This window comes from Streptomyces sp. JLSY215 (assembly GCF_059682825.1).
This window is the reverse complement of sequence record NZ_CM185022.1, coordinates 5,555,007-5,611,568: the sequence shown is the minus strand read 5'-3', so window position 1 is coordinate 5,611,568 and position 56,562 is coordinate 5,555,007. Positions and strand designations below refer to the sequence as shown.

Here is a 56,562-nt window from a genome sequence, read left to right as displayed (position 1 = left end):
GCGACGCGGATGTAGTCGTAGATCGAGCCGGGTTGGCTGCTCTGCCAGACGGGCAGGGCGTGCGGACCGTGCGCATGCCGGTGTCTGCCCGGGTCCCCCGGGCCGTCCACACCGCCCTGGCCCTCGGTCTGCGCGGATTCCGCCCCGCCACGTGACATCTCGCTCACGAGCCCCGTCCCCTCCAGCTCATCGTGCCCGGACCGGACCAGCCTGAGTATCCAGCACCTCGGCTATCCGGAACACGGTCTTCACGATCACAGCACAGTCTCGATCGCAGCCCATCTACAAAATGTCGATGAAATGGCAACGATCAGGACTCCACATGTCTCCTAACCAGCCACGGACAGCTCGAACCACACTGTCTTGCCACTCTTTCCCTTCCGAGTGCCCCAGCGCCGCGAACTGCACGCCACCAGCTGCAATCCGCGACCGCCCTCGTCGTCGGGGGTGGCGGTGCGTTCCTGCGGGGGGTCGGGGAGGGGGTCGGAGACCTCGACGAGGAGCGCGCCGCCGCTGAGCAGCACCATCCGGACGCCGATGGGGCCGGTGGCATGGCGCAGGGAGTTGGTGACGAGTTCGCTGACGAGCAGGACGGCCACGTCGACGGCGCCGTCCAGGCCCCAGTCAGCGAGCGTCTGACGGACCTTGGAGCGGGCGGTGCGCACCGCGCCGGGGTCGGCCGGGAAGCTCCATTCGGCGGTGGGTGAACCGGATGCCATACCGCGCCTGCGGACGTTCGGGGAGGCTGACTCGGGGACCCCTGCCGCTGCGCTGTCGCTCACGCCGATCACTTCCCAGCCCGATGGGGTCCCCGCGCAGAGTCACCTGCGTCATTCGCCTGCTCTGCCGGGGTTAATCACGACATACCCGGTATCAGGGCCCGAGTATCGCCTTCAACCGTGCACTGTGGCACAAATGGCGCATCTTGGCGCGGCAGGCGGACCGGGTGGGCATCGCCGCGCGCTCCGCCCGTCGCACGCACGCCGCTGCGGCTGTGCGCCTTGTTTGCGGGCGCGCACGCTGACCAGGGCAGCGCGCTCGGTGACGACGTGGCGCAGCGCGGCGTGGCCCGTGGTGCGGCGGCCACGGCGATGGTGACGCCTACGAGGACGGCGACGCCTACGACGCGGTCCGCTGCCGTACAGGGGTCGCCGACAGCCGGCGCATCGCCTCGGCGACGGCCGGGCGGTCCTGGTCGAGCCAGTCGACCTGCTGCTCCTCCGACGGCCGCAGCCAGCGCAGCTCGTCGTGATCCTGGAGCGGGCGCGGCTCGCCGGACAGCAGCCGGGCCGTCCACACCTGCAGCACGAAGCCGGGTCGCAGTACCCATTCGCCCGGGATCCGCTCCAGGGCCGCCGCCTCGACACCGAGCTCCTCGCGCAGCTCGCGGACCAGGGCCTGCTGGGGTGTCTCGCCGTCCTCCACCTTGCCGCCGGGCAGCTCCCAGCGGCCTGCCAGGGCGGGCGGCGCACTGCGCCGGGCGGCCAGCAGCCGTCCGCGGTCGCACACCGCTGCACCCACCACTACGCGCACGGTCGTCATGCGCCGCAGCCTACGTCCCCCGCCGTCGTCCCGCTCCCCCTCGGCCGCCCCTCAGGTCATGGCCCGGCCCACCCTCTCCACCACGTAAAGCTGCTGGTGGCCCCTGGTGTCCAGCCGGTCGGCCACCCGCTCCGCCTCCGCCCGGGTGGCATAACGACCGACGCGATAGCGGTTGCCCCCTTCGTCCTGGCGGATGACGAGCCAGGGCAGTACGGCCCCAGTGTCGGTCATTGCGACCCTCCGTCCGCCGTGTAGTGCGCCGTCATGCGCCCCTCCTGTGCTGATGCCGAAATCGCAATCCGCATATGCCCGAGCGTACGCCCGACCTTCACGCACCGCATACGAATTTGCACAAAGAGATACCGAACCGGCCACCCGCGGGCCCCCGGGAACCGGGAGCGGCCCGCGAGTGGCCGGTGAGAAACGGTGGGAGTACGGGGACTCAGGCGCCCACGGGGGCCTTGTCCGCGGACTCCTGGGCCGCCTCGTCCGCCTCGGCGGCCTCCAGCTCCGCCTCGGCCTGCACCAGCGACGGGTTGCGCCAGGCGCTGCGCACGCCCCAGTAGTAGAAGGCCAGGCCCAGCGCGACGACCAGGGCGAGGTCGACGCCCTCCGGGATGTAGCCCTTGCCGCCGAACTCCTTGCCGCCCGCGTACGACACGGCGGCCATGATCAGCAGGTACGCCACCATCCAGGCGCCGGCCTTGAGGTGCGGGGCCAGCGCGGCCCACGGCTTGCGGCCCTGGGTGAGCGGCTTGCCGATCTCGTACCAGGCCCACACCGGCAGACCGACGGCCATGATCAGGATGACCTTGCCGGTCAGCGGCCAGCGGCCCCAGTAGAGCACCAGCGAGCCGAAGACCATCGCGACCGGCGCGATGACCGGCATCGCGCGCAGCTTGACCGGGCGCGCGAGGTCCGGCGAGATGCGGCGCAGCGACATCACGGCGACCGGGCCGGTGATGTACGAGATGACCGTGGCGATCGAGACGATCTCGGCGAGCGAGCCCCAGCCGCGGAAGACCGCGAGGAAGAGGAAGGCGATCACGAGGTTGAGCAGCAGCGCCGGGCGCGGCACGCCGGTCTTCTTGTCGACGCGGCCGAAGACGCCGGGCAGATGGCCGTTCTCCTGCACGCCGTGGATCATGCGCGAGGTGGTGGCCGCATAGATCATGCCCGTACCGGACGGGGAGACGAACGCGTCGGCGTAGAGCAGCAGCGCCAGCCAGTTCAGGCCCCAGGCGACGGCGAGGTCGGCGAGCGGGGAGTTGAAGTTGAGCCCGGCCCAGCCGCCGCCGGCGCCCAGCTTGTCGCCGGGCACCGCCATCAGGAACGCCACCTGGAGGGCGACGTAGATGACCAGCGCGATGATGATCGAGGAGATGACGGCCTTGGGGAGCGACTTGCCCGGGTTGCGGGCCTCACCGGCGAGGTTCAGCGGGGACTGGAAGCCGTTGTAGGCCCAGACGATGCCGGAGACGGCGACGGCGGTGAAGACCGAGCTCCAGCCGTTGGGGGTGAAGCCGCCGTGGTGGGCGATGTTGCCCGTGTCGAAGTGCGCGGCCATCAGCGCGCTCGCGGTCAGCACCGGCACCACGACCTTGAACACCGTGATCGCGGTGTTGGTCTTGGCGAACAGCGAGATCGCGAACCAGTTCATGAAGAAGTAGAAGATCAGCAGGATGCTGGCGAGCCCGACGCCGGTGCCGGTCAGCTCCTTGCCGTCGTACAGGGCGTGCGCCCAGCCGAAGTTCCACGAGCTCATGTACTGGACGGAGGCGGTCGCCTCACCCGGGATGACCGAGACGATGGCGATCCAGTTCGCCCAGGCCGCGAGGTATCCGGCGAGCGAGCCGTGGGAGTACTGGCCGTAGCGGACCATGCCGCCGGCCTTCGGGAACATCGCGCCGAGCTCGGAATAGGTGAGCGCGATCGTCAGGGCCACCAGCGCCCCGATGATCCAGGCCACGATCGCGGCCGGTCCGGCGATGGCGGCGGCCCGCTCGGCCCCGAAGAGCCAGCCGGAACCGATGATGGACCCGAGACCAGTGGCGGTCAGGGCGATGGTCCCGAGGGACCGGCGGTAATTCGAATGCGACCCCTGCTCCGCATCCTGCGATTTCGTCGTGCTCACGTGCTGGTCTCCTGGTCTTCCCCGGTCCGTGCACAAACTTCGCCATCGTAAGAGCGAATCCGAAGATCGGGTTCCCGAACGGCGGGAAAAGACCCGCTCAGTTGACGTGCTGTGACCTTTCCCACACCGATATACGGACCCCATTAGCGGAGAAAGTGGGCCAAATGGGACACGCAGGTGACGAATTGCGGACCGTACGGGATCCGTTGGGTGACGTGCGGGATCCGTCGCGGCCGCACCGCGGCAGCCGGGAGGCGGGCCCGCCGTCCGCGGCGGACCCGTCGGCTACTTGACCGGCAGGTGGTAGGAGACCCGGTGGCGGTCCGCGAGCGTGACGACATCGGCCGTCTCCACCGGGCGGCCCCCCGCGAAGTACGTCCGCGAGATGACCAGCACGGCATGGCCCGGCACCCCGCCCAGCGCCATCGCCTCCTCCGCCAGCCCCGGCCGCGCCCCGACCTCCTCCACGACGTTGTCCACCACCACGTCGATCGCCGCCATCCGCTCGACCACGCCGCGCCCGGCCAGCGGGCCCTCCTCCGGCAGCATCACGGGCGTCCGCCCCGTCACCTCCAGCGGCTCCCAGGAGGTGGAGAGCATCGCGGGCTCCCCCTCCGCCCGGAAGAGATAGCGCGTGCGCATCACCCTGGCGCCGGCCGGGATGCGCAGCCGCGCCGCGACCACCGCACCGGCCTCCTCCTGGCGGCTGCTGGACTCCCAGGTCCCCTTCACCCGCTCGTCGGTCTGCTCCTGGCGGAACGGGGTGGAGCAGACGCCCGACCGGTAGCCGGCGCGGGCGATACGGCGCGGTACGGGCTGTTCGCGCACATAGGTGCCCGACCCCGAACGGCCCTCGACCAGCCCCTCGGCCATCAGGACCTTGCGCGCCTCCAGGGCGACGGTGTCCGAGACGCCGTATTCCTCGCGGATCCGGGCCTGGGAGGGGAGGCGGGTATGCGGCGGCAGCAATCCGTCGACGATCTTCTGGCGCAGGTCGCCTGCGACACGGAGGTACGCGGGCTGCTCACCGAAAGGCACGTGCCCCTCCCAACAGCTTGACAGTCAGCAACAGCGTGGCAACCGCGCGTTCATGACCGCAACCTTGGGCCAAAGCTTGACGTGAGGCGATGAGCCCCAGCTCAGCAGGGCCACAAACCGCCGGACGGCCGGGAAATCGGGCCACGCCACCCCACACCCCCCGCGCTCCACTCCTCCCCCGCACCCCCTGCGCGCCTCGATACGCCCCCACCTCCACACACCCACACGCCTCTTGCCGCACCCGGCGCCCGTCCCCACCGCGTGACACGATCGAACGGAATAAACCGGAAGAACAAGATGAACCGGAAGAAACCAATCAGTCGAACGAACCGGAACAAAGAAACAAAGAGAACAAAAGGAGGCCCATGCCCGTCGAGCCCGGCTCGCCGCCCTCGCCGGCGTCGCCCCCCTCCCGTACGGATGACGAGCTCCGCCTCTCCCCCATGCCCGGCAAATGGCAGCGCGCGCTCGCCATCGTCGCCCACCCCGACGACCTGGAGTACGGAGCCGCGGCCGCCATCGCCGAATGGACCGCCGCCGGACGCGAGATCACCTATGTCCTGGTCACCCGTGGCGAGGCCGGTATCGACGGGCTCGCGCCGGGCGAGTGCGCCGCGATCCGGGAGGCCGAGCAGCGGGCCGGGGCCGCCCGCGTCGGCGTCCACACCGTCCAATTCCTCGACGGGCACCGCGACGGCGTCATCGAGGCCGGTACGGCACTGCGCCGCGATCTGTCCGCGGCCATCCGCCGCCACCGCCCCGAGCTGCTGATCACCCTCAACCACCACGACACCTGGGGCGGCGTCCAGTGGAACACCCCCGACCACCGGGTCGTCGGCCGTGCCGTCCTGGACGCGGCGGGCGACGCCGGCAACCGCTGGATCTTTCCCGAGCTCAAGAGCGCCCAGGGGCTCGCCCCCTGGACAGGCGTCCGCTGGGTGGCCGTCGCGGGCTCCCCCTACCCCACACATGCCGCGGAGGTGGGCCCCGGCCTCGAGCGGGCCATCGCCTCACTGGCCGCCCACGAGACCTACATCAAGGGCCTGGGCGGCCCCGACCAGGACCCGGCCGCCTACGCCCGCACCTTCATCGAGCAGATGGTCCGGGCGGGCGGCGACCGCTACCGGGGCCGCCCGGCGGCCCTCTTCCAGCTCTTCCCCCGCTAGGGGGTTCCCGGCACATGCGTGACGGGAACGCCGAGGGCCGTGCCCCGGAGGAGAGGCACGGCCCGCTCGGCGGGGGCGCCAAGGGCGCCCGGAGGGTTACTTCTTCGGCCCGAAGACCATGGCCAGGGGCTGCTTCTCCCCGGTGCCGGGCGTGCTGACCGCGGCAGCCCCCACGAAGAGCCGGCCGTCGGCGTAGCCGAGTTCACGGTCGGAGGTGAACAGCGCCTCGGTCCTGGCATTGGCGGACGGGTTCTGCAGGACCTTGGTCTTCTTGTACGAGGTGGGGTCGATCCGCCAGACCGCGCCGGCGTTCTCCGAGATGCCGTCGGCCTCCTGATAGGCAATCACCTGGCCGTCGTCGTCGAGTCCGATCGGCAGCAGCCGGCCCTCCTCGACCCCCGCGATCTTGCCGGCCTGCTTGCCCGTCTTCAGGTTGAACACCACGACGTCGTTCTCGGCCTCGGAGCCCGCATCGAGCGGGTCCTGCGTCCCCAGATACAGCGCGTCGGCCGTCTTGCTCACCGCGATCTGGCTGCACCCGTCGACGTTGGTGGCCGGGCAGTCGATCTCGTACTTGCCGTACTTCCCGCCCGATGTGTCGACCGTGCTGCGCAGCTTGCCCCGTGCCGCGCTGTCGTCGATCGCCAGGAACTGCGTGACGGACATGCCGCCCTGCGCCTTCCCGTTGTCGATCCCGACGACCAGCGGATCGACGGACACCACATGGGCGTTCTCGGTGCCGGCCGGCAGCGCGTAACTCGACTTCACCGCCCGCGTCCTGGGGTCCACCGTCTGCACGTCCAGCTGGGGATGCTTGGGGTCGCTGCCGCAGTCCCGCACCGCGATCAGCTTGTCGCCGCCGCCCGCATACCCGTCGTCCTGGCACTTCTTGCCGCCGTCGGGCTTCCACAGCGGCTTGCCGTCGACCGTCCAGGCCGCCGAACCGCTGGTGCCGCCCGCGGCGACGGTGCCGCCGCCGATGGCGACCTCGTCAAACATCTGCGCGCTGCCGTCTTCGACGGCCTGCTTGTGCCAGCGCATCGTGCCCTTGTCCAGATCGACCAGGCCTATTTCGGTGCAGACCGCGGGGTCGTCCTTGTCGTTCTTGAACACGACGGCGATCAGCCCGTCCTCGGTGGGCCGCGGCGACGACCAGCAGATCTCGCCACCGAGCGGAACCGTCCACCGGGCCTTTCCGCCGTCCAGCGGATACCCCGCAATCTTTTTCAGATCCGCCTTGACGAAATTCTTCTTCGTCGACCACATCCCCATGGCCCCGGTCAGGTCGCTGACCTTGGCCATCGGCACCTGGTTCAGCAACGCCCCCTGGGCGGCCTTGGAATCCGTCCCGGCGCCACCCTTTCCGCCCCCGCCGCCGTCGGCACCGTCCGAACTACAGCCACCGATCACCAGCCCGGCCGCGAGCACCGCACCACCAACGACCGCCATACGCGACCTGGACAAATCACGTTCCCCTTCACCCGCACAAGCATGGCCCGACGCGGCCAAGCGATTTCCTCGCGACCAGATCCTTCCTTTTACGCATCCGGATTTCAACCGTGAATTACTGATCGTCGGGCCATTTGAAATGTTCCGGAGATGCGTTCGGAAGGGATTCCGGACGGGGCCCGGAAAAGAATTCCGGCGGGGCTCCCGAAAGGGGGAGGACGTCCGGGGATTTCTTGTCCGCACGCACGGCCGGGCAAACCCGGCGGGCGGCGCGGCAGGGAAGTCGCCACCGGGACACCGGCGGAGGTACCACACATCCCGTCCAAGGCGCTCAAGACAGTGCCTACGGGGGCGTTTCCGATGTCGACGGACACGAGACGCAAACGGGTGTGGAACCCCCACGAGCACTACTGCTAGTGTGCGTATGGTCACAGTAGGCAATCAGGCCTCTATGTACAGGCAATGAAGGACCGAGGGTTCCATGCGCAAGCTTCAGCAGGTCGTCATCGCCGCCGCAGCAGCCGGCGGTCTGTCAGCCATCGGTGTCGGCGCAGGCACCGCCTTCGCCGACGGCGGACACGCGAAGAAAGACCTCTTCCGTCCGTACCAGGAGTGCAGTCCGCAGACGGTGGCCGCGACGGACTTCCCGGTCAGCGTGCTCGGCTTCGCGGAGACCCTGGACACCACCTGCGGGCAGTTCAACCACGCCTTCCACCGCTAGGACCGGCGAGGGCAGCCGCACGCGCCGTTCGCCGCGGGCCCTTCGGGATCATCCCCGAAGGGCCCGTTCGCGCGTGGCACGGCGGAACGGCCGCGAGCACGGGGCATCTTCCGGGCCATTCCCCGCTCGCAGTGGTCATCAATTCCGGCGCGTCGCCAAGTGGTTGCGGGTATTTCGTATTAACTTGCCGTAACTGTACGAAGTCGATCGGTCACAGATCGAATCCGCTCAATCTACCGGAGATGAAATGCGCAAGCTTCACAAGGCTGCCGTCGTCGCAGTCGCCCTCGGCAGCATCGGCTTCCTCGGTGCGGGCACCGCCTACGCCGGCGGCGGCGGTCAGTTCGGCATCGGCCAGGGCAGCTCGTGCCGCTCGCACGACCTGAACGTCGACGTCCTCGGCGAGGTCGGAGTCCTCAACGGCGTACTGGGCAACGCGCTCAACGGCGAGGGCGCCGCGGGTGCGCAGTCCACCCCGATCGGCTCGAGCATGGGCTGCAACAACAGCGCCTTCAGCAAGTAAGGGAAAGGGGCTCCGGCGTCCCGGCCACCGGCCGGGCGCCGGAGCCCGTTTTTCGTTCTCTCAGAGCCCTGGGCGCGGACCCGTTCACGGTGCACGACGCCCTGGCACCGATCACAAAGGAACACACCGCACATGTTCAGTCGGAAGAAGATCGCAGCCGTCTCAGGGCTGCTGGGCGGCCTCGCCGTGACCTGCGCCGGCGCCTCTCTGGCGTACGCCGGAGGATCCGCAGGCACCTGCGCCCGCGACCTCCAGGGCAACGTCACCTGCATGCAACGCAACGACGGCTACCTCAGCGAGGACGGCAGATTCATCCTCCACCAGGCACAGGACTGCCTGGCGACGAAGCCGCTGTCGCTGCCCGCGGAGGGCCTGCTGAACAAGGGGACCATGCAGATCGGGCCCGCCGTGAACTGCTCCAACACGACGCCCGCGACCCAGGACTTCGTACCGCCCGGATTGATGACCGAGCCGCAGAAGCAGTGATACGCGGCGCACGCCCGGCGGACCGCACCGGCGGCCGCCTGCCCCTTCCGCGCGCCGGGCAGGAAGAGTTGCCACGGCGCGGCGAACGCGCTCTCCGACGCCGAACGGCCGGGCCGGGTTGATCCCGTCCCGGCCGTCCACCGTTCGGGAGCGCGCGCGAGCGGGGCGCGGGGGTCTCACGGGCCCGCCGTTGCCGTTGCCGTCGCGATGGCTGACGGTCCGTCACCAGGGCGTCGCGGCACGGCGATTCCGTGGCCCGCGAAGCCTTCGGCGACGGCGTCGGTGCGCATGGAACCCCCGGAGTGAAGTGAACGACGGCGGAATACTCATGATTGCACTATTGATGCGTATTACGTCGTCTCGGGCTTCTGCGGGCGCGTCGGCGGCGCCCGCTCGACCCCACGCTCCCATGCCCTCGCGGCCCCCGCGGCCCCTTCGGCCTCAGGCGCGCTGGTCGGCGAAGGGGCCGGTGCCGAAGGCCAGTTCGGCGAAGCGTTCGCCGATGCGGCGGTGGGTGGCGGCGTCCGGGTGGAGCTGATCGGGCAGCGGCAGGTCGGCGAAGTCCGCCTCGCCGTAGAGCTCGCGGCCGTCGAGGTGGTGGAGGTGGGGGTCGTCGGCCGCCCGCTGCCGCACGATGCGGGCGAGTTCCGTACGGATGACGTTGAGCGTCAGCTTTCCGGCGGCGCGCTCCGCCGGGTCCCCCGCGGCCCGGAACTGCAGCTTCCCCGCGCTGAGGCTGGCGAAGTCCGGGGCGCTGGGGCCGGGGACGTCCTCGTGGATGGGGCAGTGCAGGGGCGAGACGACCAGCAGCGGCGCGGTGGGGTGTCCCTCGCGGAGGATGTCGAGGAAGCTGTGCACGGCCGGGGTGAAGGCGCGTAGCCGCATCAGGTCGGCGTTGACCAGGTTGATGCCGATCTTGACGCTGATCAGGTCGGCGGGGGTGTCGCGCATGGCGCGCGCGGTGAATCCGTCGAGCAGGGCGCTGCCGCCCAGGCCGAGGTTGATCAGCTCGACGCCGCCGCGGGCGGCGGCCAGCGCCGGCCAGGTCGTCGTGGGACTTTCGGCGTTCGAGCCATGGCTGATCGAACTGCCGTGATGCAGCCACACCCGGCGGCCGCTCTCCGCCGCGGCCTCCACGGGGGCGTCCGTGCGCAGCGCCACCAGCTCGGTGATCTCGTTGTGCGGCAGCCAGATCTCGATGTCCTTCGCCCGGTCGGGCAGACCGGTGAACCGTACGGTGCCGACCGGGCCGGGCCGCTTTTCGGCGGAGCCGGTGGCCATGTCCATCATCAGGACGTTGCCGCCGGTCACGCCGGCCCGGTCGGCCAGGCGGCCGTCGACGAGCAGGTCGTACACGCCGTCCGGGCGGGGCGGGGCGCCCTCGTAGGCCATCTTGGTGCGGAGCGTGTCCAGCTCGATGGCGGTGGCCCGGGTGCGGAACGCCAGCCGTACGCCGGAGGGCTGGGCCTCCGCCATGGCCAGTTGCCCGTCGGCGCACTGTGCGCGGGCGCGGGCCGGCAGCCGGTGCGGCAGCACACCGTGCTCGGTGCGCTCCAGGTCGAGTGCGCCGCGCAGGAGGTCCGCGGTGATGGGTGTGGTGATCCGGTCCGTCGCCCCGGGAGGCGTGGCAGCGGGGACGGCGGCGTGGTCGGGGTCGTGGTCGGGACGACGGTTCATGCATTCAGCCTGTCATGTCCGATCCGGGCATCGATTTCCGGTGTCGGTTCGCGGGGCCCCGGCGGGGACGCGTCCGGCCGACCGGACGAAGGCGGGCTCCGGGGGCCGTCGCGGCAGCTCACCCTGCCGGATGCCACCGGGTGCGCGTGGGGAGAAGCTCTGGTGATGTTGTCGGCATGACGCTTCAAGCACGCATCGGACGCGAGCCCGTGGGCGCAAGCAGGGACGTCAACGGACCTGAGGCACCACAGGGGGCCGCGGCCCGCCCGGAGAACGCCGTGGGCGCCTCCGGTTCCGCGAGGGCGATCGGCACGGTCTTCGTCAGCGGGATGCACAGCGGCCCGAACCCGTCACCAGGGTTGAGCGTGGCCCGCTCGTTGCGTCTCGCCCGGCCCGATCTGCGGATCGTCGGCCTGGACTATTCGCGGGAGAGTTCGGGACTGCACTCGGACCTGCTTGACGATCTGGTCTGTCTCCCCGCGTGGCGTGAGGCGCACCTGGCCACGTGGATCGAGCAGGTGGACCGCCTTCTGGAGCCCGAGGACGCGGTCCTGATCCCCTGTCTGGATCTGGAGGTCCGGCTGCTGGCGCGGGAGCTCGGGTCCCATGACCGGATTCTGGGGCCCTCGAAGAGCGCACTGGAGCTGGTGGGCAAGCCTCCGGTCGAGGCGGCGGAACGGCTCGGCATGTCCTTCGCGACGTACGAGACCGACACCAGCTGGGAGGCCGTCGACCGGTTCATCCGCCGGTCCCCGTACGGGGTGTGGGTCAAGGGCCAGCACTACGACGCGTACCGGGCCTACACCGCCGGGGCCGCGCTGGCCCTGGGCGATGTCGTCCAGCGGACCTGGGGCGGCAACTGGCACCTGGAGGCGCATGTGGCCGGCCAGGAGTGCAGCATCGCGTTCTGCGCCCTGGACGGCCGGCTGCTCGACGCGGTGTTCATCACGAAGGCGATGGTCACGACCGAGGGCAAGACCTGGGCCGGCGAGGTCGCCGAGCTGGACGGGCCGATGCACGACCGTCTGGCGGATCTGATCGCCGACGCACGGTGGACCGGCGGCGGTGAGCTGGAGCTGCTGCGCAGCTGGAGCGGCGACCTCACGCTGATGGAGATCAACCCGCGGCTGCCCGCCTGGATCCACGGCGCTTCGGTGTGCGGCGCCAACCTGCCGGCCGCGCTGGTCATGGGACGGGTCGCCGACCCCGGGCGACGCCTCACGCCGGGCTTCACCCGGGTGGTGGAGGAGATCCCGGTGCACCCGGACCTGGGCATCACCCCCATCGCCTGGGTCGCGGGCGGCATCTCCCATCCGGGTGACAAGCGGCATTCCGGGATGCCGTCGCTGGGCCAGCGGCGCCTGGTCCCGTCCGAGGACGCCGAGGCGGACGAGGGGCCGGTCGTGAGCCGCCCGGCATCCGCCGCGCTCTCGGCCGTCTCCGTCACGGAGGCCCATGTGACGGAGACGGCCGCACATATGACGGAAACGGTCGGCCGGATGACGGAGACCGCCGGGCACTCGACCGGGCCGGCCGCGCACACCAGCGGCTTCGAGGAACTCCTCGATCCTCCCGGGAACGCGGACACTCCGCGCAGACATCTGCTCCTTCCCCTTTTCACCAAGCAGGTGGAGGCCCTGCGACGGGAGCTCGAGGGCGTCGACCGGCTGCTGCTCGCGCACAGCATCAAGACCTGCCCGCAGCCCGCCGTGCTGCGGGAGGCCGCGCGGCTCGGCATGGCGGCCGAGGCGATCAGCCTGGCCGAGCTCGATGCGGCCGAGCGTCACGGCATGGCGGCGGAACGAGCGATCCTCAACGGGCCCGCGAAGTGGTGGCCCGCCACCGACCGCGTCCGCTGCTTCGCCTTCTTCGCCGACTCCCTGGCGGAGTTGAGCCGACTCCACACCCTGCTGGACGACGGCTTCCAGCTGGAGGCCGAGGTCGTCGGCGTCCGCGTCGCGCCCGCCGGGCTCGTCAGCCGCTTCGGCGTCCCGTTGCACGAGCGCGACACCATGACGGAGGCGGCCCGGCTGCTCCGCACGCTCGCCGAGCGGCTCGGGGCCGGGTGGGGGATGCACTTCCACTTCGCGCAGAGCATCCTGGGCGCGGCGCGCTGGCAGCGCGAATGCGTGGCGGCGCTCGGCGCGGCCGATCCGCTGGCGGACCAGCTGGGCGGCCCGCCGGCCGTGGTGGACATCGGCGGCGGATGGCATGTCGACGACCTGTCGTATCTGCGCGACTCGCTGGAGTACGTGCGCGCGCACGGCCCCGCCGCCGCACGCGAGGGGGATCCCCTGTGGGTGATGGAGCCGGGCAAGCTCCTCACCCAGCCGTCGGCCGCGGTCGTGACGCAGGTCCTGGCGCGCCGGGCCTCCCACCGCGGCTACGACATCATCGTCGACGCGGCCGAAGGCGATATGCCCGAGGCCCCCTTCCATCCGCACCCCGTGGCGCGTTTCGACGGCTCCCGCTGGGTGCCGCTGCGGCCGGGCGGAAGCTGGATTCTCGGCAGGTCCTGCATGGAGCACGACGTGCTCTCGGTCCGGCTGGACCTGACCGATGTCCGGGAGGGCGACCACCTCGCCTTCGGTATGTGCGGCGGCTACGACACCTCGATGGCCTACGAGTTCGGGCGCGGGACCGCGCCGCGGGAATTGGGAGCGCCATGAGCGGCCTGAACACAGACCTGAAGCGGTTCGACCGGATCGACCTGTCCAAGGTGGGCAGTCACGCGAAGGCGTGCTGCCGGACCGTCAGACACAGCGTATTCGCCCAGCTCATGCACTTCGGGGACACGGGAACCGCGCTCGCCGCCGTCCCCGGGCTCTTCCGGTGGGGGCCCGTGCAGTGGCCGGCGTACTGGTGCGACCTGGTGGACCACGGTGAGCTCGTCGGCGACTGCGGGGTACACGCCGATGTGGCGGCGGCGCTGCTCACCCTGAAGTCCGTACCGCACTCGCGCGCCCGCGCCGCCGTGGCGACCCCGCCGATGGCCCCCGCGCACTGGCGGGCCGTGTGGAACGAGGCCCGGTCCTGCGATGCGTGGATCGGGCGGACCTCGGTGCACCACGAGGTGATCCGGATCGGGAACCGCTGGTGGGACCCGAGCGACGCCCGCTGGTTCTCGGGGCCGGGCGGACACACCGGCAGCGGACACGTCCTCGCCCTCCGCGAGGACGGCGGGCAGTGGCAGATCGCCCCGGACGCCATGACGGCGCCCGCCCCCGACCGTTCGCCGACGGCACCCGGTTCTGACGCCTCGTCGGCGCGGCGTGCCCCGCGCGCCCCTCACACCCCGCTGCCGACACACGCCCTGCCCTCGACACATGTCCTGCCGCAAGGCGTCCTGCCGTAGGGCCGGACGCGGTGGTGCGCCGCGGTCCGTGCGCTGTGGGTCCCCCCTTCCGTAGCGGACAGCAGCGCACCCGGACCGCCTAGGAGGCACTGTGCTCACTCCCGATACATGGAAGCCGGCCGCGGCCGACGTCCCCGAAGAGGCCCCGGGGCGCTCCGGCCCGGTCCGCCTCGCGGCGCAGTTGGTCCGCAGCTTCGGCCAGTTCAGCCTGCTGACGAATGTCTGGACCGGCGTCCTGTTCATGCTGGCGCTCTTCGTGGGCAACTGGCAGGCGGGCGTCTTCGGGCTGCTGGGCGCCGCGGTCTCCACCGCGGCCGCCTACGCCATGGGGGTCGACCGGCGCACCATCGACCTGGGCACCCAGGGCTTCAGCGGCTGCCTGACCGGTATCGCCCTGTACATCTTTCTGGGTCCGCACCCCTCGACGTACGCACTGACCATCGGCGGCGCCGTCGTCTGCGTACTGGCGTACTCGGCGCTGACCGCCATCCTGGCGCCCTGGCGGCTGCCGGTGCTGACCTCGCCGTTCTGTGTGGTGGTCGGGGTGGCGCTGGCGGCGGCCCCGGCCTTCACCCGGGTGTGGCCCGGCGGCAGCGCCGCGGCACTGCCGATCGCCGCCGTCCCCGGCGTCAAGTACACCTGGACCGATCTGTGGCACGGGTTCTTCGCCAACATCTCCCAGGTCGGCCTCTCGGCGCACTGGTACGTCGGCGCGATCATGCTGGTGGGGCTGTTCGTCGGTGGTGTCCGGCACGGGCTGGCCGCCGCCCTGGGGAGCGCCGTCGCGGTGCTGCTGTCCTGGGCGCTGGGCGTCCCGCCGGCCGCGCTCGCCACCGGCGTCTACGGCTACAACGCGGTCCTCGTGGCCATCGCCCTGGGCACCCTCTTCCTGGCCAGGACGGCGGCGGCGGCGCTCTACACGCTGGTGGCCGTGGGTGTCACGACGGTGCTGACGGCCGCCCTGAACTCCTACTTCGCGCCGTTCGGCGGACGCACCCTCAGCTGGCCCTTCATCATCACCGCCTGGCTGTTCCTCGCCGCGACCGCGTCCTTCCCCCGGCTGCGGCGCACGGCCTGACCGGGGCGGTGCGTGGCGATCACGGAACACCGGCGGGACCGGCGCCCGCGCGCGACAGTCATGCCGCTCTGCGCGTCGCTGACCGATCGCCCGGAATTTCCTATTAACCTCCTGTAACTGAACGAAGTCGATCGGTCACAGATCGCATCCGCTCAATCTACCGGAGATGACATGCGCAAGCTTCACAAGGCTGCCGTTGTGGTGGCCGCCCTCGGCAGCATCGGCCTGCTGGGCGCCGGCTCCGCTTCCGCCGAAGGCGGCAAGTACGGCGGCGGGCACGGCGGCGACACGTGGAACGTCAAGCAGGGCAACTCCTGCCGGTCGCACGACCTGAACGTTGACGTCCTCGGTGAGGTCGGCGTCCTCAACGGCGTGCTGGGCAACGCGCTCAACGGCGAGGGCGCCGCGGGTGCGCAGTCGACGCCGATCGGCTCGAGCATGGGCTGCAACACCAGCGTCGGCGGCGGCGACCACGGCGGCAAGTAAGGGAAACGGGCCCCGGCGTCCTGGCCACGTGCCTGACGCCGGGGCCCTTTCATGCCGTTCGGCAGCGCCCGGATTCACGACCTCGACAGCTTCCGGATTCACGACGCTCGACGGCGTCCGGACGCGAGAACGGCGGTGGCCGAACGGGCCCCGGCGCCGGCCGTGTGGCCAGGGCGCCGGGGCCCGTTCGTTTGCCGTGCGATGCCCGGGGCTCAGTGGGCCCCGTTGTTGCACCCCAGGCTCGAGCCCATGCGGGTGGGCTGCGCACCCGGGGAGCCCTCGCCGTTGAGCAGGTTGCCCGCCAGGCCGTTGAGGGCGCCGAGGTCCCCGAGGACGTCGATGTTCATGTCGTGCGTCCGGCACGACGTGCCCTGCGAAACGCCGACGTCGTGGGCGCCCGCCTCGCCGTGGGCGTAGGCGGTACCGGCCCCGAGGGTGCCGACGCTGCCGAGGACGGCGCCCAGGAGGGCGACCTTCTGAAGCTTGCGCATGTGTTCTCCGTTGATTGAGCGGATGCGTTCTGCAGCCGATCGGGTTCTTGCAGTGGCGAGAGGCCGACTGGGGACGCCGGAAGCCGCGGGGCTCCCACGGGACGACCTGCGGGGGCCGGGCGGACCGTCCGTGAACTCAGGAAAGCCGGGGCAGTTCGAGCTGCCCCACCGGAGCCGCCGCGAGCCGCCCGAGGCCCACCGGGGAGACCTGCGGGACGCCCGGGGCGACCATCGGGTTGACCAGCGGGTTCACCTGCGGGTTCACCTGGGGGTTGACCTGCGGGCCGACCTGCGGAACGGACTGCGGCGAGACGACCTGCGGGACGACGACCTCCGGGGCGACCCGCGGGGTGACCTCCGGGGCCGCCTGCGGGGCCACCTGGGGGACGACCTGGGACACCGGCTGCTGCGGGGCCGCGGGCTGCAGGACAGGGGCCGGCTGCGGCGCGGCCTGCTGCTGCGTATCGGCGTGCGAGGCGGAGGCCTGCGCGGCGCCCTGCGAAGAGGCCCATGCCGTGGTCTGCGGGCCGGACTGCTGCTGCGGCGCGGCCTGCGGCTGCGGCGCGGCCTGCGGCTGCGGCGCGGGAGCGGGGGCGGCCTGCGGGGCCACGGGCTGCGGGGCGGGAGCCGGGGCGGCGACCTGCTGCGGAGCCGGAGCCGGAGCGGCGACCTGCTGCGGGGCGGCGACGGGCTGCGGAGCGGGGGCCGGGGCGGCGACCGGCTGCGGCGCGTAAGCCGGAGCCTGCTGCGGGGCCACCGGCTGCGGAGCCGGGGCCGGAGCGGCCACCGGCTGCGGGGCAGGCGCCGGAGCGGCGACCGGCTGCGGAGCCGGGGCCGGGGCGGCGACCGGCTGCGGCGCGGGAGCCGGAGCGGCCACCGGCTGCGGGGCAGGCGCCGGAGCGGCCACCGGCTGCGGGGCGGCCTGCTGCGGAGCAGCGGGCGCGGCGGCACCGTTGTACCCGACGGGAGAGTCGGCGTGGCTGACGCCGGCGCCGATGGCGGACAGACCACCGGCCGCCGCGACGACGAGCATGGCCTGGTGAAGCTTGCGCATGGAACCCTCGGCCCTTCATTACCTGTACATGGAAATCTGAATTACGTATTGCAGTCTTGCGCGCGCTAACAGTGGCAATCCCGGGGTTTCACGCCCCGCGTACCCCGTTCCGAACCACGGTGAAAGCCGTCCGCAGGCCCACGACGAAACCCACCGGACCGCCCCCCAACGCCCCCGAAATCGACGGCAGATCTCATCGCGCCTCCTCCGATTCGCGTCGGACAACATTGCCGGCCTGGCCGCCAAGAGCCGCCCCGGCACCGGAAAGGAGCATTTCCCGGTGGCGGCCCACGGGCCCATTCGCTGTTCTCTCCCAGCGGCAACGAGATTTCCCCTGGTCCGGTCACGGGAGCCCGGACGCCGTCACCCATTTGCCACCGTGCGGATTATCGGGATGTCGGCGGCGGGGAGTTCACTCTTCACCGGCAGCCGGGGACGTCAAGGGAGTTGACAGCACGAGGGCGACGGAGGCGATCGACGACCGGGTGGCCAACTTTCCATATGAACCGATCAATCAGGCAATTGGCCCGCCCTGCACGGACGATGCGCGGCGATCCGATCCGGCCCGATTCGCAAGTGCGGTAACGCAATTGTTTCCGTTCAGGTGATCGCTTGGCGTGGACGCCGAAGCCTTGTCTCGCGTGGATGGAAGGGTTGCCAGCGCAAGCAGCACGAGCACGTCAACGATCCGAATGAAGCAGGAGCCGCCATGCGCCGTGTATTTGCCACCCTGTTGGGAGCCCTCGCTCTTGCCGGGGCCCTCTCGGTCCCGGCCCACGCCGACAGTCCCGCCGCCGACCCCGTCGGCGGCGTCCTCGGCATCCCCCTGAAGGCCAACTCCACCCTTGGCCCGCTGCACGTCGGTCAGCTGCCGCTGTTCGATCTCCCCCGCTGACCATCCGATCGCGGCCGGTGGCAACGCCGTCCGGCAGCCTTCAGGGCTGCCGGAGGGTCTGCCCGGGGCCGCACCGAATCACCGTACGGGTCTCCGGCAACCGGACCGGCAAGGCGCCGATCATCCTCCATTCCGCCCTCAATCGCGCCTGAAACAAAGCGACCTGGAAACGATCACCGCTCAAATCCTTTTCACTCCATCGGAATTGATGCTTTCACTCGGCCAAGTGAGTGTATGCACCAGGCTGAAAGAGTGATCGAAATGCTGGATTCGTGGCCTACCCATTGCGGTCTCGTTGAGTCTTGCGCGGTCCGCATGCGTGACCGCACTGCCACGAAGGAGAAACGTGATCAAGAAGGTGATCGCCGCTTCGGCTGCTGCCGGCGGCCTGCTGCTCGCGAGCGCGGGCACGACCCTCGCCGACAGTGGCGCCCGAGGGGCCGCCGTCGGCTCTCCCGGTGTCCTGTCCGGCAACACGGTCCAGGCACCCGTCCACATCCCGGTCAACGTCTGCGGCAATGCGGTCCACGTCGTCGGGGTGCTCAGCCCCGCCTTCCGCAACAAGTGCGCAAACATCGACAAGCACCACGGCCACGGCGGCGGAGCCCACGCCGAGGGTGTGGCCTCGCACTCCCCGGGAGTCCTGTCCGGGAACCTCGTGCAGCTTCCGGTGCATGTGCCGGTGAACGTGTGCGGCAACACCGTGGGCGTACTCGGGGTTCTCAACGGCGCCTTCGGCAACCGCTGCGCCAACATCGAGCGGCACCGGCACCACCACAAGCAGCAGATGCACCACAAGCCGCCGCAGCACCACGACAGGCCGTCGACTCAGCACCGTCCGCCGTCGGCTCCGGTTCACCACCCGTCGGCTCCGGTCGTCACTCCCGTCATCGCGCATCACCAGCACCACGTCGCGGCGCCCGTTCGCCCCGAGCTGGCGAAGACCGGTGCCGCGGAAAAGCTCGGCCTGGCGTCTGCGGCCAGTGCCGGGCTGATGGTCAGCGGCATCCTGCTCTACCGTCGGGGCCGCCGCGCGGCCGCCCGTGACTGACAGGCGGACAGCGACAGCCGGTTGAGGCTGACACTGCGCCATGCATGAGTGTGGGGCCCGGTAGCCGCCGGGCCCCACACTCATGCGCCCCCTGCTCACACATCTCCCCCTGACGTCACAAGGCGGTCCACCGCGAACTCCCCCACCGCCGCGGCACGCTGGCGACCTGCGGCGCGATGGAGTCACCGAGCACTTTTACTGAGACAGCCTCAGAACCGTTCTGATTTACCTCACATAGCAAAATAGACCTCGTCGACCGAACGGAAAGACGGGGCCGTCGGCACCCCAAATGATTTACGACAGTGGGCAAATGGGTGACGGCGCCCGGGCTCCCGTGACCGGGCCGGGGGAAATCTCGTTGCCCGCTGGGAGAGAACAGTGAGGGGCCCATCGAGTGCCACTCCGCCGTTGGCTTCGGGGGCGTTGGAGGGCAACGCACCAGGTGTCATCGTGAGGCTGCCGGAGGCTTCCACCGCGGTCCGACACGGGGTACGCAGGGCATGAGACCCCGGGATTACCACTGTCAGCGCAGACAAGACCGCAATACGCAATTCAGTTTTCCATGCACAGGCAATGAAGGGCCGAGGGTTCCATGCGCAAGCTTCACCAGGTCGCGCTCGTCTTCGCGGCGGCAGGCGGCCTGTCCGCCATCGGTGCCGGCGTCGGCAATGCAGACGCTCCCATCGGGTACAGCGGCACCACCGGTTCGCAGCCGGACACCCCCCAGACCACCGCCTGGTCCGCTTCGCAGGCCACCTCGCACGCTTCCGGTTCGCAGCAGACCGGTCCGCAGCAGGGCGGCGCCCCGCAGCAGACCGCCCCGCAGGTCAACCCGCAGCTCAACCCTCAGATCAACCCGCAACTCTCCCCGCAGATCACACCGGATGCCGCCCCGCAGGCCTCCCCGCAGGGCGGTGGTCTGCAGGACCAGAACAACCTCTTCCGCCCGTACCAGGAGTGCAGCCCGCAGAACCTGCTGGACGCCAACCTCCCGATCGCCGTGCTCGCCGCCGCCGAGACGCGGGGCACCACGTGCACGCAGGCCAACAGCCAGACCAACAGCCAGACCAACGCGTTCGCCCACGCCAGGTAAGACCGCTGGGACAGCAGCGCCATGCACCGCATGCGGACGGGCCCGTCGAGGACGCACCTCGACGGGCCCGTCCGCATGCGGTCACGGAATTCGGCGCGTCGCTACGCGAGTTGCCCGATATTTCCTATTAGCCTCCTGTAACTGAACGAAGTCGATCGTTCACAGATCGCATCCGCCCAATCCAACGGAGATGAAATGCGCAAGCTTCGCAAGGCTGCAGTCGTGGCCGCCGTTCTCGGCAGCGTCGGCCTCCTCGGCGCCGGCACGGCCCACGCCGAGGGCGGCAAGTACGGCGGCGGGAAGGACGGCAACTTCACCATCCACCAGGGCAGCTCGTGCCGGTCGCACGACCTGAATGTCGACGTCCTCGGCGAGGTCGGCGTCCTCAACGGCCTGCTGGGCAACGCCCTTGGCGGCGAGGGCTCCCCGGGTGCGCAGGAGACCAGGATGGGCTCGTCCATGGGCTGCAACAACAGCGCCTTCTGAGCGCCGTTCAACGCCTGAACAGCCGGACCGGGTCCCGGCATCGAGCTCACGGCTCGATGCCGGGGCCTTTTTCGTGCCGTCGAAGCACCTCGCCCACAGGTGGCGTTGCGCCCGCAGCGCGCCGGGCAACGGTCAACGAGGGACGGAAGGGTGCAGATGGTGAGGTAGTGGGCAACAGGAGGACAAAGACATTAATGTGATGATTTCTCGCCTGCCGGAGGGGAAGACCACGAGGGTGGACGTCGACGACGACTGCGGCTTTCGCCGTTCGCGGGTAAGGGTGTTGGGCGGAGCGCCTGCGCCCGCCGCAGTCGACCGCCGCCCCGACTCGCCCGCGGTGCGGGGCATTTCGGAGCCGGCGCCACTTCGATTCAGGGACCTCAGGGAAATTCGGCGCGTCACCGTGTGATTGCAGGATATTTCGCATTAGCCTTTGGTGACCGTACGAAGCCGATCAATTACTGATCGCATCCGCTCAATCCAACGGAGAAGAAATGCGCAAGCTTCGCAAGGCCGCCGTCGTGATCGCCGCCCTTGGCAGCGTCGCCCTCCTCGGCGCCGGCACGGCCCACGCCGACGGCGGCAAGTACGGCGGCGGGAAGGAAAGCACCACGTTCGACATCAAGCAGGGCAGCTCCTGCAGATCGCACGACACGAACGTCGACATCCTCGGCGAGGTCGGCATCGCGAACGGTCTGGGCGGCAACCTGCTCGGCGGCGAGGGCTCCCCGGGCGCGCAGGACACCAAGATCGGCTCGAGCATGGGCTGCAACAACAGCGCCTTCGACAAGTGACGGAAATGGGCCCCGGTGTCCGAGCCACAGGCTCGGCGCCGCGGCCCATTCTTCTGCCCTTCGGCAGCGCCCGGTAGCGGGCGTCCGTCCGATTACCGGCCGGGACGAAAGGCCGCTGAACAGGACTCTCGGGGAGGCCCGGTCAGCGACCTGGAGGCCCGGCCAGGTCAGGCGGCCCCGGTACCGGGGATCCGCCACCTCCGGGGCGACGGCGAGGCTCTCCGCCGTCGCCCCGCGGCATGTCAGGACCTGGGCACCAACAGCCGTCGATGGCACATCAGTTGAAGGCCGCCGGACGGCACGGGGCACGTCGGACTCTCGCCACATACGAAAGCGCCGCCCGGGGAACGCCCGCACGGCCCGTCCGGTCGCTGTCGGTCGCGACCTCTCGCATTTCCTCCTGACGGTGCCGCGCGGGACGCGCGGCGCCGGTGCAACGCACGGGCCCCGGCGCGGGGCCCTTTGCGCTCCTCGACGGGAGCAGGAGCCCCGGCCGGGGCCGGAGATCGCGGAGGAGTGGTCACCCGTACAACCGCCGGAGCGCGGGGTGGTCCGCATCCTCGTGGAGCGGTGGTGCCGGACTCGGGATCAGCGCGGTCCGGCGATGCGATGCCCGGGGCTCAGAGCCCGATGTGGGGGAGCTTGAAGTGCTTGGGCAGGTGCGCCTTGTTGGAGCAATTCATGGCGGGCCCGATCTTCGTGGTCGCACCGACGCTGTTCAGCAGACCGCTTTCGGGCCAGAGCACGCGCTGCCGGGAAATCGTCGAGCAGTCCTTGGACTGCCGGATGATGTAGGTGCCGTTCTTGCTCTTGTAGACGTTCTGGCCCTTTTGGATGCAGACCCGGTTGCCGAGGGGGGAGCGGGTGCAGTCGCCCACAGGCCCTCCGGCGTACGCCTGGGTGACGCCGGCGCAGGTGATGGCGAGGCCGCCCAGGAGCCCCGAAAGGGCTGCGATCTTGTTCCGACTGAACATGTGGTGCGTTCCTTTGTGATCGGTGGCCGGGCGCCGTGCACCGCGAACAGGCCCGGCGCCCGGACCCTGACGAACATCGAAAAACGGGTCCCGGCGCCGGGCTTGTGGCCGCGACGCCGGGACCCCTTTTCCGTTACTTGGCGAGGGCGGTGTTGTTGCAGCCCATGCTCGAGCCCTGGCGGGTGCCCTGCTTGCCCGGGTGGCCCTCACCGTTGATCGCGTTGCCCAGCGCGCCGTTGAGGATCCCGACCGTCCCGAGGATGTTGACGTTCAGGTCGTGCGACCGGCAGGAGGTCTTCTGGCGGAGGTCGATGTGCTTCTCCTTCTTCTGCTCGTCCATGCCGGAGGCCTGCGGGGCCGGCTGCGCAGCCATGACCTGAGGCGCGGGCTGGGGAGCCGGCTGCGGAGCCATCACCTGAGGCGCGGGCTGCGGGGCCAGCACCTGCGGCGCGGGCTGGGGAGCCGGCTGCGGAGCCATGACCTGCGGTGCGGGCTGCTGCGGGGCCTGCGGCGCGACGGCCTGCGGGGCGATGTGCGGGGAGTACGGCGAGCCGCCCTGCGCGGTGGCTCCCGCAGCGGACTGCGAAGTCGCCCATGCAGTGGCCTGCGGACCATGGAACGAGCCCTGGAGCTCGGGAGCGTCGGCGAAACCGACGCCGGCACCGAGGGTGGACACACCGGCGACCGCTGCGACGACGACCGCGAGTTGCTGAATTTTGCGCATGGAACCGTTGACCCTTCATTACCTGTGCATGAAGCCCTGACGACTACTTAATGTGAGCATATACACACTAAAAGTAGGCATTCTGGGATTTCGCGCCCTTTGTGCCCGTGTCGGACCACGGTTGCAGCCTTTCGCAAGCCCGCGGCGGCCAAATGGAGTAGGGAAGTGCCGGGCACGCCCTGCGGGCCGTCCGGCGCCGCGAAAGCCCGTCGAGGACTCATATGACTTTCCCCCAGGCGGCATTGAGGGCACTGTCATCGGTGGTCCCTTCGCTGCTCTCTCCGAGAGGGCAACGAGAATTCCCCCCGGCCGGGTCACGGGAGCCGCTGCGCGGTCACCCGTTTGCCCGCCGAATCGGCTCAGGGAAGGGAAAGGAAACGGAAGCGGAAAGGGGGCCGCGCTTCAAAGGGCGCGACCCCGCTTCGGTTCGCGGGAAATCCAGGCCGTCCGGCGAACGAAAAGGGGCCGGCTCCCTTAAGAGCCGACCCCTCTGCACTGCGTGATTGCCACGTCGCCGACGTGGCGTGCGTTCATCCGCTCACACGTTGAAGCGGAACTCCACCACGTCCCCGTCCTGCATCACATACTCCTTGCCCTCCATGCGGGCCTTGCCCGCCGCGCGGGCGTCGGCGACCGAGCCGGTTTCGACCAGGTCGTCGAAGGAGATGACCTCGGCCTTGATGAAGCCCTTTTGGAAGTCGGTGTGGATGACGCCCGCGGCCTCGGGGGCGGTGGCGCCCTTCTTGATGGTCCAGGCGCGGGTTTCCTTGGGGCCGGCCGTCAGGTAGGTCTGCAGGCCGAGGGTGTTGAAGCCGACGTGGGCGAGGGTGGCGAGGCCGGGCTCGTCCTGGCCGACGGACTGGAGGAGTTCGAGGGCCTCGTCCTCGTCGAGTTCGGCGAGGTCCGCCTCGAGCTTGGCGTTGAGGAAGATCGCCTCGGCGGGGGCGACCAGGGCGCGCTGCTCGTTCTTGAAGTCCTCGTCGGTCAGCTCGTCCTCGTCGACGTTGAAGACGTAGAGGAACGGCTTGGTGGTGAGGAGGTGGAGGTCGTGGAGGAGCTCCTCCTTGCCGGAGCCCTGGACGATGCCCTGGGAGAAGAGGGTGTCGCCCTTCTCCAGGATCTCCTTGGCGGCCTCGACCGCCGCGACCTTCGGGGCCACGTCCTTCTTGATCCGGGACTCCTTCTGGAGGCGCGGCAGGACCTTCTCGATGGTCTGGAGGTCAGCCAGGATCAGCTCGGTGTTGATGGTCTCGATGTCGTCCTTGGGCGAGACCTTGCCGTCGACGTGGACGACGTTCTCGTCCTTGAAGGCGCGGATGACCTGGCAGATCGCGTCGGACTCGCGGATGTTCGCCAGGAACTTGTTGCCCAGGCCCTCGCCCTCGGAGGCGCCGCGGACGATGCCCGCGATGTCGACGAAGTCGACGGTGGCCGGGAGGATCTTCTGCGAGTCGAAGATCTCGGCCAGCTTGGCCAGACGGGCGTCGGGGACGCCGACGACACCGACGTTCGGCTCGATGGTGGCGAACGGGTAGTTGGCCGCCAGCACGTCGTTCTTGGTCAGGGCATTGAACATGGTCGACTTGCCGACATTCGGCAGACCGACGATTCCGATCGTGAGCGACACGGTGGCGACTCGACTTCCCAAGGGAGAGGTGGTGGGGTGGGCAGCCGTTCCGGGACCGGGTCCCGGGAGGGCCGATCCACCAGTCTACGGGGCGGGGCGCGGGCCGGCGGGCGGGTGGCCGCCCGGACCGGGAGCGGGACACCCCGCGCGTCCACCGAACGGACCGCCCGGCTCACCCAAAGCGCGTGTCCTGCGAGCAATTAATCCCACTTCGCGGCCTACCGTTGGCGAGTGGAGCAACACGAAGCGCGCAGGTACCAGCACAGTCCGTCCCGAAGCGGCCGGGCCACCGCGACGGGGCCCGACGCCCGGCTGCCGCGGCCCGCGGAGGCCACGGCGCCGCCGGTCGGCGAGACCGCGACCGTGTACCGCGTCCGGCCCCGGCGGCCACCACCGCCCGCCCCGCTGGCCAAGCTGCTGCGACGGATGCCGCGGCCCATGCTCACCGGCCTGGGCTGCTGGCTGCTGGCCACCCTCGCGCTGGTCGTCTTCGCGTTCCTGGACCGGCTGCTGTTCGGCGCCGCGCAGGCCCCGTACGGCGTGTTCTTCCTGCTGGTCAGCGCGTGTGCGTCGCTGTGGGTACGGCCGTACGACCTGATCGCCGCGCCGGTCGCCCTGCCGATCGCGTTCGCGCTGGGGGCGCTGCCGATCCAGCGGGGGCCGGACGGATTCGGCGGGATGCTGATGGGGATCTTCACGATCCTCGCGCTGAATGCGCCCTGGCTCTACGCCGGCACCCTGATCTGCGCGCTGGTGGCGCTGTTCCGCAAGGCGATGATCATCGGGCAGCGTCGGGCCAGCCGACCGGTGAGTCCACAGCCGATCGGGCCGATGGGGCGCGGGACGGGGCACCGTCCGCGCGAGGTGGCACAGCAGCCCGACCGGCATGGGCAGCCATCGCGGCGCCCACAATCCCCGCATTGTTCTGAAGCCGGGCCGGCACGATCTCGGCCCTGATGCCCTCGATGAGCGGCAGGAACTTGTCCGCCTTGCGGCTGACCCCGCCGCCGATCACGAACAGCTCGGGCGAGAAGAGCATCTCCACATGGGCGAGGTACTTGCGTACCCGGCGCGCCCAGTGCGGCCAGCTCAGCTCCGCGTCCTCCTTGGCTTTGGTCGAGGCGCGTGTCTCGGCGTCGTGGCCGTGCAGCTCCAGATGGCCGAGCTCGGTGTTGGGGACGAGCCGGCCGCCGTTGAAGACGGCGCTGCCGATGCCCGTGCCGAGGGTGAGCACGATGACCGTGCCGGTGCGGCCGCGGCCCGCGCCGTACTGCATCTCGGCGAGACCGGCCGCGTCGGCGTCGTTGAGCAGCGTGACCCGGGTGCCGTCGCCGAGCCGCCCGTTGAGCAGGGCCGCGGCGTCGAGGCCGATCCAGGCCTGGTCGACATTGGCCGCGGTACGGGTCGTGCCGCCGGTGACCACGCCCGGGAAGGTGGCGCCGACCGGTCCCGACCAGCCGAAGTGGTCCACGACCTGCCTGACGCAGTCCGCGACCGCCTCCGGGGTGGCCGGGTGCGGGGTCAGTACCTTGTAGCGCTCGTCGGCGAGATCGCCGCGGTCGAGATCCACCGGGGCACCCTTGATGCCCGATCCGCCGATGTCCACACCGAAGACCCTCATGGGAAAAGGCTAGGCGTGCGGGCGGCCGCTCACCCCTTGAATCGCGGTCGCGGCCGCTCGAATCGCGGGACCCCGGCCGCGCTCAGCCTTCGGTGGCCGCCCTGGCTTCGGCGCGCAGATCGCGGCGGAGTTCCTTGGGCAGCGAGAAGGTGATGGACTCCTCGGCGGCCTTGACGGTCTCGACGTCCTCGTAGCCGCGGGCGGCGAGCCAGTCCAGGACGCCGTGGACGAGGATGTCGGGGACCGAGGCGCCGGAGGTGACGCCGACCGTGCCGACGCCTTCGAGCCAGGCCTCGTCGATCTCCTCGGCGTAGTCGACCAGGTGGGCGTCGCGGGCGCCCGCGCCCAGCGCCACCTCGACCAGGCGGACGGAGTTCGAGGAGTTCTTGGAGCCGACGACGATGACGAGGTCGGCCTCGGCACCCATCTGCTTGACCGCGATCTGGCGGTTCTGGGTGGCGTAGCAGATGTCGTCGCTGGGCGGCGAGAGGAGGTTGGGGAAGCGGCCCTTGAGGGCGTCGACGGTCTCCATGGTCTCGTCGACGGAGAGGGTGGTCTGGGAGAGCCAGACGACCTTGTCGGGGTCGCGGACCTCGACGTTCTCGACGTCGCCGGGGCCGTCGACCAGGGTGATGTGGTCGGGCGCCTCGCCGCTGGTGCCGATGACCTCTTCGTGGCCCTCGTGGCCGATCAGGAGGATGTCGTAGTCCTCGTTGGCGAACCGTACGGCTTCCTTGTGGACCTTGGTGACCAGCGGGCAGGTGGCGTCGATGGTGGCGAGCTTGCCGCGCTTGGCCTCTTCGTGGACGACGGGGGCGACGCCGTGCGCGGAGAAGATGACGATGTTGCCCTCGGGCACCTCCTCCGTCTCATCGACGAAGATCGCGCCCTTCTTCTCCAGGGTCTTGACGACGTACTTGTTGTGCACGATCTCGTGGCGTACGTAGACCGGCGCGCCGTACTGCTCCAGGGCCTTCTCGACGGCGATCACGGCGCGGTCCACGCCCGCGCAGTAGCCACGGGGGGCGGCGAGCAGAACTTTGCGGCGGGGCGAGGAAGTCATGGGATCCATCGTAGGGCGTGCGTCGCCGCCGTCGGATCGCCCCGGGGGCCCACACTGGGCAAGGACGTACGAAGGAGGACGGATGCCAGGTGCGATCGGCCTCACCACGGGCAACGGGGCGGGCGGGAGCACGACCGGGGAGACCGGGGAACTGCGGCGGACGCTGACGTTCCGGGATCTGGTCGTCTACGGGTTGCTGTTCATCGCCCCGATGGCGCCGGTCGGGATCTTCGGCACCCTCCAGGCCAGGTCGCACGGCGCGGTCGTCCTCGTCTATGTCGTCGCGACCCTCGCGATGGCCTTCACGGCGTATTCCTACGCGCAGATGGTGCGGGTCGCGCCGGGGGCCGGGTCGGTCTATACGTACGCCCGGGTGGGGCTGGGTGAGGGGGCGGGGTTCGTCGCCGGGTGGATGGCGATGCTGGACTATCTGCTGATCCCGGCGGTGGCGTATCTCTTCTCCGGGATCGCGATGCATGCGCTGGTGCCGTCGGTGCACCAGTGGGTGTGGACGGCGCTCGCGGTGGCCGTCACGGCGCTGCTGAATCTGTGGGGTGTGCGGGTCGCGGCGGTCGTGGGGTTCGCGGTGCTGGCGCTGGAGATCGTGGTGCTGGCGGTGTTCGTGGTGGCGGCCGTGGTGGAGCTGGCCGTGCACGGTGCGCAGCGCGGCTGGGCGGTGCCGCTGACCGGGGAGGGCGGCTTCTCGGGCACTGCGGTGCTGTCGGCGGTGTCCGTGGCGGTGCTGTCCTACCTGGGCTTCGATGCGATCGCGTCGTTCGCGGAGGAGGCAAAAGATGCGCCGCGCGCCGGACGAAGTCCGGGGGAGCGTCCCGGGAAGGGTGGTGGTGGGCGACGGGAGGGCGGGGCGGAGCGGGTGGCGCGGGCGGTGCTCACATGCCTGGTGGTGGCCGGTGTGCTCTTCGCCGTGCAGACGTATCTGGCGGCGCTGCTCGCCCCGATGACGGCGGGCGAGCTGGCGGCGAGGCCCGGTGAGCAGGGCGCGGCCTTCTACGTGACGGTCGATGCGGCGGTCGGCGGGTGGCTGCACGACCTGGTGGCGGTGAGCAAGGCGGTCGGTGCGGCGTTCGCGGCGCTGGCGGGGCAGGCCGCGGCGGGGCGGCTGCTGTTCGCGATGGCGCGGGACCGGCGGCTGCCAGGGGCGATGGCGAAGGTGGACGCGGGCAGCGGGGTGCCGCGGCGGGCGCTGCTGGGCGCGGCCGTGGTGACGCTGGTGGCGGCGGTGTGGGCGGCGCGCCGGGACGACGGGCTCGACCGGCTGTCGTCGGTCGTGAACGTCGGGGCGCTGACCGCGTTCGCGCTGCTGCACGCCTCGGTGATCGGCTGGTTCCTGGTGCGGGGGCGGGGGCGGGCCGGGGCGCCGGACGTGCTGCGGCACGGGGTGGTGCCGCTGTTGGGGCTGGCGGTGGTGGTCGCGGTGATCGTGGAGGCGTCAGCGACGGCTCGGGCCGTGGGCGGGATCTGGCTGGCGGTGGGGCTGGTGGTGCTGGCGGTGCAGTACGGGGGCCGGGCGCGGGCCCGCACGGCGCGGGACTGACCGCCGCCGGACCGGCACTGTCAGTGGCCGCCGCTACTCTCGCTCGTATGGCTGTCTCAACGTCTGCGGAAACGCCGATCCCGGTCGGCGAGGTGTCCCGGCTCATCGGCGGCTGGGTCGACCGCCTCGGCGCCGTCTGGGTCGAGGGTCAGATCACCCAGCTCTCGCGGCGGCCCGGCGCGGGGGTGGTGTTTCTGACGCTGCGCGATCCCTCGTACGACATCTCGCTGAGCGTGACGTGCTACCGCCAGGTCTTCGACAAGGTGGCCGACGTGATCAGCGAGGGCGCCCGGGTGGTGGTGCACGCCAAGCCGGAGTGGTACGCCCCGCGCGGCCAGCTGTCGCTGCGGGCCGCCGAGATCCGGCCCGTCGGGGTCGGTGAACTCCTCGCCCGGCTGGAGCAGTTGAAGAAGTCGCTGGCGGCGGAGGGGCTGTTCGCGGCGGACCGCAAGAAGCCGCTGCCGTTCCTGCCGCAGCTGATCGGGCTGGTCTGCGGCCGGGCCAGCGCCGCCGAGCGTGACGTCCTGGAGAACGCCCGGCACCGCTGGCCGGCCGTCCGCTTCGAGGTGCGCAATGTGCCGGTGCAGGGCGTGCATGCGGTGCCGAAGGTGATCGAGGCGGTGCAGGAGCTCGATGCGCTGCCCGAGGTGGACGTGATCATCGTGGCGCGCGGCGGCGGCAGCGTGGAGGATCTGCTGCCGTTCTCCGACGAGCAGCTGGTGCGCGCGGTGGGCGCGGCCCGTACGCCGGTCGTCTCGGCGATCGGTCATGAGCCGGACACCCCGCTGCTGGATCTGGTCGCCGATCTGCGGGCGTCGACGCCCACGGACGCGGCGAAGAAGGTCGTCCCGGACGTGGGCGAGGAGCTGGCCCGGGTGCGGCAGCTGCGGGAGCGGGCGCTGCGGGCGGTCGGCGGGCTCGTGGAGCGGGAGGAGCGGGGGCTGGCGGCGGCGCTGCAGCGGCCGTCGATGCAGCGGCCGCAGCGCATGGTCGAGGAGCGCGAGGAGCAGATCACCGCGCTGCTGGAGCGCGGGCGGCGGACGCTGGGGCATCTGCTGGACCGCGCCGACTCGGAGCTGGCGCACACCCTGGCGCGGGTGGTCGCGCTCTCCCCCAAGGCGACGCTGGAGCGCGGCTATGCGGTGCTGCAGAAGGCGGACGGGACGGCGGTGCGCTCGCCGCAGGAGGTGGGCGCGGACGATGCACTGCGCGCCAGGGTGGCCGAGGGCGAATTCCGGGTGCGGGTGACGGGCGTCCCGGACGTCGTCGCCACCGCGGCGGACAGTGACGCAACGGACTCATAGGGTGGGAGACAGGAAAGACATGGCGAAGACGAAGACGGCGACGACGGACGGCGTGGTGGACGGCATGACGGACGCCGAACGGGGCACGGAGGCCGGGGCGGAGCCCGAGGTGGCATCCGTGCTCGGTTACGAGCAGGCGCGGGACGAGCTGATCGAGGTCGTCCGCAGCCTGGAGGCGGGCGGCACGACGCTCGAGGAGTCGCTGGCGCTGTGGGAGCGCGGCGAGGAGCTGGCGAAGGTCTGCCGCCACTGGCTGGAGGGCGCGCGGGCCCGGCTGGACGCGGCGCTGGCGGAGTCGCCGGGGGACGCGTAGCGGCGGAGCTGCGGGGGGCAGCGGGGAGCAGGGAGCGGGCGGCGGACGGCCGGGCCCGCGCAGGGGATGCCTGCCGCCCTGGAGCGCCACATGTGAACCCGATCACAATCCACAAAGTTTTAGTTGAAAGTTAACCTATCCCCTTTACAGTGGTTTCCGCAGACCTGATGAAAGCCCAGCCGACCCAACCGAGGTGCCCTTATGTCTCTCGCCCTTGACGCCGCCGCTCAGGACCTCCTGTTCCGCGAGGCCCAGACCGCCAACACGTTCACGGACGAGCCGGTCACCGACGAGCAGATCCAGGCCATTTACGACCTGGTCAAGTACGCCCCGACCGCCTTCAACCAGTCGCCGCTGCGGATCACCCTGGTCCGTTCCGAGGAGGCCCGGCAGCGCCTGGTCAACCACGCCATGGGCGCCAACGGCCCGAAGACGCTGGCCGCGCCGCTGACCCTGATCCTCTCCGTCGACCTGGACTTCCACGAGAAGCTGCCGCAGCTCTTCCCGCACGCCCCGGGCATCAAGGACACCTTCTTCGCCGAGGCCGCGGTCCGCGAGGTCGCCGGCACCCAGAACGCCACCCTGCAGGCCGGTTACCTGATCCTCGGCATCCGCGCCGCCGGCCTGGCCGCCGGCCCGATGACCGGCTTCGACTTCACCGGCGTCGACAAGGACTTCTTCGGCGACGGCAAGCAGAAGTCCTTCCTGGCCATCAACGTCGGCAAGCCCGGCGCCGACGCCTTCTTCCCCCGCTCCCCGCGCCTGACCTTCGACGAGGCCGTCGCCACGGTCTGAGCGCCGTGACGCGCCGCTCCGGAGACGCGCTCCCGTAGCGCGCCTCCGCGGCGCGACGCCGCAGCACACGAAGAGGCCGCCGCACCCCGACCGGGTGCGGCGGCCTCTTGCTGCTCTCGCTGCCTTGGTGTCCCTTACGCGTGCACCGGGGCCCTGGGCCCTCGGCCCGCCCTCAGCCCTTCTTCGCCACCAGGGCGGCGGCCAGATCCGCGAGCCGGCCGTACGGCGCCGTCCCCGTGATCACCGTGGTCACCCCGGGGTCCCGGCGCACCAGCGCCCGGTATCGGTCGCCCTTGTAGCGGTCCCACTTCTTGCTGCCGACGGCCTGCTTGCCCTCGACCTTGGCCGCGCCGAGCGTGACCTCCTGGATGAACTTCTTCGCGGGCGCGTCGCTCTGCTCGACGGCCGCGTACTGCTGCTCCGGATCCAGCAGGCCCAGATGCCAGGCGCCGCCCTTGCCGTCGTCGCTCGCCTTGTACGAGACGGAGGTGGCACGCCAGGTCTTCGGCAGGCCCTGGGGCGCGGCGACCGGATACGGCGCGGCCCGCCGGGCGGTCGCGACCTCGACCCGGTAATCGACCGTTTTGACCGCTTGATTCTCGGCGCCCCGGCTGTCGTCGTGCGGAATGAAGATATAGACCGCCGCCACCACGACACCGATCACCGCCAGCGACAGGATCATGTCCCGCACCGTTTGCCTGCCTCGCATACCTGCCACGCCCCTATCGTCCCCTATGGCCGCGGCGATCCGGACAGGCCCCCCGGTCATGGCCGCTACCTGCACACATGCCAGGTTCTGGGCATCCTTGACGCCGCTCATGCGAAGGGCCCTCTGCTCATTTAGGCGACGTACGGATAAAGTCGTACCACCCTCATCCTTCACGGCCGTCGCCGTACAGAAAGGTGCGCTCGATGACCGAGCATCATCTCCCGTCCCAACTCGAGGTCAGCCCCGAGGCCCCGGACCGCAACCTCGCCCTGGAACTCGTCCGGGTCACCGAGGCCGGTGCCATGGCGTCGGGCCGCTGGGTGGGCCGAGGTGACAAGAACGGCGCGGACGGTGCCGCGGTCAAGGCCATGCGCGCCCTGATCCACACCGTCTCGATGAACGGCGTCGTGGTCATCGGGGAGGGCGAGAAGGACCACGCCCCGATGCTCTACAACGGCGAGCGCGTCGGCGACGGGACCGGCCCGGAGTGCGATGTGGCCGTGGACCCGGTGGACGGCACGACCCTGACCGCCAAGGGCATGGCGAACGCCGTCTCCGTGATGGCGGTCGCCGAGCGCGGCTCGATGTTCGACCCGTCCGCGGTCTTCTACATGGACAAGCTCGCCACGGGCCCGGAGGCGGCGGACTTCGTCGACATCACGGCGCCGGTGGCGGTGAACATCAAGCGGATCGCCAAGGCGAAGAAGTCCGCCGTCGAGGACGTCACCGTCGTCATCCTGGACCGGCCGCGCCACGAGGGCCTGGTCAAGGAGGTCCGCGAGGCCGGCGCCCGGATCAAGTTCATCTCCGACGGCGATGTCGCCGGCGCGATCATGGCGGCCCGCGAGGGCACCGGCGTGGACCTGCTGCTGGGCATCGGCGGCACCCCCGAGGGCATCATCACGGCCTGCGCCATGAAGTGTCTGGGCGGCACGCTGCAGGCCAAGCTGTGGCCCAAGGACGACGAGGAGCGGCAGCGCGCGCTGGACGCCGGCCACGACCTCGACAAGGTGCTCCAGATCGACGACCTGGTCCGCAGCGACAACGTCTTCTTCGTCGCCACCGGCATCACCGACGGCGAGCTGCTGCGCGGCGTGCGCTACCGCGCCGAGACCGCCTACACCCAGTCGCTGGTGATGCGCTCCAAGTCCGGCACGATCCGCCAGATCGACTCCCAGCACCGTCTGTCGAAGCTGCGCGCGTACAGCTCGGTGGACTTCGAGCGCCCCAGCTAGGGCGCGCCCCGGCAGCGGTCCGCCCGCCGCCCCACGCGTCGCACCACCACGTCGCCCCCGCCGGAGATCCTCCGGCGGGGGCGACGTGGTGGTGCGGGTGCCTGAACGGGGTGCGAGCCGAAGCCGTCCTCCCGGCCGAGCCTGCCGCCGGGGCTCAGCCGGCCGCCGGCATCCGGGCCGCGTGCTGGAGCTCGGACTCCCGGCGCCGGCGGCGGGCCAGGACGACCCGGCGCTCGGCCGCCGTCAGCCCGCCCCAGACGCCGTACGGCTCCGGCTGGAGCAGCGCATGCTCCCGGCACTCGACCATCACGGGACAGCGGGCGCACACCCGCTTCGCGGCTTCCTCCCTGGCCAGCCGCGCGGCGGTCGGCTCCTTGGACGGGGCGAAGAACAGCCCGGCTTCATCCCGGCGGCACACCGCCTCCGAATGCCAGGGGCCGGCCTCGTCGCGAGCAGCGGGCACTCGCTGGGACGGAACGACAGCGGCATTCTGCAGGGGCTGATGCGGTAGCAGCACGGTCTACTCCTGACGACGGCTTCGGCGAAGAATTCACCCTTGCCCGTCTCGCTGCGCACGGCTTTTCGCACCCCGCAGCCGTACGAGAGACGATGCACCAGCCCTACCCGCTGTACGTACTCTTATGCACACCGTGGCGATCGTGCGGAAACCCGAAGAACGGAAACCCGAAAAGCGGCCCCGGCTCGGCAACCCGCCCTCGGAGCCGCCGGCCTCCCTCCCGGCCGTCTCAGTCGCCGAACCCCTTGCGGAACCGGTCCCGCCGCTCCTGGCGCTCGAACCGCCGCCGCTCATGCCGCTCGTGGCGCTCCTTCCGCATCCGCTCATGGAGTTCGATGCGCTCCTCGAGCAGCCGGGCATGCCGGTCGAGCCGCTCGTCGATCCGGTCCTGCCGCTCCTCGCGCAGCCGCTCATGGCGGTCGTGCCGGTCCTCGCGCAGCCGGCTGCGCAGATCGCGGATCCAGGCGCCGCGCTTCGGCCGGGCCTCCACACTGCCCAGCACCGCGAAGCCGTTGATCTGCACCTGCGGGGCGTCCCCGTCGTCCGCCTCGTGCGTCTCGATCTCGAAGGAGCCCAGCACGCCGGAGCCGCTGCTGCGCAGCGTGACGTTCTCCGGGACCCGGATCTCCACGCTCCCGAAGAGCGCGGTGACATTGATCTGCACCTGCTGCTGCGGGAACATCGCCTCGGTCAGATCGATCTCCACGCTCCCGAAGATCGCCACGGCGTTGATCCGCCCCGGGACCCGCCAGCGCCCCTTGCGCGCGGAGGCGCTGAAGATCGCGACCAGATTCTGGTCCGGCAGCGCGGCGGCGGGACCGTACGTCTGCGCCTCCGGCGCGGACCGGGTGCGGCCGGCGCCGTCGGCCTTGGGCAGGTCCCGCAGGACGGGCTCCAGCTCACCCATGGTCTTGGCGCGGTAGACCACGTCGATCCGCTCGGCGTGCTCCTCGGCGTCCAGCCGGCCCTCCGCCAGCGCCTCGCGCAGGATCTCCGCGACCCGGTCGCGGTCCGCGTCGGACGCGCGGATCTCCGCCTCGGCCACCGGCTTGGTCAGATTCACCGCCTGCCCGTCGCGGTCGTCCTGCTTCTGAAGCGTTCCGGGCGGGGTCTCGGGGCCCGGTCGTCCCCCGTTGTCTGAAGCGTCCACGACACCAGCGTAGCGAAACGCGATAGATCGCGACTAGCCCCACGCGGACGCGCAGCGCGGCCGGGTAAGCCCGGCGCCCCGGCACTGAGCCCTACCTCACAGCCCCGCCGTTCCGCCAGGGTTCTACGCTGTTGGGGCGCTGCCGTAGACGCCAGCCGGACCCCTCCGAGTAAGGAATCATCCCCAAATGCCGGAATTCGCCTATACCGACCTGCTGCCCACCGGTGAGGACAACACCCCCTACCGCCTGGTCACTTCGGAGGGTGTGAGCACCTTCGAGGCCGACGGCCGCACGTTCCTCAAGGTCGAGCCGGAGGCGCTGCGCAAGCTGGCCGCCGAGGCGATGCACGACATCTCGCACTATCTGCGCCCGGCGCACCTCGCCCAGCTCCGGAAGATCCTCGACGACCCCGAGGCCAGCGCGAACGACCGCTTCGTCGCGCTGGACCTGCTGAAGAACGCCAACATCGCGGCGGCGGGTGTGCTGCCGATGTGCCAGGACACCGGCACGGCGATCGTGATGGGCAAGCGCGGCCAGAACGTCCTGACCTCGGGCCGGGACGAGGAAGCGCTCTCCCGCGGCATCTACGACGCCTACACCGAGCTCAATCTGCGCTACTCGCAGATGGCCCCGCTGACGATGTGGGACGAGAAGAACACCGGCTCCAACCTCCCGGCGCAGATCGAGCTGTACGCGACCGACGGCGGCGCCTACAAGTTCCTCTTCATGGCCAAGGGCGGCGGCTCGGCCAACAAGTCGTTCCTCTTCCAGGAGACCAAGGCGGTCCTCAACGAGGCCTCCATGATGAAGTTCCTGGAGCAGAAGATCCGCTCGCTGGGCACCGCGGCCTGCCCCCCGTACCACCTGGCGATCGTGGTCGGCGGTACGAGCGCCGAGTACGCGCTGAAGACCGCCAAGTACGCGTCCGCGCACTACCTGGACGAGCTGCCGACCGAGGGTTCGCCCACCGGCCACGGCTTCCGCGACAAGGAGCTGGAGGACAAGGTCTTCGAGCTGACGCAGAAGATCGGCATCGGCGCGCAGTTCGGCGGCAAGTACTTCTGCCACGACGTCCGGGTGGTGCGCCTGCCGCGGCACGGCGCCTCCTGCCCGGTGGCGATCGCCGTCTCCTGCTCCGCGGACCGCCAGGCCGTCGCGAAGATCACCGCCGAGGGCGTCTTCCTGGAGCAGCTGGAGACCGACCCGGCGCGCTTCCTGCCGGACACCACCGACGAGCAGCTGACCGAGGGCGCGGGCCCGGACCTGGACGCGGTCGCGATCGACCTCAACCGTCCGATGGACGACGTCCTGGCCGAGCTGACCCGGCACCCGGTCAAGACCCGGCTCTCCCTGACCGGCACGCTGGTCGTCGCCCGCGACATCGCCCACGCGAAGATCAAGGAGCGCCTGGACGCCGGCGAGGAGATGCCGGAGTACCTCAAGAACCACCCGGTGTACTACGCGGGCCCGGCCAAGACCCCCGAGGGCTATGCGTCCGGTTCGTTCGGCCCGACGACGGCGGGCCGGATGGACGCCTACGTCGAGCAGTTCCAGGCGGCCGGCGGCTCGAAGGTCATGCTCGCCAAGGGCAACCGCTCCCAGCAGGTCACCGACGCGTGCCATGCGCACGGCGGCTTCTACCTCGGCTCCATCGGCGGTCCGGCCGCCCGCCTGGCGCAGGACTGCATCAAGAAGGTCGAGGTGCTCGAGTACGAGGAGCTCGGCATGGAGGCCGTCTGGCGGATCGAGGTCGAGGACTTCCCGGCCTTCATCGTCGTCGACGACAAGGGCAACGACTTCTTCCAGGACCCGGCGCCGGCGCCGACGTTCACCAGCATTCCGGTGCGGCAGGCGTAGCGCGTCACCAGCACACCGGGCCGGCGGCCCTCATCCACGCGGAGTGGATGGGGGCCGTCGCCATGGCATCGCCCCGGCCTGGTGCCGGGCCCGTCGGACGCAGGCCCGGTGCCCCGCCGGTCTGCGAAACTGACCCTGAGTGACCGGCGCCGATCCGTGCGGGGCGCGCCCGGTCGAACCGCTGCGGGGCGAGGGGACGAACAGGGTGGGGCAGGGCGGGGCGGGAACGAGCGGGGTCAAGGCTCCCGAGGCGGAGGCCGGGGCGCGGCGGGCGGGGGGCTCTTCGAGCCTGATGAAGGCCGGGGCCGTGATGGCCGCGGGCACGATCGTCTCGCGTATCACGGGCTTTCTCCGCACCATGGTCATGGCCGCGGCGATCGGCGTCAGCACGCTCAACGACTCCTACCAGGTCGCCAATGTCCTGCCCACGATGATCTATTTCCTGGTCGGCGGCGGGGCGCTGAACGCCGTCTTCGTCCCGCAGCTGGTGCGGGCGATGAAGGAGGACGACGACGGGGGCGAGGCGTATGCCCACCGTCTGCTGACCCTGGTCATGGTGGTGCTGGCGGGCGTCACGGCGGTGTGTGTGCTGGCGGCTCCGCTGCTGGTGCAGCTGATGTCGCCGGACGTCGCCTCGGACCCGCGGCGGATGGCCGTCACCGTCGCGTTCGCGCGGTACTGCCTGCCGACCATGTTCTTCATGGGCGCGCATCTGGTGCTCGGACAGATCCTCAACGCCCGGGGCCGGTTCGGCGCGATGATGTGGACCCCGGTCCTCAACAACGTCGTGAGCATCGCCGCGTTCGGCGGTTTCATCTGGGCCTTCGGCGGCTTCACCGACTCCGGTGTCACGCCCTCGACGATCACCCCGGAGGGCGTACGGCTGCTGGGGCTCGGCACGCTGCTCGGCCTCGTCGTGCAGGCGCTGGCGATGCTGCCGTATCTGCGCGACGCCGGGTTCCGGCTGCGGCTGCGTTTCGACTTCCGGGGGCACGGCCTGGGCAGGGCCATGGGCCTGGCCAAGTGGACGATCCTCTTCGTCCTCGCCAATCACCTCGGTATGACCGTCGTGATCCGGCTCGCCACCGAGGCGGGTACCCGCGCCGAACGGGCCGGGCACCTCGGCTCCGGCATCACGGCCTACAACTACGGCCAGCTGCTGTGGCAGATGCCGCAGGCCATCATCACGGTGTCGGTGATGACCGCCGTCCTGCCGCGGATCGCCCGCGCGGCCCAGGAGGGGAATGCGGCGGCGGTCCGCGACGACCTCTCCTACGGCCTGCGGACCTCGGCCGTCGCCATCGTGCCCTGCGCCTTCGCCTTCCTGGCGCTGGGCCTACCGATGGCCTCGCTGCTCTACGGCGGCTCGGGCGCCGAGGGGGCCCGCGGTATCGGCCATGTCCTGATGGCCTTCGGCCTGGGACTGATCCCCTTCTCGGTGCAGTACGTCGTGCTGCGCGGCTTCTACGCCTACGAGGACACCCGCACGCCCTTCTACAACACCGTGATCGTCGCCGCGGTCAACGCCGCCGCGTCCGGACTGTGCTTCGTACTGCTGCCCGCGCACTGGGTCGTCGCCGGTATGGCCGCCTCCTACGGGCTGGCCTACGCGGTCGGCGTGGGCGTGGCCTGGCGGCGGCTGCGCAGGCGGCTGGGCGGCGATCTGGACGGCGCGCGCGTGCTGCGTACCTACGCCCGTCTGGCCGCCGCCGCGGCCCCCGCGTCCCTGGTGGGCGGCGGGGTGGCGTACGCCGTCACACAGGCCCTCGGGAGCGGGGTGTGGGGCTCGCTGGCGGCGCTGCCGGCCGGCGGGTGCGTCCTGCTCGGTGTCTTCGTGGCCGTCGCCCGCCGGATGCGGCTGCCGGAACTCGACGCCATGGTCGGCATGGTCCGGGGCCGGCTCGGGCGCTGACCTGGGCCGTCGGGCGGTCGATCCGGGGCGGACGGGAACCCCTCGGCCGTCACCCCGCGTCTTCATGATCGCTGGACCGTTCCGGCGGGGCGGCACGGGACCGGTGCCGCCTCGCGTAGTTGACCACCACATTCCTGGGGGAATGCGAATCATGCGCGTAATGAAGCGCTCGCTGGCCATGGCCGTTACCACCGTCGCCGTCGCCGGTATCACCTTCGCCGGGGTCGCCCCGGCCAACGCCGCACCGGCCAGGGCCGCGGCGGCGAGCGGCAGCACCTGCGACGCGATCCTGAAGCAGGCGCGTGCGCACCTGGTCAAGGCCAACGACTACGAGATCCTGGCCAAGAAGGAAGCGGCCAAGGCGCACCCGGACCAGGACAAAATCGCGGAGTACAAGGCGAAGGTGATCAACGAGACGGAGATCGCCCAGGCGTACCGGAAGAGGTACGCGCAGATGTGCGGCAAGTGACATACGGGAAGTGAGGTCCGCCCGCCGCCGAGCGGTGCAGGACAGCTGCGGGGCCCGGCTCTTCGGAGCCGGGCCCCGGTGCGTATCGGCGCCGTCGGGTGAGCGGATTTCCGTATCCGGGAACAGATCGGCCGCCCCGGGTACTGAAACAGACATGAGCGAAATCAGCGGCCCCAGCGGCAACCCCGGCAGCTCCGACGACTTCCGCATCGAGCACGACTCCATGGGCGAGGTCCGCGTGCCCGCGCGCGCGAAATGGCGGGCGCAGACGCAGCGGGCGGTGGAGAATTTCCCGGTTTCGGGGCTGCGGCTGGAGCGGGCGCACATCGAGGCGCTGGCGCGGATCAAGGCCGCGGCGGCGAAGGTCAATGCGGAGCTGGGGGTGCTCGATACGGAGACCGCGACGGCCATTCAGGAGGCGGCCGGAGAGGTCGCCGAGGGGCGCTGGGACGGGCATTTCCCCGTCGATGTGTTCCAGACGGGGTCGGGGACGTCGTCCAACATGAACACCAATGAGGTCATCGCGACGCTGGCGAGCGAGCGGCTGGGGCGGCCGGTGCACCCCAACGACCATGTCAATGCCAGCCAGTCGTCGAACGACGTGTTCCCGTCGTCGATCCATATCGCGGCGACGGCGGCCGTGATCCGGGATCTGATTCCGGCGCTGGAGCATCTGGCGGTGGCGCTGGAGCGCAAGGCGGTGGAGTTCGCCGAGGTGGTGAAGTCGGGGCGGACGCATTTGATGGATGCGACGCCGGTGACGCTGGGCCAGGAATTCGAGGGCTATGCCGCCCAGGTCCGTTACGGCGTGGAACGGCTGCGGGCGTCGCTGCCGCGGCTGGCGGAGTTGCCGCTCGGCGGGACGGCGGTGGGCACGGGGATCAATACGCCGCCGGGGTTCTCGGCGGCGGTGATCGCGGAGGTGGCGCTGGCCACGGGGCTGCCGCTGACGGAGGCCCGTAATCATTTCGAGGCGCAGGGCGCGCGGGACGGAATCGTCGAGACCAGCGGTCAGCTGCGCACCATCGGGGTGGGGTTGACGAAGATTGCGAATGATCTGCGGTGGATGGCTTCGGGGCCGCGGACGGGGCTCGCGGAGATTGTGCTGCCGGATCTGCAGCCGGGGTCGTCGATCATGCCGGGGAAGGTCAATCCGGTGGTTCCGGAGGCCGTTTTGATGGTGGCGGCACAGGTGACGGGTAATGACGCGACGGTGGCGGCGGCCGGCGCGGCCGGAAACTTTGAACTGAATGTCATGCTTCCGGTGATTGCACGCAATGTGCTGGAGTCGGTGCGGTTGCTGGCGAATGTGTCGCGGCTGCTCGCGGACCGCACCGTGGACGGGATCACGGCGAATGCGGAACGGGCGCGGGAGTATGCGGAATCGTCGCCTTCGGTCGTCACGCCGTTGAACAAGTACATCGGTTACGAGGAAGCCGCAAAGGTGGCGAAGAAGTCCCTCGCCGAGCGGAAGACGATTCGCGAGGTCGTCATCGAGGAGGGGTATGTCGAGCGGGGGCTGCTGAGCGAGGAGCAGCTGGATGCGGCGCTGGACGTGCTGCGCATGACACATCCGTAACGTTCGGTGCGGCTCAGGTCACGGCGCGCGTCACGCGGGGGTCCTAAGCTCTGGTCATGACAGCGGACATGGTGGGGACGAGGGAAGGCGAGACACCTCGCGCGGCGGAGCAGACGCGGTGGGCACGGGGGGAGCACATCCTGTGGCGCTACCGGGACAACGCCGACCCCAACAGGTTCCACATCGCCCGTCCGGTGACCGTTGTCCAGGACACCGATGACCTGCTCGCGGTGTGGATGGCGCCGGCCACCACCGTCGTCAAGCCGGTGCTCGCCGATGGCACGCCGGTGCACCGCGAGCCGCTGGCCACCCGCTACACGAAGGCCCGGCGCACCGTCTTCGACCAGTGGTTCGGCACGGGTGTGCTCAAACTGGCACGGCCGGGTGATCCCTGGTCGGTGTGGCTGTTCTGGGAGCGCGGCTGGCAGTTCAAGAACTGGTACGTCAATTTGGAGGAGCCGCGGCGCCGTTGGGCGGGTGGCATTGACTCGCTGGATCATTTTCTTGACATCTGCGTCTTTCCGGACCGGCACTGGGAGTGGCGGGACGAGGACGAGTTCGCGCAGGCGCAGCGGGACGGGCTGGTGACCTCGGCGCAGGCGGCCGAGGTCCGCTCCGCCGGGCGGGCCGCGATCGCCCGGATCGGGGCGTGGGGCGGGCCGTTCGCCGACGGCTGGGAGAATTGGCGGCCCGATCCGGGCTGGGAGGTTCCCCGGCTTCCGGAGAACTGGGACCGCCCACCGGACCGTTTGCGGTCGTGAGCGCGTAAAGGCAACTGGGGTGAGTGAACCGGGCGAACCGTGGAAAGACGCGCCTAAGGGCGCGGCCTTTTCTTGCGGGTCGAGAAGCCGGACCGAGCCCCCTTGCTGCGGCGGGGGTCTTCAACCGTAGGATCGTCCTCCGCAAGACTGCACGGGCGCAACTCCAGAACGGGAAAACGAACTTGACCGCGGTCGCAGGAGGGGCGAGGTCGTGAGCGCGAGAAGCTACGACGAATACGAGGGCCTGAACCGGTTAGCACTCGACCGGGCGGGTCAGGCCGAGGCGTTCGACACGATCGGTGATCTGTACGACGACGCCTTTCCGCACAAGGAGGGCCAGGTCGCGTCGGGTGCCTGGCTCGCCGGGGAGTTGCCCGCGGGTTCGCGCATCCTGGACGTCGGATGCGGTACGGGCCTGCCGACCGCCCGTCAGTTGTCGGACGCCGGACATCGCGTCGTGGGCATCGACCTCTCCCCCTCGATGATCAAACTCGCCCGGGACAACGCTCCGGGCGCGGAATTCCACCGGCTGGACATCGCCGATCTGCGCGGCGGCCGGCTCGGCGGCCCGGGTTCGTTCGACGGAATTGCCGCCTTTTTCTCGCTTCTGATGCTGCCGCGTGCCGAAATCCCTTACGCACTGGGCCTGCTGCATGATCTCCTACGACCTGACGGGTTGTTGGCCCTGTCGATGGTCGAAGCGGATGTGGACGACTTCACGATTCCGTTCCTGGGCACCTCGGTCCGGGTGTCGGGATACCTGCGGGATGACCTGCGCCGGGTCGTACGCGACGCGGGTTTCGAGGTCGCCGGGGAGGACTCGTATGCGTATGCCCCGGCGAGTACGGACGTGCCCCCCGAGATCCAGCTCTTTCTGCACCTGCGACGTGTCTGACGCGCCCGCCAGGCGGTGCGTCAGGTATCAGGTATGCAGCCCCGGACGGATGGAATCCCACGCGTGACGGAGCACCCCACCTCCCACGAAGCGCGGCGGTCGGCCTCGACCGCCGCGCCCTCGGCCTCCCCTTTCCGGGGGACGGCCGGGACGGCGCCGCTCGGCGCGGTCCCCGACCCGCGCAGCGCCCTGCAGCAGCCCACCGCGGCCGGGTTCGCGCCCGTTCCCGGCACCGGCTTCGCGGTGCGCGGCGGTGATGACATCGGCATGAACATCGGTAGGGGCGTCGGCATGGGCGGTGGTGGTGTGCGCGGTGGCGCGCAGGAGGAGCCGGGCGCGGATCACGGTGCGGCGGAACGCGACGCGGCGGGTGAGGCGGAGCGTCATGCCGCGGAGCACACGGCCGGGCGGCTGACCCGTCATCATGTGAGTGACCACGCGGCCGGTCACACCGCCGCGCGGGGCGCATCCGGCGCGTACGGGGATGCGTACGGCGATGTGCACCCGGATTCGTACAGGGAGGTGGCGATGCCCGTTGCCGGGCGGCCGGCCGGCGTGCCGGAGGAACGAACCGCGGCCCGCGCCGTGCAGGCGGCGGGGGCGGGCGCGGTGGGCCGTGCCGAGGCGCCCGAGCCGGGCGAGGACCCGCGTACGGGGCAGGAGGCACGCCCCGCGGGCGAGGGCATCGGCCGGCAGCGCGAGGGCGGCTTCTCCGGCGAGGCGGCGCATCCGGCGGCCGAGGGGACCGCACGGGCGCAGGTACCGCCGCCGGCGGGCCCGCCGGCCGCTCCCCCGGCCCGTTCCGGGCATCCCGGGGAGAGCGGCGAGGTGGCGGCGGCGCGGCAGGCGGGCGGCGACCGGCTGCGGTTCATCGGGGCGGCGACGCGGCGGATCGCGCGCGGCATAGACCTGGACGAGATCGTGCTGGGGCTGTGCCGGGCGACGGTGCCGACGTTCGCCGACGCGATCCTGGTGTATCTGCGGGATCCGCTGCCGGTGGGCGATGAGCGGCCGACCGGTCCTGTGGTGCTGCGGCTGCGGCGTACGGACCGGATCCCGGAGGAGCCGGACACCAACGGCGCCCGGCTGCCGATGCTGCCCGCACAGCCCGATCTGGGGCCGGCGATGGGCGGCAGCGCGGCGGAGCTGGCCGAGGTGCGGCCGGGCGGTCCGCTGGCGGAGGTGCTGCGGGGCGTGCGGCCGCTGTTCGGGGAGGCGCAGGCGGCGCGTACGGCGCTGCCGGAGCTGCTGGGGCCGGACACCCGGCTGCCGGGCGGCCACCGGGTGATTCTGGCGCCGCTGCGCGGGCGGCGGCGGGTGATCGGGGCGGCGGTGTTCCTGCGCCGCCCGGACCGGCCCGCGTTCGAGCCGGACGATCTGCTGGTGGCGGCGCAGCTGGCGACGCACACCGCGCTGGGTGTGGACAAGGCGGTGCTGTACGGGCGCGAGGCGTACATCGCCGATGCGCTGCAGCGCACGATGCTGCCGGATTCGCTGCCGCAGCCGACCGGGGTGCGGCTGGCCAGCCGCTATCTGCCGGCCGCCGAGACGGCGCGGGTGGGCGGCGACTGGTACGACGCGATCCCGCTGCCGGGCAGCCGGGTGGCGCTGGTGGTCGGCGATGTCATGGGGCATTCGATGACCTCGGCGGCGATCATGGGCCAGCTGCGGACGACCGCGCAGACGCTGGCCGGGCTGGACCTGCCGCCGCAGGAGGTGCTGCACCACCTCGACGAGCAGGCCCAGCGGCTCGGTACGGACCGCATGGCGACCTGCATGTACGCGGTCTACGACCCGGTCGCGCACCGGATCACCATCGCCAACGCGGGGCATCCGCCGCCGGTGATGCTGCACCGCGGCGGGCGTGCCGAGGTGCTGCGGGTGCCGTCGGGTGCGCCGATCGGTGTCGGCGGGGTGGACTTCGAGGCGGTGGAGCTGGACGCGCCGGCGGGCGCGACGCTCGTGCTGTACACCGACGGTCTGGTGGAGTCGCGGATCCGGGACGTATGGACCGGTATCGAGCAGCTGCGGGAGCGGCTGACGGAGACGGCCCGGCTGACGGGTCCCAATCCGCCGCCGCTGGAGCCGCTGTGCGACGAGGTCCTGGACATGCTGGGTCCCGGCGACCGCGACGACGACATCGCGCTGCTGGCCGCCCGGTTCGACGGGATAGCGCCGAGCGATGTCGCGTACTGGTATCTGGACCCGAAGGCGCAGACGGCCGGGCAGGCCCGTCGGCTGGCCCGCCGGGCGCTGGCGCGCTGGGGGCTGGACGAGCTGACCGACCAGGTGGAGCTGCTGGTCAGCGAGGTGGTCACCAATGCGGTGCGGTATGCGGAGCGGCCGATCACGCTGCGGCTGCTGCGCACCGATGTGCTGCGCTGCGAGGTGGGTGACGACGTTCCGCAGCTGCCGCGGCTGCGGCAGGCCCGGCCGTCCGACGAGGGCGGGCGGGGGCTGTACCTGGTCAACCGGATGGCCCGGCGGTGGGGCGCGACACGGCTGAGCATGGGCAAGGTGGTCTGGTTCGAGCTGTCGATGCCCTCGGGGGCGCGCGCCTGACGGCCCGGGGCGGACGGGGGCGAGCGACGCCCCGTACGGCCATTTGTCCCACATATTGGACCCCGTCTGAGACCGGACGGGGTCCAACTCTTGCCGACGGGGTGGTGTGGGCGTTGACTGCGGAAGTGGACAAAAGGTACTGACGGCCCCCACTGCCCCACTACCCCCGCCCCAGTCAGCGAACGGGAGGCATCCCTCCATGACCGGCACCGCACCGAACGTCCCGCGCACCACGAACAACGCCGCCATTCCGGTGGAGAGCGACGAGCACTCACTGACCGTGGGTGCGGACGGCCCCATCCTGCTCCAGGACCACTACCTCATCGAGAAGATGGCCCAGTTCAACCGCGAACGGGTCCCCGAGCGGGTGGTGCACGCCAAAGGCAGCGGCGCGTACGGATTCTTCAAGGTCACCAACGACGTCAGCCAGTTCACCAAGGCGGATCTCTTCCAGCCCGGCAAGGAAACCGAGATGCTGGCCCGCTTCTCGACGGTCGCCGGTGAACAGGGCTCCCCCGACACCTGGCGAGACCCGCGCGGCTTCGCCCTCAAGTTCTATACGGAGCACGGCAATTACGACCTGGTGGGCAACAACACCCCGGTCTTCTTCGTCCGTGACACCATCAAGTTCCAGGACTTCATCCGCTCGCAGAAGCGCCGCCCGGACAACGGACTGCGCGACAACGACATGCAGTGGGACTTCTGGACGCTGTCGCCGGAGTCGGCCCACCAGGTCACCTGGCTGATGGGCGACCGCGGCATCCCCAGGACCTACCGCCACATGAACGGCTACGGCTCCCACACCTACATGTGGATCAACGGCGGCGGCGAGAAGTTCTGGATCAAGTACCACTTCAAGACCGACCAGGGCATCGACTTCCTCACCCAGGAGGACGCGGACCGGATCGCCGGCGAGGACGCCGATCTGCACCGCCGCGACCTGTACGAGGCCATCGAGTCCGGCAACGCCCCCTCCTGGACGCTGTACGTCCAGGTCATGCCGTTCGAGGACGCCGCCGATTACCGCTTCAACCCGTTCGACCTGACCAAGGTGTGGCCGCACGGCGACTACCCGCTGATCGAGGTCGGGCGGATGACGCTCAACAGGAACCCGGAGGACTATTTCATCCACATCGAGCAGGCGGCGTTCGAACCGTCCAACATGGTGCCCGGCATCGGCCCGTCGCCGGACAAGATGCTGCTGGGCCGGCTGTTCTCCTACCCGGACACCCACCGGTACCGCATCGGCCCGAACTACCTCCAGCTGCCGCCCAACCGCCCGCATGTGCCCGTCCACTCGTACGCGAAGGACGGCCCGATGCGCTTCGACCCGGCGCGTACGGCCCGGCCGTACGCCCCGAACTCGTACGGCGGCCCGGCGGCCGACTTCTCGGCCTACGGGGAGCCGGCGGGGTGGGCGACCGCCGGCGAGATGGTGCGCGAGGCCTACACGCTGCGCCGCGACGACGATGACTGGGGGCAGCCGGGCACGATGGTCCGCGAGGTCCTCGACGACGCGGCCCGCGACCGGCTGGTGGGCAATGTCTCGGGCCATCTACTGAACGGCGTCAGCCGTCCGGTGCTGGACCGGGCGCTGCAGTACTGGCGCAACATCGACAAGAAGGTGGGCGACCGGATCGCCAAGCAGGTCAACGGAGGCTGACCGCCGCACCCGCGTCACGCACCGCGGCCCCCGCCCGGAGGCGGGGGCCGCGGTGTCCGTTGTCGGCGGTGCGGGGCGTCAGCCGAAGCCGGGCAGGCTCTTCCTGCCGTTGCCGCCGCCCGGTCCGCCGGCGGTGTCGCCGCCGGTGGCGGTGCCCCCGGTGGTGTCGCCGCCCGTCGTGTCCCCGCCCGTCGTACCGCCGTCCGGGAAGCCGGAGTCGGTCGGGGTCGGCGCGGTGGGCCGGCCCGTCGGGCGGCCGGTCTCCGTGGGGGTCCCGGTCGGCGTCGCGCTGTGCGAGGGGGTCTCGCTCGGCGAGGTGGTCGGCGTGGGGGGCGCCGAGGGGGTGTTGGTCGGCGTCGGCGGGGTGCTCGGGGCCACGCCGTAGTCCGTTTCCAGGTCGAACTCGGCGCCGGTGTGGTTGCCCAGCGCCGCCTGGGTGTAGTCCGCCCACACCTGCGCCGGGTAGCCGCCGCCGTTGACCCGGCCGCCGCCGCCGGTCCCCTTGAGGGTGACCTGCTTGCCGCCCGCCTTGGCGTCCTCGCCGAACATGCCGACCGCGGTGACCAGGTCGGGGGTGTAGCCCACGAACCAGGCCGACTTGTTGTCGTCGGAGGTGCCGGTCTTGCCCGCCGCCTTGTACGTGGTGTTCTTCACGGCCTCCGAGGCGGTGCCGTCGTTGACCACGCCGGTCAGGACCTTGGTGAGGGTGTCGGCGGTGGTCCGGCTGAGGACCTGCTCACCGATCGGGTCGCGCAGGTGGATGTCCTCCTCGCCGTGCGTGACCTTGGTGACCAGGGTCGGGGTGACCTTCTTGCCGTGGTTGTCGAAGGTGGCGTACGCACCGGCCATCTCGAGCGGGCTGGCGCCCATGGTGCCCAGCGTCATGGCGGGCTGGACGTCCATCCTCTTGGGGTTCAGGCCCAGGCTGACGGCGGTCTTCTTGACGTTCTCCAGTTCGGCGTCGGCGCCCATCTGCGCGAAGACGGCGTTGACGGAGTTGTTGGTCGCCGTCTGGACGGTGATGTTGCCGTATTCCTTCTCGTCCTCGTTGGGCGGCGCGAAGGGCTTGGTGCTGTTCACGACCGGGCGGCGGTTGTGGCCGTCGTAGATCGTGTTCGGGGTGATCGGCACGCCGTCCTGGGTTTTGCTGCCGTTCTCCATCGCCGAGGCGAGGATCAGCGGCTTGAACGTCGACGCGGGCTGGAAGTCCTCACGCGTCGCGTTGTTGTAGTAGTGCTCCGGGTAGCCGGCGCCGCCGTACATCGCGACGATGTGGCCGGTCTTGGGGTCCACCGAGGTGGCGCCCAGCTGGGCGTGCTCGTCGACCTTGCGCTTCTTGGGGTCGAGGTCGTCGAGGAGCTTGTGCTTGACGGACTTCTCCAGCGCCTGCTGCTTCTTGCGGTCGATGCCGAGCCTGACGGTCCAGCCGCCGGCCTCGAATTCCTTCTCGTCGACGCCCTGGGCGAAGAGCTCCTTCTTGGCCTCGGCAATCAGGTAGCTCTTCTGACCGGTCACACCGGGCAGCCCCTTGGGCGGATCGGGGCGGTCGAACCTCTGCTTGGCCCGCTTCTCCGGCGAGAGCCAGCCCATCTCGACCATGTTGTTCAGGGTGTAGGCCCAGCGCTGCTTGACCAGCTTCTGGCCGGTTTCGGACGCGACGGCCCAGTCGTACTGGCTCGGCGCCTGGAGCAGCGAGGCGAGGTAGGCGCCCTGCGAGACGCTGAGCTTTTCGGAGTCCACGCCGTAGTAGGCCTTGGCGGCGGCCTGGATGCCGGAGGCGCCACGGCCGTAGTAGGCGGTGTTGATGTAGCCGGCGAGGATCTGGTCCTTGCTGAGCTTGTTGTCCACCTTGAGCGAGATCACGATCTCCTGGAGCTTTCGGCTGACCGTCTGCTCGGAGCTCAGGTAGTAGTTCTTGACGTACTGCTGGGTGATCGTCGAGCCACCCTGCTTGCCGTGGCCCATCAGGGTGTTGAGGATGCCGCGCGCGGTGCCCTTCAGGTCGACGCCGGAGTCCTTGTAGAACGTCTTGTTCTCGGCGGCGACGAAGGCGTGCTGGACCTCCGTGGGGACCTTGCTGAGCGGCACGACCTCGCGGTTGACCTTGCCGTCGCGGGCCATCGTGGTGCCGTCGGCGTACTCGAAGACGTTGCTCTGCTTACGGGCGTCGTCGTTCGGCTTGGCGGGGATGTCCACGTACAGGTACAGCCCGAGGAAGGCGAGCATGCCCAGCAGGATCACGCCGAGGACGGCCCCGAGGATCTTCTTCCAGGTGAAGAGCCTGCGTATGAAGCTCTTGTCCTGTTTCGACGTTCTCTGTTTCGGCTTGGCCCGGCGGGCGCTCCCCTGCCGCGCCCGCCTCGCATCCGCTCGGCCCATCGCTCCAGCAACTCCAGTCGGTTCCGCCCCCAGGTCATTCAGCTGTTGAAGCTAACACCGCATCTGTCAACAGATACTCATCGATCACGGCTTTTCCGGGCGTGACAAACAGCACGGGGAGTACGGGAACCAGTGAGGGGGTTTCGGTCATCCCGCTGGACCCTGGCAGGCCAGCGCGCTAAAGTGCTATCACTTTGCTAGACCAGCGAAATCACCTGGTGCGGCGGACATCACGCGCCGCACCGAGAAACGGGGCCCCTATGTCCGTTCAGTCCGACCTGCCGCCGGCCGACCCGGCCCTCGACGCACCGCAGATGCCCGAACCGCAGGTCCGCGAGACCGCGGCGCACAGCATCCCGGGCGGCCTCGCGCTGCTGCTGACGGTGCTCGGCGTGGCCCTCGGCATCGCCGCCATCAGCGTCGGCGGCGCCCTCAGCTCCGGCGACAACAGGTCGCTGACCGCGCCGTTCGCGATCGCCGGCGCCGTCCTGCTGATCGGCTCCTTCTTCTGCATGACCGGCGTGAAGATGGTCGCGCCCGGCGAGGCCCGGGTCATCCAGCTCTTCGGCCGGTACGTCGGCACGATCCGCACCGACGGTCTGCGCTGGGTCAATCCGCTGACCTCCGCGCAGAAGATCTCCACCCGGGTGCGCAACCACGAGACCGCCGTACTGAAGGTCAACGACGCCTACGGCAACCCGATCGAGCTCGCCGCCATCGTCGTATGGAAGATCGAGGACACCGCCCAGGCCCTCTTCGAGGTCGACGACTTCCTGGAGTTCGTCTCCACCCAGACCGAGGCCGCCGTCCGGCACATCGCGATCGAGTACCCCTACGACGCCCACGACGAGAACGGCCTGTCCCTGCGCGGCAACGCCGAGGAGATCACCGAGAAGCTCGCACTCGAGCTGACCGCCCGGGTACAGGCGGCGGGCGTGCAGATCATCGAGACCCGCTTCAGCCACCTCGCCTACGCCCCCGAGATCGCCTCCGCAATGCTCCAGCGTCAGCAGGCCGGCGCGGTCGTCGCGGCCCGCCAGCAGATCGTCGAGGGCGCGGTGGGCATGGTCGAGTCGGCCCTGGAGCGGATCAACGAACAGGGCATCGTCGAGCTGGACGAGGAGCGCAAGGCGGCCATGGTGAGCAATCTGATGGTCGTGCTCTGCGGCGACCGGGCCGCCCAGCCCGTCCTGAACACGGGTTCGCTCTACCAGTGAGGCCTCTCTTATGAGCACCGACACCCCGGAGGGCTCGGAGACCGAGGGCGACCGGACGCCCGCGCGACGGCCGCAGCAGCGCAAGCAGGTGCTGCTGCGGCTCGACCCGCTGATCCATGACGCGCTCGCGCGGTGGGCCAACGACGAGCTGCGCAGCGCCAACGCGCAGATCGAGTTCCTGCTCCGCCAGGCGCTGGCGGATGCGGGGCGGCTGCCGCGCGGGGCGGCCGCGATTCCGCGGCGGGGGCGGCCGCCGAAGGCGCCGCCGTCCGACGGCACCTGATGGCCGACGAGCGGATTCCATAGCTATACATCACGGGTATACACCTCGTGTAGAGTGCGCGCATGCCCACAGGACACCCGCTGCTCGAAGCGAGCGCACTGCGCAAGGCGTACGGGTCCACACCCGCGCTGGACGGCGCCGACCTCCGCCTCCACCCCGGCGAGGTGGTCGCCGTCATGGGCCCCTCCGGCTCCGGCAAATCGACGCTGCTGCACTGCCTCGCCGGGATCATCGCCCCGGACTCGGGGAGCATCCGCTACGACGGGCACGAGCTGACCGCCCTGAGCGACGGCGAGCGCAGCGCGCTGCGCCGCGCGGACTTCGGCTTCGTCTTCCAGTTCGGCCAGCTGGTACCGGAGCTGACCTGCCTCGAGAATGCCGCGCTGCCGCTGCGGCTGGCCGGTCTCGGGCGCAAGGAGGCCGAGCAGCGGTCGCGGGAGTGGCTGGCGCGGCTGGAGGTGGACGGGGTCGCGGGGAAGCGGCCCGGTGAGGTGTCCGGCGGGCAGGGCCAGCGGGTCGCGGTGGCCCGCGCGCTGGCGCCCCGGCCGCGCGTCGTCTTCGCCGACGAGCCGACCGGCGCGCTGGACTCGCTCAACGGCGAGCGGGTGATGGAGCTGCTGACGGACGCGGCGCGGGACACCGGCGCCGCGGTCGTGCTGGTCACCCACGAGGCCCGGATCGCCGCGTACGCCGACCGCGAGGTCGTCGTACGGGACGGCGTGGCCCGGGAAGTGGCGGCGGGGGTATGAGCACACACACAACCGGGCGCCTCGCCTCCTGGGTCCGCGACCTCGCCATGGGGGTCCGCTTCGCGGCCGGCGGCGGCCGGGAGGGCTGGGTCCGTACGGTCCTGACGGCCCTGGGTGTCGGGCTGGGCGTGGCGCTGCTGCTCGGCGCCGCGTCCGTTCCGCACATCATGGAGAACCGGCAGCAGCGCTCGGACGCCCGCCTGCCGGCGGGCTCCAGCTCGCAGCCCCGGCCGTCCGACCGGACCCTGGTCGTGACCGGCACGGACACCACGTTCCGCGGGGACCACATCACGGGCCTGACGCTGCGCCCCGACGGCCGTGCCGCGCCGCGGCCGCCCGGTGTGGCCGCACTGCCGGGGCCGGGCGAGATGGTGGTCTCCCCCGCCCTGAAGGAGCTCCTGGACTCCCCGCAGGGCAAGCTGCTGCGCGAGCGGCTGCCGTTCCACCGCGTCGGCACCATCGGCGCACCCGGTCTGCTCGGCCCCGGTGAGCTGGTGTACTACGCGGGCAGCGCCTCTTTCCCCGCCGGCCACAGCGGCTACCGCGTGACCGGCTTCGGCCAGGACACCCGGTCCGAACCGCTGCCCCCGACGCTCGTCGTGCTGATCATCGTGGCGTGCGTGGTGTTGCTGATGCCGGTGGCCATCTTCATCGCCACCGCCGTACGGTTCGGCGGCGAGCGGCGCGACCAGAGGCTGGCCGCGCTGCGCCTGGTCGGCGCCGACATCGCGATGACCCGCCGGATGGCCGCCGGGGAGGCGCTGTTCGGTGCGCTGTGCGGGCTGGCGCTGGGCGGGGCGCTGTTCCTGGCCGTGCGGCAGTTGGTCGGCCTGGTCACCGTCTGGGGCATCAATGCCTTCCCGGCCGATATGACGCCCGTCCCGGCGCTGGCGGCGCTGGTGCTGGCGGCCGTACCGGTGCTGGCCGTCGCGGTCACCTTCTTCGCGCTGCGCGGGGTCGCCATCGAGCCGCTGGGTGTCGTACGGGCCGCCACGGGGCGGCGCCGACGGCTGTGGTGGCGGCTGCCGCTGCCAGTGGCGGGTGCGGCGCTGCTGCTGCTCAGCGGCGGGGCGAGGGCCGACGGCAAGGTGCCGCACACGGACTGGATCACGGGCGGCGCGGTGCTGTTCCTCGTCGGGATCACCGTGCTGCTGCCGTGGCTCGTCGAGGCGGTCGTCGCGCGGTTGCGGGGCGGCCCGGTGCCCTGGCAGCTGGCCACCCGCCGCCTCCAGTTGAGCAGCGGCGCGGCCGCCCGCGCGGTCAGCGGCATCACGGTCGCGGTCGCCGGGGCGATCGCCCTCCAGATGTTCTTCGCCGCCGTCCAGAGCGACTTCGTGGCGACGACCGGGCAGGACTCCGGCCGGGCGCAGCTGGACATCGGACTGCCGGCGAAGGATGTCACCACGCTGCGCAGGATGACCGGGGAGTTCCGTGCGACCAAGGGCGTTCGCGGCGTGATCGCGTCCATCAACGGTACGGCCTACCGGCCCGGCCCCGAGCGCAAGGGCGAGGACACCGTCCCGACGACCCAGGTCACCATCGGCGACTGCGCCGCCCTGCGCGAACTGGCCCGCACCGGCGCCTGCCGGGAAGGTGACGTCTTCGTCGTCAAGGACAGCACCGGCATGGTGGCGGACGCCGATACCGCCAGGACCGCACGGCCCGGCGCCCAGGTGCTCCTCAACGTGGCCCCGCCGGCCGACAAGCCGGCCGGCCCGCCGCGCCTGTGGACCGTGCCGAAGTCGGCCCGCGAGGTCCTCTCCCGCCCGGATCCCATGGGCCGCCCGAACTACGGCATCTTCGCCACCCCCGGTGCCCTGGACCCGGCCGACCTGGCCGACCCCCGCGCCGGTGCGCTGGTCCGGGTCGACCCGCACGTCCCCGACGCCGAGGAATTCGTGCGCAACACCGCGGCCCGCCTCGATCCGATGGCCGACGTCTACGCCCTGCAGAACGTCTCGGCCGACAAGCAGTTCGCGAGCGTACGCACCGGCCTGCTGGTCGCCTCCACCGCGACGCTGGCGCTGATCGCCGCCAGCATGCTGGTGACCACGCTGGAGCAGCTGCGCGAGCGGCGGCGGCTGCTGTCGGTCCTGGTGGCGTTCGGCACCCGGCGGGCCACGCTGGGCTGGTCGGTGCTGTGGGGGACCGCCGTCCCGGTGGCGCTGGGGCTCGCCCTGTCGGTGACGGGCGGCATCGGGCTGGGCCTCGTCCTGCTGCGGATGGTGGGCAGGTCCGGCCTCGCCTGGTCGGCCGTCTGGCCGCCGGCCGCGGCCGGGGCCGCGCTCGTCCTGCTGGTCACGCTGCTCAGCCTGCCGCCGCTGTGGCGGATGATGCGGCCCGACGGGCTGCGTACGGAGTGAGGGCCGCGGCCCCGGGACCGGCGGCCCACCGGCCCCGGGGCCGCTATACCGCCCGCGTATACACGAGCGATACACCCACGACGTAAGGTGGTCGGCATGTCAATCGGTCATACGCTGCTGGGCCTTTTGGAGTCCGGCCCCCGCCATGGGTACGACCTCAAGCGGGCCTTCGACGAGCACTTCGGGCACGACCGGCCGCTGCACTACGGCCAGGTCTACTCCACGATGTCCCGGCTGCTGAAGAACGGCCTGGTCGAGGTGGACGCAGTGGAGACCGGCGCGGGCCCGGAGCGCAAGCGGTACGCGATCACGGACGCCGGCGTCACGGACGTCGCCCAGTGGCTCGCCCGCCCCGAGAAGCCCGAGCCCTACCTCCAGTCCACGCTCTACACCAAGATCGTCCTGGCGCTGCTGACCGACCGCAACGCCGCCGAGCTGCTGGACACCCAGCGCGCCGAGCATCTGCGGCTGATGCGCGGACTGACCGAGCGCAAGCGCGGCGGCGACCTCGCCGACCAGCTGATCTGCGATCACGCACTGTTCCATCTGGAGGCCGATCTGCGCTGGCTGGAGCTGACCGCCGCCCGGCTGGACCGGCTGGCAGAGACGGTCAGGGCATGACGCCGGAAGGATCCCTGCTCTCGGCCGAGGGACTGCACAAGGCATACGGGGCGACGCCCGCGCTGGACGGCGCGGAGTTCTCCATCCACCCGGGCGAGGTGGTCGCCGTCATGGGCCCCTCCGGCTCCGGCAAGTCCACCCTGCTGCACTGCCTCGCCGGGATCATCGGCCCGGACTCCGGCACCGTCCGCTACGGCCCGCACGACCTGACCCGCCTCAGCGACGCCCAGCGCAGCGCCCTGCGCCGCACCGACTTCGGCTTCGTCTTCCAATTCGGCCAGCTGGTACCGGAGTTGACCGCGCTGGAGAATGTCGCGCTGCCGCTGCGACTGAACGGCACCAAGCGCAAGGAGGCCGAACGGCAGGCGCGGGAGTGGCTGGAGCGGCTGGAGGTCGAGGCCGTCCACGGTCAGCGGCCCGGGGAGCTCTCCGGCGGCCAGGGCCAGCGGATCGCGGTCGCCCGCGCCCTGGTCACCCGCCCGCGCGTCGTCTTCGCCGACGAGCCCACCGGCGCCCTGGACTCCCTCAACGGCGAACGCGTGCTGACCCTGCTCACCGACGCCGCCCGCGACACCAGCGCCGCGGTCGTGCTGGTCACCCACGAGTCCCGGGTCGCCGCCTACTCCGACCGCGAGATCGTCGTCCGCGACGGCAAGGTGAAGGACATGCTGGCGGGCTTGCGATGAGCCGTCCGTGCCGATGAGCTCGTCGAGCGCGGCCCGTACCGGCCCCGCGGTCCGGGCGCGGGGCTCCGCCCTCGGCGGGTGGGCCCGGGATCTGGCGATGGGGATGCGGTTCGCGGCCGGCGGCGGGCGCGAGGGCTGGATCCGTACGACCCTGACGGCGCTCGGCGTCGCCCTGGGCGTGGCCGTCCTGCTGCTCGGGGCGTCCGTACCGTCCCTGACGGCGGCCTGGCACGGCCGGGAGAAGGCACGCGAGAACCTCGGCCAGGAGCACCCGCCGAAGGCCGGCGACCACACCCTGCGCTACGCCTCGGCGGACACCGTCTTCCACGGCGCGCAGATCCGCGGGCGCCTGGTACGGCCCGACGGCGCGCATCCGCCCGTACCGCCGGGCATCCGCCGCCTCCCCGGGCCCGGCCGGATGGTGGTCTCGCCCGCCCTCAAGGAGCTGCTGGACTCCCCCGGCGGCGCGCTGCTGCGCGAGCGGCTGCCGTACTCCGTGGCCGGTGTCATCGGCGACGAGGGCCTGCTCGGCCCGCGGGAACTCACCTATGTCGCCCGGCCCGTCGCCCTGCCCGAGGCCGCCGGTTACCGCATCGACCACTTCGGCAAGTCCTGGGAGTCGCCGCCGATGCGGGCGCCCGTCGTCCTGCTCGTGATCATGACCTGTGTGGCGCTGATGACGCCGGTGATGGTCCTCATCGGCACCTCCCTGCGGTTCGGCAACGAGCGCCGCGAGCAGCGGCTGGCCGCGCTGCGCCTGGTCGGCGCCGATGTCCGCACCACCCGCCGGATCGCCTCCGGCGAGGCGCTGTTCGGCGCGCTGCTGGGGCTGGCCGGGGGCGCCGCGCTGTTCCTGGGCGGCCGGCAGTTCGCGGCGCCGATCACCCTGTGGGACGTCAATGTCTTCCCCGCGGACGTGGCGCCGGGCGCGCTCGCCGCGACGGCCGTCGCCGTCCTCGTCCCGGCGGCCTCGGTCCTGGTGACGCTGATCGCGCAGCGCGGCATCACGGTCGAACCGCTCGGCATCGTCCGCCGCCGCCCGCCGCCGCGCCGCCGGCTGCTGTGGCGGCTGGCGCTGCCCGCCCTCGGCACCGTGCTGCTGCTGCCGATGTCGTGGCCGGCGTCCTCGATCGACTTCGGGCTCAACCCCGTTCGTCTGACGGCCGGTTCGATGCTGCTGCTGTTCGGGGTGACGGCGCTGCTGCCCTGGCTGGTCGACGCGGTCGTCGGGCGGCTGCGCGGCGGGCCGGTGTCCTGGCAGCTGGCCGTCCGCCGCCTCCAGCTGAGCAGCGGCCCGGCCACCCGTGCGGTCAGCGGCATCACCGTCGCGGTGGCCGGCGCCCTCGCGGTCCACATGCTGATGACCGGGATGCAGGCCGGTTACGCCGATGCCTACGCCAGGTCCGGCAAGCTCCCGCGGGTCGGCTACTGGGCCGAGGCGCGGGACTGGCCGCACGCC

Annotated in this window: 51 protein-coding genes and 2 pseudogenes (2 of these 53 running past the window's edge); 34 read left to right on the top strand and 19 right to left on the bottom strand. The window is 70.9% G+C overall.

All coding sequences use genetic code 11. The annotated features are described in order from the left end of the window. From AC5677_RS25230 to AC5677_RS25205, 6 genes are all read right to left on the bottom strand, one after another. Positions 1-158: the 5' portion of a SpoIIE family protein phosphatase gene (locus AC5677_RS25230; RefSeq protein ID WP_497196750.1), read on the bottom strand. It extends 2,521 nt beyond the left edge of the window; the window shows 158 of its 2,679 coding nt (coding positions 1-158); it begins with the start codon at positions 156-158; its stop codon lies beyond the left edge, outside the window. Positions 159-329: 171 nt separating this feature from the next. Beyond that, positions 330-719 (bottom strand): ATP-binding protein, encoded by a 390-nt coding sequence (locus AC5677_RS25225; protein WP_497190204.1) that lies wholly within the window; start codon positions 717-719, stop codon positions 330-332. 400 nt (positions 720-1,119) lie between these two features. After that, positions 1,120-1,542: a (deoxy)nucleoside triphosphate pyrophosphohydrolase gene (locus tag AC5677_RS25220; protein WP_497190203.1), complete on the bottom strand. Its 423-nt coding sequence runs from the start codon at positions 1,540-1,542 to the stop codon at positions 1,120-1,122. Positions 1,543-1,593: 51 nt separating this feature from the next. Then, a complete protein-coding gene (locus tag AC5677_RS25215) occupies positions 1,594-1,773 on the bottom strand; it encodes an SPOR domain-containing protein (RefSeq protein WP_400063428.1) in 180 nt (59 codons plus the stop codon). 211 nt (positions 1,774-1,984) lie between these two features. Further along, the gene (locus tag AC5677_RS25210; RefSeq protein WP_497190202.1) at positions 1,985-3,676 is read right to left on the bottom strand and encodes an APC family permease; all 1,692 of its coding nucleotides are present in this window, start codon (positions 3,674-3,676) and stop codon (positions 1,985-1,987) included. Between the two features lie 285 nt (positions 3,677-3,961). Then, positions 3,962-4,714, bottom strand: coding sequence for a GntR family transcriptional regulator (locus tag AC5677_RS25205; RefSeq protein WP_497190201.1), 753 nt, complete (start codon positions 4,712-4,714; stop codon positions 3,962-3,964). A 443-nt stretch (positions 4,715-5,157) separates the two neighbouring features. Between AC5677_RS25205 and AC5677_RS25200 the strand changes: the two genes are divergently transcribed. After that, the gene (locus AC5677_RS25200) at positions 5,158-5,880 is read left to right on the top strand and encodes a PIG-L deacetylase family protein (protein WP_497196749.1); all 723 of its coding nucleotides are present in this window, start codon (positions 5,158-5,160) and stop codon (positions 5,878-5,880) included. Positions 5,881-5,976: 96 nt separating this feature from the next. Here AC5677_RS25200 and AC5677_RS25195 read toward each other — a convergent pair whose 3' ends face one another. Further along, the gene (locus AC5677_RS25195; protein WP_497190200.1) at positions 5,977-7,344 is read right to left on the bottom strand and encodes a hypothetical protein; all 1,368 of its coding nucleotides are present in this window, start codon (positions 7,342-7,344) and stop codon (positions 5,977-5,979) included. Positions 7,345-7,810: 466 nt separating this feature from the next. On the opposite strand from AC5677_RS25195, the gene AC5677_RS25190 reads away from it, so the two are divergent. The 3 genes from AC5677_RS25190 (at position 7,811) to AC5677_RS25180 (ending at position 9,059) form a co-directional block, all read left to right on the top strand. Further along, on the top strand, positions 7,811-8,050 hold the full coding sequence (locus AC5677_RS25190) for a hypothetical protein (RefSeq protein WP_497190199.1): 240 nt from the start codon (positions 7,811-7,813) through the stop codon (positions 8,048-8,050). Between the two features lie 247 nt (positions 8,051-8,297). Next, positions 8,298-8,573 (top strand): hypothetical protein, encoded by a 276-nt coding sequence (locus tag AC5677_RS25185; protein WP_497190198.1) that lies wholly within the window; start codon positions 8,298-8,300, stop codon positions 8,571-8,573. A gap of 132 nt (positions 8,574-8,705) precedes the next feature. Continuing rightward, entirely contained in the window at positions 8,706-9,059 is a 354-nt protein-coding gene (locus AC5677_RS25180) for a hypothetical protein (RefSeq protein ID WP_497190197.1), read from the top strand. A gap of 441 nt (positions 9,060-9,500) precedes the next feature. On the opposite strand, the gene AC5677_RS25175 is transcribed toward AC5677_RS25180, so the two are convergent. Beyond that, complete coding sequence (locus AC5677_RS25175) at positions 9,501-10,736, bottom strand: GDSL-type esterase/lipase family protein (RefSeq protein ID WP_497190196.1); 1,236 nt, start codon at positions 10,734-10,736, stop codon at positions 9,501-9,503. Between the two features lie 176 nt (positions 10,737-10,912). On the opposite strand from AC5677_RS25175, the gene AC5677_RS25170 reads away from it, so the two are divergent. From AC5677_RS25170 to AC5677_RS25155, 4 genes are all read left to right on the top strand, one after another. Further along, complete coding sequence (locus AC5677_RS25170) at positions 10,913-13,405, top strand: hypothetical protein (protein WP_497190195.1); 2,493 nt, start codon at positions 10,913-10,915, stop codon at positions 13,403-13,405. Further along, positions 13,402-14,091: a hypothetical protein gene (locus AC5677_RS25165; protein WP_497190194.1), complete on the top strand. Its 690-nt coding sequence runs from the start codon at positions 13,402-13,404 to the stop codon at positions 14,089-14,091. Before AC5677_RS25170 ends, AC5677_RS25165 begins: the two co-directional genes overlap by 4 nt. A 91-nt stretch (positions 14,092-14,182) precedes the next feature. Further along, the gene (locus AC5677_RS25160; protein ID WP_497190193.1) at positions 14,183-15,169 is read left to right on the top strand and encodes an urea transporter; all 987 of its coding nucleotides are present in this window, start codon (positions 14,183-14,185) and stop codon (positions 15,167-15,169) included. Between the two features lie 171 nt (positions 15,170-15,340). Then, positions 15,341-15,655, top strand: coding sequence for a hypothetical protein (locus tag AC5677_RS25155; RefSeq protein WP_497190192.1), 315 nt, complete (start codon positions 15,341-15,343; stop codon positions 15,653-15,655). 212 nt (positions 15,656-15,867) lie between these two features. Here the strand turns inward: AC5677_RS25155 and AC5677_RS25150 are convergent, their stop codons facing one another. Together AC5677_RS25150 and AC5677_RS25145 are read right to left on the bottom strand one after the other, a co-directional pair. Then, positions 15,868-16,146 (bottom strand): hypothetical protein, encoded by a 279-nt coding sequence (locus tag AC5677_RS25150; protein WP_497190191.1) that lies wholly within the window; start codon positions 16,144-16,146, stop codon positions 15,868-15,870. Positions 16,147-16,282: 136 nt separating this feature from the next. After that, a complete protein-coding gene (locus AC5677_RS25145; RefSeq protein WP_497190190.1) occupies positions 16,283-17,200 on the bottom strand; it encodes a hypothetical protein in 918 nt (305 codons plus the stop codon). Positions 17,201-17,909: 709 nt separating this feature from the next. On the opposite strand from AC5677_RS25145, the gene AC5677_RS25140 reads away from it, so the two are divergent. The 5 genes from AC5677_RS25140 (at position 17,910) to AC5677_RS25120 (ending at position 21,519) form a co-directional block, all read left to right on the top strand. After that, positions 17,910-18,095 carry a hypothetical protein gene (locus AC5677_RS25140; RefSeq protein ID WP_497190189.1) on the top strand — a complete coding sequence of 62 codons (186 nt, stop codon included), beginning with the start codon at positions 17,910-17,912 and terminating at the stop codon, positions 18,093-18,095. Positions 18,096-18,441: 346 nt separating this feature from the next. Then, positions 18,442-19,146 carry a chaplin gene (locus AC5677_RS25135; protein WP_497190188.1) on the top strand — a complete coding sequence of 235 codons (705 nt, stop codon included), beginning with the start codon at positions 18,442-18,444 and terminating at the stop codon, positions 19,144-19,146. Between the two features lie 592 nt (positions 19,147-19,738). Continuing rightward, entirely contained in the window at positions 19,739-20,239 is a 501-nt protein-coding gene (locus AC5677_RS25130; protein ID WP_497190187.1) for a hypothetical protein, read from the top strand. Between the two features lie 195 nt (positions 20,240-20,434). Beyond that, positions 20,435-20,725: a hypothetical protein gene (locus tag AC5677_RS25125; RefSeq protein WP_497190186.1), complete on the top strand. Its 291-nt coding sequence runs from the start codon at positions 20,435-20,437 to the stop codon at positions 20,723-20,725. 494 nt (positions 20,726-21,219) lie between these two features. Then, complete coding sequence (locus AC5677_RS25120; RefSeq protein WP_497190185.1) at positions 21,220-21,519, top strand: hypothetical protein; 300 nt, start codon at positions 21,220-21,222, stop codon at positions 21,517-21,519. A 620-nt stretch (positions 21,520-22,139) separates the two neighbouring features. Here the strand turns inward: AC5677_RS25120 and AC5677_RS25115 are convergent. The 3 genes from AC5677_RS25115 to ychF all read right to left on the bottom strand — a co-directional run bounded on the left by AC5677_RS25115 (position 22,140) and on the right by ychF (position 24,844). Continuing rightward, positions 22,140-22,493, bottom strand: coding sequence for a hypothetical protein (locus tag AC5677_RS25115; RefSeq protein ID WP_497190184.1), 354 nt, complete (start codon positions 22,491-22,493; stop codon positions 22,140-22,142). Positions 22,494-22,626: 133 nt separating this feature from the next. Continuing rightward, on the bottom strand, positions 22,627-23,217 hold the full coding sequence (locus tag AC5677_RS25110) for a hypothetical protein (protein WP_497190183.1): 591 nt from the start codon (positions 23,215-23,217) through the stop codon (positions 22,627-22,629). A 538-nt stretch (positions 23,218-23,755) separates the two neighbouring features. Then, positions 23,756-24,844: a redox-regulated ATPase YchF gene (gene ychF, locus AC5677_RS25105; RefSeq protein ID WP_497190182.1), complete on the bottom strand. Its 1,089-nt coding sequence runs from the start codon at positions 24,842-24,844 to the stop codon at positions 23,756-23,758. Between the two features lie 426 nt (positions 24,845-25,270). On the opposite strand from ychF, the pseudogene AC5677_RS25100 reads away from it, so the two are divergent. After that, a pseudogene (locus AC5677_RS25100) lies at positions 25,271-25,561 on the top strand (DUF6542 domain-containing protein); the annotation flags it as partial. Between the two features lie 61 nt (positions 25,562-25,622). Here the strand turns inward: AC5677_RS25100 and ppgK are convergent. Beyond that, on the bottom strand, positions 25,623-26,465 hold the full coding sequence (ppgK, locus tag AC5677_RS25095; RefSeq protein WP_497190181.1) for a polyphosphate--glucose phosphotransferase: 843 nt from the start codon (positions 26,463-26,465) through the stop codon (positions 25,623-25,625). An 82-nt stretch (positions 26,466-26,547) separates the two neighbouring features. Further along, positions 26,548-27,537, bottom strand: a complete 990-nt coding sequence (locus AC5677_RS25090; RefSeq protein ID WP_497190180.1) for a 4-hydroxy-3-methylbut-2-enyl diphosphate reductase — start codon at positions 27,535-27,537, stop codon at positions 26,548-26,550. Between the two features lie 73 nt (positions 27,538-27,610). Here AC5677_RS25090 and AC5677_RS25085 point away from each other — a divergent pair, with 73 nt between their 5' ends. The 4 genes from AC5677_RS25085 to AC5677_RS25070 all read left to right on the top strand — a co-directional run bounded on the left by AC5677_RS25085 (position 27,611) and on the right by AC5677_RS25070 (position 31,495). Next, positions 27,611-29,083 carry an APC family permease gene (locus AC5677_RS25085; protein WP_497190179.1) on the top strand — a complete coding sequence of 491 codons (1,473 nt, stop codon included), beginning with the start codon at positions 27,611-27,613 and terminating at the stop codon, positions 29,081-29,083. Between the two features lie 47 nt (positions 29,084-29,130). Further along, positions 29,131-30,387: an exodeoxyribonuclease VII large subunit gene (gene xseA / locus AC5677_RS25080; protein WP_497190178.1), complete on the top strand. Its 1,257-nt coding sequence runs from the start codon at positions 29,131-29,133 to the stop codon at positions 30,385-30,387. A gap of 19 nt (positions 30,388-30,406) precedes the next feature. Then, the gene (locus tag AC5677_RS25075; RefSeq protein WP_497190177.1) at positions 30,407-30,700 is read left to right on the top strand and encodes an exodeoxyribonuclease VII small subunit; all 294 of its coding nucleotides are present in this window, start codon (positions 30,407-30,409) and stop codon (positions 30,698-30,700) included. A 201-nt stretch (positions 30,701-30,901) separates the two neighbouring features. Then, positions 30,902-31,495, top strand: a complete 594-nt coding sequence (locus AC5677_RS25070; protein WP_497190176.1) for a malonic semialdehyde reductase — start codon at positions 30,902-30,904, stop codon at positions 31,493-31,495. A gap of 172 nt (positions 31,496-31,667) precedes the next feature. On the opposite strand, the gene AC5677_RS25065 is transcribed toward AC5677_RS25070, so the two are convergent. After that, complete coding sequence (locus AC5677_RS25065; protein ID WP_497196748.1) at positions 31,668-32,204, bottom strand: DUF4245 domain-containing protein; 537 nt, start codon at positions 32,202-32,204, stop codon at positions 31,668-31,670. A 203-nt stretch (positions 32,205-32,407) separates the two neighbouring features. On the opposite strand from AC5677_RS25065, the gene glpX reads away from it, so the two are divergent. Next, positions 32,408-33,439 carry a class II fructose-bisphosphatase gene (gene glpX / locus AC5677_RS25060; RefSeq protein WP_497190175.1) on the top strand — a complete coding sequence of 344 codons (1,032 nt, stop codon included), beginning with the start codon at positions 32,408-32,410 and terminating at the stop codon, positions 33,437-33,439. 154 nt (positions 33,440-33,593) lie between these two features. Here glpX and AC5677_RS25055 read toward each other — a convergent pair whose 3' ends face one another. Both AC5677_RS25055 and AC5677_RS25050 read right to left on the bottom strand, forming a co-directional pair. Next, complete coding sequence (locus AC5677_RS25055) at positions 33,594-33,956, bottom strand: WhiB family transcriptional regulator (protein ID WP_497190174.1); 363 nt, start codon at positions 33,954-33,956, stop codon at positions 33,594-33,596. A 430-nt stretch (positions 33,957-34,386) separates the two neighbouring features. Then, a pseudogene (locus AC5677_RS25050) lies at positions 34,387-35,019 on the bottom strand (DUF1707 SHOCT-like domain-containing protein); the annotation flags it as partial. A gap of 274 nt (positions 35,020-35,293) precedes the next feature. Between AC5677_RS25050 and AC5677_RS25045 the strand changes: the two are divergent. From AC5677_RS25045 to AC5677_RS25010, 8 genes are all read left to right on the top strand, one after another. Continuing rightward, the gene (locus AC5677_RS25045; RefSeq protein WP_497190173.1) at positions 35,294-36,964 is read left to right on the top strand and encodes a fumarate hydratase; all 1,671 of its coding nucleotides are present in this window, start codon (positions 35,294-35,296) and stop codon (positions 36,962-36,964) included. Between the two features lie 139 nt (positions 36,965-37,103). Further along, positions 37,104-38,876, top strand: coding sequence for a murein biosynthesis integral membrane protein MurJ (murJ, locus tag AC5677_RS25040; protein WP_497190172.1), 1,773 nt, complete (start codon positions 37,104-37,106; stop codon positions 38,874-38,876). 151 nt (positions 38,877-39,027) lie between these two features. Then, on the top strand, positions 39,028-39,345 hold the full coding sequence (locus AC5677_RS25035) for a hypothetical protein (RefSeq protein WP_497190171.1): 318 nt from the start codon (positions 39,028-39,030) through the stop codon (positions 39,343-39,345). A 154-nt stretch (positions 39,346-39,499) separates the two neighbouring features. Continuing rightward, a complete protein-coding gene (locus AC5677_RS25030) occupies positions 39,500-40,924 on the top strand; it encodes a class II fumarate hydratase (RefSeq protein ID WP_497190170.1) in 1,425 nt (474 codons plus the stop codon). Between the two features lie 56 nt (positions 40,925-40,980). Further along, positions 40,981-41,685 carry a cytidylyl-2-hydroxypropylphosphonate hydrolase gene (gene fomD / locus AC5677_RS25025; RefSeq protein WP_497190169.1) on the top strand — a complete coding sequence of 235 codons (705 nt, stop codon included), beginning with the start codon at positions 40,981-40,983 and terminating at the stop codon, positions 41,683-41,685. A 211-nt stretch (positions 41,686-41,896) separates the two neighbouring features. Continuing rightward, entirely contained in the window at positions 41,897-42,580 is a 684-nt protein-coding gene (locus AC5677_RS25020) for a class I SAM-dependent DNA methyltransferase (protein WP_497190168.1), read from the top strand. A gap of 63 nt (positions 42,581-42,643) precedes the next feature. Then, positions 42,644-45,142 carry a SpoIIE family protein phosphatase gene (locus tag AC5677_RS25015; protein ID WP_497190167.1) on the top strand — a complete coding sequence of 833 codons (2,499 nt, stop codon included), beginning with the start codon at positions 42,644-42,646 and terminating at the stop codon, positions 45,140-45,142. 199 nt (positions 45,143-45,341) lie between these two features. Beyond that, positions 45,342-46,805, top strand: coding sequence for a catalase (locus AC5677_RS25010; RefSeq protein ID WP_497190166.1), 1,464 nt, complete (start codon positions 45,342-45,344; stop codon positions 46,803-46,805). A 78-nt stretch (positions 46,806-46,883) separates the two neighbouring features. On the opposite strand, the gene AC5677_RS25005 is transcribed toward AC5677_RS25010, so the two are convergent. After that, a complete protein-coding gene (locus AC5677_RS25005; protein ID WP_497190165.1) occupies positions 46,884-49,184 on the bottom strand; it encodes a transglycosylase domain-containing protein in 2,301 nt (766 codons plus the stop codon). A 260-nt stretch (positions 49,185-49,444) separates the two neighbouring features. Here AC5677_RS25005 and AC5677_RS25000 point away from each other — a divergent pair, with 260 nt between their 5' ends. The 7 genes from AC5677_RS25000 to AC5677_RS24970 all read left to right on the top strand — a co-directional run. After that, positions 49,445-50,401 (top strand): SPFH domain-containing protein, encoded by a 957-nt coding sequence (locus tag AC5677_RS25000; protein WP_497190164.1) that lies wholly within the window; start codon positions 49,445-49,447, stop codon positions 50,399-50,401. Between the two features lie 10 nt (positions 50,402-50,411). Beyond that, on the top strand, positions 50,412-50,684 hold the full coding sequence (locus AC5677_RS24995; protein ID WP_497190163.1) for a type II toxin-antitoxin system antitoxin: 273 nt from the start codon (positions 50,412-50,414) through the stop codon (positions 50,682-50,684). 62 nt (positions 50,685-50,746) lie between these two features. After that, on the top strand, positions 50,747-51,433 hold the full coding sequence (locus AC5677_RS24990; protein WP_497190162.1) for an ABC transporter ATP-binding protein: 687 nt from the start codon (positions 50,747-50,749) through the stop codon (positions 51,431-51,433). Continuing rightward, on the top strand, positions 51,430-53,796 hold the full coding sequence (locus tag AC5677_RS24985; protein ID WP_497190161.1) for an FtsX-like permease family protein: 2,367 nt from the start codon (positions 51,430-51,432) through the stop codon (positions 53,794-53,796). The genes AC5677_RS24990 and AC5677_RS24985 overlap by 4 nt, the downstream gene beginning before the upstream one ends. Positions 53,797-53,892: 96 nt before the next feature. Then, positions 53,893-54,417, top strand: a complete 525-nt coding sequence (locus AC5677_RS24980; protein ID WP_497190160.1) for a PadR family transcriptional regulator — start codon at positions 53,893-53,895, stop codon at positions 54,415-54,417. After that, complete coding sequence (locus AC5677_RS24975; protein ID WP_497190159.1) at positions 54,414-55,103, top strand: ABC transporter ATP-binding protein; 690 nt, start codon at positions 54,414-54,416, stop codon at positions 55,101-55,103. The genes AC5677_RS24980 and AC5677_RS24975 overlap by 4 nt, the downstream gene beginning before the upstream one ends. A gap of 13 nt (positions 55,104-55,116) precedes the next feature. Beyond that, positions 55,117-56,562: the 5' portion of an ABC transporter permease gene (locus AC5677_RS24970; RefSeq protein ID WP_497190158.1), read on the top strand. It continues 951 nt past the right edge of the window; the window shows 1,446 of its 2,397 coding nt (coding positions 1-1,446); its start codon is at positions 55,117-55,119; the stop codon falls past the right edge of the window.

What these genes read in the sequence shown, in the direction of transcription:
- AC5677_RS25010 (WP_497190166.1), top strand. Translation starts at nt 45,342, where the DNA reads ATGACCGGCACCGCACCGAACGTCCCGCGCACCACGAACAACGCCGCC.
- AC5677_RS25165 (WP_497190194.1), top strand. Translation starts at nt 13,402, where the DNA reads ATGAGCGGCCTGAACACAGACCTGAAGCGGTTCGACCGGATCGACCTG.
- AC5677_RS25035 (WP_497190171.1), top strand. Translation starts at nt 39,028, where the DNA reads ATGCGCGTAATGAAGCGCTCGCTGGCCATGGCCGTTACCACCGTCGCC.
- AC5677_RS25155 (WP_497190192.1), top strand. Translation starts at nt 15,341, where the DNA reads ATGCGCAAGCTTCACAAGGCTGCCGTTGTGGTGGCCGCCCTCGGCAGC.
- xseA (WP_497190178.1), top strand. Translation starts at nt 29,131, where the DNA reads ATGGCTGTCTCAACGTCTGCGGAAACGCCGATCCCGGTCGGCGAGGTG.
- AC5677_RS25115 (WP_497190184.1), bottom strand. Translation starts at nt 22,493, where the DNA reads ATGTTCAGTCGGAACAAGATCGCAGCCCTTTCGGGGCTCCTGGGCGGC.
- AC5677_RS25225 (WP_497190204.1), bottom strand. Translation starts at nt 719, where the DNA reads ATGGCATCCGGTTCACCCACCGCCGAATGGAGCTTCCCGGCCGACCCC.
- AC5677_RS25150 (WP_497190191.1), bottom strand. Translation starts at nt 16,146, where the DNA reads ATGCGCAAGCTTCAGAAGGTCGCCCTCCTGGGCGCCGTCCTCGGCAGC.
- AC5677_RS25180 (WP_497190197.1), top strand. Translation starts at nt 8,706, where the DNA reads ATGTTCAGTCGGAAGAAGATCGCAGCCGTCTCAGGGCTGCTGGGCGGC.
- AC5677_RS24975 (WP_497190159.1), top strand. Translation starts at nt 54,414, where the DNA reads ATGACGCCGGAAGGATCCCTGCTCTCGGCCGAGGGACTGCACAAGGCA.
- AC5677_RS25065 (WP_497196748.1), bottom strand. Translation starts at nt 32,204, where the DNA reads ATGCGAGGCAGGCAAACGGTGCGGGACATGATCCTGTCGCTGGCGGTG.
- AC5677_RS24980 (WP_497190160.1), top strand. Translation starts at nt 53,893, where the DNA reads ATGTCAATCGGTCATACGCTGCTGGGCCTTTTGGAGTCCGGCCCCCGC.
- AC5677_RS25045 (WP_497190173.1), top strand. Translation starts at nt 35,294, where the DNA reads ATGCCGGAATTCGCCTATACCGACCTGCTGCCCACCGGTGAGGACAAC.
- AC5677_RS25190 (WP_497190199.1), top strand. Translation starts at nt 7,811, where the DNA reads ATGCGCAAGCTTCAGCAGGTCGTCATCGCCGCCGCAGCAGCCGGCGGT.
- glpX (WP_497190175.1), top strand. Translation starts at nt 32,408, where the DNA reads ATGACCGAGCATCATCTCCCGTCCCAACTCGAGGTCAGCCCCGAGGCC.
- AC5677_RS25120 (WP_497190185.1), top strand. Translation starts at nt 21,220, where the DNA reads ATGCGCAAGCTTCGCAAGGCCGCCGTCGTGATCGCCGCCCTTGGCAGC.
- AC5677_RS25000 (WP_497190164.1), top strand. Translation starts at nt 49,445, where the DNA reads ATGTCCGTTCAGTCCGACCTGCCGCCGGCCGACCCGGCCCTCGACGCA.
- AC5677_RS25030 (WP_497190170.1), top strand. Translation starts at nt 39,500, where the DNA reads ATGAGCGAAATCAGCGGCCCCAGCGGCAACCCCGGCAGCTCCGACGAC.
- AC5677_RS25125 (WP_497190186.1), top strand. Translation starts at nt 20,435, where the DNA reads ATGCGCAAGCTTCGCAAGGCTGCAGTCGTGGCCGCCGTTCTCGGCAGC.
- AC5677_RS25085 (WP_497190179.1), top strand. Translation starts at nt 27,611, where the DNA reads ATGCCAGGTGCGATCGGCCTCACCACGGGCAACGGGGCGGGCGGGAGC.
- fomD (WP_497190169.1), top strand. Translation starts at nt 40,981, where the DNA reads ATGACAGCGGACATGGTGGGGACGAGGGAAGGCGAGACACCTCGCGCG.
- AC5677_RS24990 (WP_497190162.1), top strand. Translation starts at nt 50,747, where the DNA reads ATGCCCACAGGACACCCGCTGCTCGAAGCGAGCGCACTGCGCAAGGCG.
- ppgK (WP_497190181.1), bottom strand. Translation starts at nt 26,465, where the DNA reads ATGAGGGTCTTCGGTGTGGACATCGGCGGATCGGGCATCAAGGGTGCC.
- AC5677_RS25075 (WP_497190177.1), top strand. Translation starts at nt 30,407, where the DNA reads ATGGCGAAGACGAAGACGGCGACGACGGACGGCGTGGTGGACGGCATG.
- AC5677_RS25130 (WP_497190187.1), top strand. Translation starts at nt 19,739, where the DNA reads ATGCGCAAGCTTCACCAGGTCGCGCTCGTCTTCGCGGCGGCAGGCGGC.
- AC5677_RS25005 (WP_497190165.1), bottom strand. Translation starts at nt 49,184, where the DNA reads ATGGGCCGAGCGGATGCGAGGCGGGCGCGGCAGGGGAGCGCCCGCCGG.
- AC5677_RS25145 (WP_497190190.1), bottom strand. Translation starts at nt 17,200, where the DNA reads ATGCGCAAGCTTCACCAGGCCATGCTCGTCGTCGCGGCGGCCGGTGGT.
- AC5677_RS25215 (WP_400063428.1), bottom strand. Translation starts at nt 1,773, where the DNA reads ATGACCGACACTGGGGCCGTACTGCCCTGGCTCGTCATCCGCCAGGAC.
- AC5677_RS25170 (WP_497190195.1), top strand. Translation starts at nt 10,913, where the DNA reads ATGACGCTTCAAGCACGCATCGGACGCGAGCCCGTGGGCGCAAGCAGG.
- AC5677_RS24995 (WP_497190163.1), top strand. Translation starts at nt 50,412, where the DNA reads ATGAGCACCGACACCCCGGAGGGCTCGGAGACCGAGGGCGACCGGACG.
- AC5677_RS25140 (WP_497190189.1), top strand. Translation starts at nt 17,910, where the DNA reads ATGCGCCGTGTATTTGCCACCCTGTTGGGAGCCCTCGCTCTTGCCGGG.
- AC5677_RS25110 (WP_497190183.1), bottom strand. Translation starts at nt 23,217, where the DNA reads ATGCGCAAAATTCAGCAACTCGCGGTCGTCGTCGCAGCGGTCGCCGGT.
- AC5677_RS25200 (WP_497196749.1), top strand. Translation starts at nt 5,158, where the DNA reads ATGCCCGGCAAATGGCAGCGCGCGCTCGCCATCGTCGCCCACCCCGAC.
- AC5677_RS25175 (WP_497190196.1), bottom strand. Translation starts at nt 10,736, where the DNA reads ATGAACCGTCGTCCCGACCACGACCCCGACCACGCCGCCGTCCCCGCT.
- AC5677_RS24985 (WP_497190161.1), top strand. Translation starts at nt 51,430, where the DNA reads ATGAGCACACACACAACCGGGCGCCTCGCCTCCTGGGTCCGCGACCTC.
- AC5677_RS25185 (WP_497190198.1), top strand. Translation starts at nt 8,298, where the DNA reads ATGCGCAAGCTTCACAAGGCTGCCGTCGTCGCAGTCGCCCTCGGCAGC.
- AC5677_RS25070 (WP_497190176.1), top strand. Translation starts at nt 30,902, where the DNA reads ATGTCTCTCGCCCTTGACGCCGCCGCTCAGGACCTCCTGTTCCGCGAG.
- AC5677_RS25220 (WP_497190203.1), bottom strand. Translation starts at nt 1,542, where the DNA reads ATGACGACCGTGCGCGTAGTGGTGGGTGCAGCGGTGTGCGACCGCGGA.
- AC5677_RS25090 (WP_497190180.1), bottom strand. Translation starts at nt 27,537, where the DNA reads ATGGATCCCATGACTTCCTCGCCCCGCCGCAAAGTTCTGCTCGCCGCC.